This is a genomic window from Saccharothrix australiensis (assembly GCF_003634935.1).
Lineage (GTDB): Bacteria > Actinomycetota > Actinomycetes > Mycobacteriales > Pseudonocardiaceae > Actinosynnema > Actinosynnema australiense.
Map to the genome: position 1 here is coordinate 337,696 of NZ_RBXO01000001.1, position 56,537 is coordinate 394,232.

General features: G+C 71.7%; 51 protein-coding genes, 3 tRNA genes and 2 pseudogenes (2 of these 56 only partly in view). 29 read left to right on the top strand and 27 right to left on the bottom strand.

Annotated elements, in window-relative coordinates; genetic code table 11:
* From C8E97_RS01665 to C8E97_RS01690, 7 genes and pseudogenes are all read left to right on the top strand, one after another.
* On the top strand, window positions 1–244 hold the 3' end of the coding sequence (locus C8E97_RS01665) for a DciA family protein (RefSeq protein WP_342776168.1). 257 nt of this gene lie to the left of the window's left edge; only the last 244 of its 501 coding nucleotides appear in the window; its start codon lies beyond the left edge, outside the window; it ends in the stop codon at window positions 242–244.
* A 239-nt stretch (window positions 245–483) separates the two neighbouring features.
* The gene (gene gyrB / locus C8E97_RS01670; RefSeq protein ID WP_121000968.1) at window positions 484–2,454 is read left to right on the top strand and encodes a DNA topoisomerase (ATP-hydrolyzing) subunit B; all 1,971 of its coding nucleotides are present in this window, start codon (window positions 484–486) and stop codon (window positions 2,452–2,454) included.
* A 46-nt stretch (window positions 2,455–2,500) separates the two neighbouring features.
* Window positions 2,501–5,020 (top strand): DNA gyrase subunit A, encoded by a 2,520-nt coding sequence (gene gyrA / locus C8E97_RS01675; RefSeq protein WP_121000970.1) that lies wholly within the window; start codon window positions 2,501–2,503, stop codon window positions 5,018–5,020.
* Window positions 5,021–5,046: 26 nt separating this feature from the next.
* Window positions 5,047–5,808: a DUF3566 domain-containing protein gene (locus tag C8E97_RS01680; protein WP_121000972.1), complete on the top strand. Its 762-nt coding sequence runs from the start codon at window positions 5,047–5,049 to the stop codon at window positions 5,806–5,808.
* Between the two features lie 71 nt (window positions 5,809–5,879).
* Window positions 5,880–5,953: transfer RNA gene (locus C8E97_RS01685), tRNA-Ile, on the top strand.
* A 35-nt stretch (window positions 5,954–5,988) separates the two neighbouring features.
* A pseudogene (locus tag C8E97_RS35135) lies at window positions 5,989–6,105 on the top strand (DLW-39 family protein); the annotation flags it as partial.
* 38 nt (window positions 6,106–6,143) lie between these two features.
* A tRNA-Ala gene (locus C8E97_RS01690) sits at window positions 6,144–6,216 on the top strand.
* Window positions 6,217–6,492: 276 nt separating this feature from the next.
* Here the strand turns inward: C8E97_RS01690 and C8E97_RS01695 are convergent.
* Complete coding sequence (locus C8E97_RS01695; RefSeq protein ID WP_121000974.1) at window positions 6,493–6,918, bottom strand: DoxX family protein; 426 nt, start codon at window positions 6,916–6,918, stop codon at window positions 6,493–6,495.
* A gap of 127 nt (window positions 6,919–7,045) precedes the next feature.
* On the opposite strand from C8E97_RS01695, the gene C8E97_RS01700 reads away from it, so the two are divergent.
* Window positions 7,046–7,597, top strand: coding sequence for a DUF2020 domain-containing protein (locus C8E97_RS01700; RefSeq protein ID WP_121000976.1), 552 nt, complete (start codon window positions 7,046–7,048; stop codon window positions 7,595–7,597).
* 71 nt (window positions 7,598–7,668) lie between these two features.
* Here C8E97_RS01700 and C8E97_RS01705 read toward each other — a convergent pair whose 3' ends face one another.
* On the bottom strand, window positions 7,669–8,268 hold the full coding sequence (locus C8E97_RS01705) for a hypothetical protein (RefSeq protein ID WP_170211580.1): 600 nt from the start codon (window positions 8,266–8,268) through the stop codon (window positions 7,669–7,671).
* Between the two features lie 112 nt (window positions 8,269–8,380).
* Here C8E97_RS01705 and C8E97_RS01710 point away from each other — a divergent pair, with 112 nt between their 5' ends.
* Window positions 8,381–8,929, top strand: coding sequence for a peptidylprolyl isomerase (locus tag C8E97_RS01710; RefSeq protein ID WP_121000980.1), 549 nt, complete (start codon window positions 8,381–8,383; stop codon window positions 8,927–8,929).
* Window positions 8,930–8,932: 3 nt separating this feature from the next.
* Window positions 8,933–9,793, top strand: a complete 861-nt coding sequence (locus C8E97_RS01715) for a rhomboid family intramembrane serine protease (RefSeq protein ID WP_121000982.1) — start codon at window positions 8,933–8,935, stop codon at window positions 9,791–9,793.
* A gap of 8 nt (window positions 9,794–9,801) precedes the next feature.
* Here C8E97_RS01715 and C8E97_RS01720 read toward each other — a convergent pair whose 3' ends face one another.
* Together C8E97_RS01720 and crgA are read right to left on the bottom strand one after the other, a co-directional pair.
* Window positions 9,802–10,215, bottom strand: coding sequence for a PH domain-containing protein (locus C8E97_RS01720; RefSeq protein ID WP_246018604.1), 414 nt, complete (start codon window positions 10,213–10,215; stop codon window positions 9,802–9,804).
* Window positions 10,216–10,428: 213 nt separating this feature from the next.
* Window positions 10,429–10,695 (bottom strand): cell division protein CrgA, encoded by a 267-nt coding sequence (gene crgA / locus C8E97_RS01725; protein WP_121000986.1) that lies wholly within the window; start codon window positions 10,693–10,695, stop codon window positions 10,429–10,431.
* 729 nt (window positions 10,696–11,424) lie between these two features.
* Here crgA and C8E97_RS36405 point away from each other — a divergent pair.
* Window positions 11,425–12,972 carry a class E sortase gene (locus tag C8E97_RS36405; RefSeq protein WP_281275306.1) on the top strand — a complete coding sequence of 516 codons (1,548 nt, stop codon included), beginning with the start codon at window positions 11,425–11,427 and terminating at the stop codon, window positions 12,970–12,972.
* Window positions 12,972–13,130, top strand: coding sequence for a hypothetical protein (locus C8E97_RS34235; RefSeq protein ID WP_170211582.1), 159 nt, complete (start codon window positions 12,972–12,974; stop codon window positions 13,128–13,130). The genes C8E97_RS36405 and C8E97_RS34235 overlap by 1 nt, the downstream gene beginning before the upstream one ends.
* Window positions 13,131–13,136: 6 nt before the next feature.
* Here C8E97_RS34235 and C8E97_RS01740 read toward each other — a convergent pair whose 3' ends face one another.
* Entirely contained in the window at window positions 13,137–14,483 is a 1,347-nt protein-coding gene (locus tag C8E97_RS01740; RefSeq protein WP_121000990.1) for an FAD-dependent oxidoreductase, read from the bottom strand.
* A 66-nt stretch (window positions 14,484–14,549) separates the two neighbouring features.
* Here C8E97_RS01740 and C8E97_RS01745 point away from each other — a divergent pair, with 66 nt between their 5' ends.
* The gene (locus C8E97_RS01745; protein ID WP_121000992.1) at window positions 14,550–15,191 is read left to right on the top strand and encodes an aminodeoxychorismate/anthranilate synthase component II; all 642 of its coding nucleotides are present in this window, start codon (window positions 14,550–14,552) and stop codon (window positions 15,189–15,191) included.
* 77 nt (window positions 15,192–15,268) lie between these two features.
* Here C8E97_RS01745 and pknB read toward each other — a convergent pair whose 3' ends face one another.
* From pknB to C8E97_RS01780, 7 genes are all read right to left on the bottom strand, one after another.
* Window positions 15,269–17,269 (bottom strand): Stk1 family PASTA domain-containing Ser/Thr kinase, encoded by a 2,001-nt coding sequence (gene pknB, locus C8E97_RS01750; protein WP_121000994.1) that lies wholly within the window; start codon window positions 17,267–17,269, stop codon window positions 15,269–15,271.
* Window positions 17,270–17,338: 69 nt separating this feature from the next.
* Window positions 17,339–18,748, bottom strand: coding sequence for a serine/threonine-protein kinase (locus C8E97_RS01755; RefSeq protein WP_121000996.1), 1,410 nt, complete (start codon window positions 18,746–18,748; stop codon window positions 17,339–17,341).
* Entirely contained in the window at window positions 18,748–20,211 is a 1,464-nt protein-coding gene (locus C8E97_RS01760; RefSeq protein ID WP_121000998.1) for a peptidoglycan D,D-transpeptidase FtsI family protein, read from the bottom strand. Before C8E97_RS01760 ends, C8E97_RS01755 begins: the two co-directional genes overlap by 1 nt.
* Window positions 20,208–21,719: an FtsW/RodA/SpoVE family cell cycle protein gene (locus C8E97_RS01765; protein WP_121001000.1), complete on the bottom strand. Its 1,512-nt coding sequence runs from the start codon at window positions 21,717–21,719 to the stop codon at window positions 20,208–20,210. The genes C8E97_RS01760 and C8E97_RS01765 overlap by 4 nt, the downstream gene beginning before the upstream one ends.
* Window positions 21,720–21,723: 4 nt before the next feature.
* Window positions 21,724–23,127, bottom strand: a complete 1,404-nt coding sequence (locus C8E97_RS01770) for a PP2C family protein-serine/threonine phosphatase (protein ID WP_121001002.1) — start codon at window positions 23,125–23,127, stop codon at window positions 21,724–21,726.
* The gene (locus tag C8E97_RS01775) at window positions 23,124–23,585 is read right to left on the bottom strand and encodes an FHA domain-containing protein FhaB/FipA (protein ID WP_121001004.1); all 462 of its coding nucleotides are present in this window, start codon (window positions 23,583–23,585) and stop codon (window positions 23,124–23,126) included. The genes C8E97_RS01770 and C8E97_RS01775 overlap by 4 nt, the downstream gene beginning before the upstream one ends.
* A gap of 57 nt (window positions 23,586–23,642) precedes the next feature.
* Window positions 23,643–24,809, bottom strand: coding sequence for an FHA domain-containing protein (locus C8E97_RS01780; RefSeq protein WP_121001006.1), 1,167 nt, complete (start codon window positions 24,807–24,809; stop codon window positions 23,643–23,645).
* A 116-nt stretch (window positions 24,810–24,925) separates the two neighbouring features.
* On the opposite strand from C8E97_RS01780, the gene C8E97_RS01785 reads away from it, so the two are divergent.
* Window positions 24,926–25,011, top strand: a tRNA-Leu gene (locus tag C8E97_RS01785).
* Window positions 25,012–25,161: 150 nt separating this feature from the next.
* Here the strand turns inward: C8E97_RS01785 and C8E97_RS01790 are convergent.
* Together C8E97_RS01790 and C8E97_RS01795 are read right to left on the bottom strand one after the other, a co-directional pair.
* On the bottom strand, window positions 25,162–26,724 hold the full coding sequence (locus C8E97_RS01790) for a hypothetical protein (RefSeq protein ID WP_147454973.1): 1,563 nt from the start codon (window positions 26,722–26,724) through the stop codon (window positions 25,162–25,164).
* A 170-nt stretch (window positions 26,725–26,894) separates the two neighbouring features.
* Complete coding sequence (locus tag C8E97_RS01795; protein WP_121001010.1) at window positions 26,895–27,788, bottom strand: hypothetical protein; 894 nt, start codon at window positions 27,786–27,788, stop codon at window positions 26,895–26,897.
* 72 nt (window positions 27,789–27,860) lie between these two features.
* Here C8E97_RS01795 and C8E97_RS01800 point away from each other — a divergent pair, with 72 nt between their 5' ends.
* On the top strand, window positions 27,861–28,169 hold the full coding sequence (locus C8E97_RS01800; protein WP_121001013.1) for a helix-turn-helix domain-containing protein: 309 nt from the start codon (window positions 27,861–27,863) through the stop codon (window positions 28,167–28,169).
* A gap of 231 nt (window positions 28,170–28,400) precedes the next feature.
* Here C8E97_RS01800 and C8E97_RS01805 read toward each other — a convergent pair whose 3' ends face one another.
* Window positions 28,401–29,294: a hypothetical protein gene (locus tag C8E97_RS01805; protein WP_121001015.1), complete on the bottom strand. Its 894-nt coding sequence runs from the start codon at window positions 29,292–29,294 to the stop codon at window positions 28,401–28,403.
* A gap of 398 nt (window positions 29,295–29,692) precedes the next feature.
* Window positions 29,693–29,824 (bottom strand): annotated as a pseudogene (locus C8E97_RS35700) (arsenate reductase ArsC); the annotation flags it as partial.
* A gap of 41 nt (window positions 29,825–29,865) precedes the next feature.
* Between C8E97_RS35700 and C8E97_RS01815 the strand changes: the two are divergent.
* The 4 genes from C8E97_RS01815 (at window position 29,866) to C8E97_RS01830 (ending at window position 34,781) form a co-directional block, all read left to right on the top strand.
* The gene (locus tag C8E97_RS01815) at window positions 29,866–31,209 is read left to right on the top strand and encodes a hypothetical protein (RefSeq protein ID WP_170211584.1); all 1,344 of its coding nucleotides are present in this window, start codon (window positions 29,866–29,868) and stop codon (window positions 31,207–31,209) included.
* Window positions 31,210–31,442: 233 nt separating this feature from the next.
* Window positions 31,443–32,345 carry a hypothetical protein gene (locus tag C8E97_RS01820; RefSeq protein WP_121001019.1) on the top strand — a complete coding sequence of 301 codons (903 nt, stop codon included), beginning with the start codon at window positions 31,443–31,445 and terminating at the stop codon, window positions 32,343–32,345.
* Between the two features lie 1,152 nt (window positions 32,346–33,497).
* Entirely contained in the window at window positions 33,498–34,115 is a 618-nt protein-coding gene (locus C8E97_RS01825) for a hypothetical protein (protein ID WP_121001021.1), read from the top strand.
* A gap of 15 nt (window positions 34,116–34,130) precedes the next feature.
* Window positions 34,131–34,781 (top strand): NAD(P)H-binding protein, encoded by a 651-nt coding sequence (locus C8E97_RS01830; RefSeq protein ID WP_121001023.1) that lies wholly within the window; start codon window positions 34,131–34,133, stop codon window positions 34,779–34,781.
* Window positions 34,782–34,978: 197 nt separating this feature from the next.
* Here the strand turns inward: C8E97_RS01830 and C8E97_RS01835 are convergent, their stop codons facing one another.
* The gene (locus C8E97_RS01835) at window positions 34,979–36,262 is read right to left on the bottom strand and encodes a D-arabinono-1,4-lactone oxidase (RefSeq protein ID WP_121001025.1); all 1,284 of its coding nucleotides are present in this window, start codon (window positions 36,260–36,262) and stop codon (window positions 34,979–34,981) included.
* Between the two features lie 71 nt (window positions 36,263–36,333).
* Between C8E97_RS01835 and C8E97_RS01840 the strand changes: the two genes are divergently transcribed.
* Window positions 36,334–37,521, top strand: coding sequence for an amino acid deaminase/aldolase (locus C8E97_RS01840; protein WP_121001027.1), 1,188 nt, complete (start codon window positions 36,334–36,336; stop codon window positions 37,519–37,521).
* Window positions 37,522–37,631: 110 nt separating this feature from the next.
* On the opposite strand, the gene C8E97_RS01845 is transcribed toward C8E97_RS01840, so the two are convergent.
* Entirely contained in the window at window positions 37,632–38,246 is a 615-nt protein-coding gene (locus tag C8E97_RS01845; RefSeq protein WP_121001030.1) for a TetR/AcrR family transcriptional regulator, read from the bottom strand.
* Between the two features lie 337 nt (window positions 38,247–38,583).
* Here C8E97_RS01845 and C8E97_RS01850 point away from each other — a divergent pair, with 337 nt between their 5' ends.
* Window positions 38,584–39,375 (top strand): SDR family NAD(P)-dependent oxidoreductase, encoded by a 792-nt coding sequence (locus C8E97_RS01850; protein WP_121001032.1) that lies wholly within the window; start codon window positions 38,584–38,586, stop codon window positions 39,373–39,375.
* Between the two features lie 298 nt (window positions 39,376–39,673).
* On the opposite strand, the gene C8E97_RS01855 is transcribed toward C8E97_RS01850, so the two are convergent.
* Together C8E97_RS01855 and C8E97_RS01860 are read right to left on the bottom strand one after the other, a co-directional pair.
* Window positions 39,674–40,036 (bottom strand): hypothetical protein, encoded by a 363-nt coding sequence (locus C8E97_RS01855; RefSeq protein WP_121001034.1) that lies wholly within the window; start codon window positions 40,034–40,036, stop codon window positions 39,674–39,676.
* Window positions 40,037–40,049: 13 nt separating this feature from the next.
* The gene (locus C8E97_RS01860; RefSeq protein WP_121001036.1) at window positions 40,050–40,370 is read right to left on the bottom strand and encodes a hypothetical protein; all 321 of its coding nucleotides are present in this window, start codon (window positions 40,368–40,370) and stop codon (window positions 40,050–40,052) included.
* A 276-nt stretch (window positions 40,371–40,646) separates the two neighbouring features.
* On the opposite strand from C8E97_RS01860, the gene C8E97_RS01865 reads away from it, so the two are divergent.
* The 3 genes from C8E97_RS01865 to C8E97_RS01875 all read left to right on the top strand — a co-directional run bounded on the left by C8E97_RS01865 (window position 40,647) and on the right by C8E97_RS01875 (window position 43,262).
* Complete coding sequence (locus tag C8E97_RS01865) at window positions 40,647–41,969, top strand: helix-turn-helix domain-containing protein (protein WP_246019322.1); 1,323 nt, start codon at window positions 40,647–40,649, stop codon at window positions 41,967–41,969.
* The gene (locus tag C8E97_RS01870; RefSeq protein ID WP_246018605.1) at window positions 41,966–42,874 is read left to right on the top strand and encodes an aminoglycoside phosphotransferase family protein; all 909 of its coding nucleotides are present in this window, start codon (window positions 41,966–41,968) and stop codon (window positions 42,872–42,874) included. Before C8E97_RS01865 ends, C8E97_RS01870 begins: the two co-directional genes overlap by 4 nt.
* 94 nt (window positions 42,875–42,968) lie before the next feature.
* Window positions 42,969–43,262 (top strand): hypothetical protein, encoded by a 294-nt coding sequence (locus tag C8E97_RS01875; RefSeq protein WP_246018607.1) that lies wholly within the window; start codon window positions 42,969–42,971, stop codon window positions 43,260–43,262.
* A 131-nt stretch (window positions 43,263–43,393) separates the two neighbouring features.
* On the opposite strand, the gene C8E97_RS01880 is transcribed toward C8E97_RS01875, so the two are convergent.
* The 5 genes from C8E97_RS01880 to C8E97_RS01900 form a co-directional block, all read right to left on the bottom strand.
* Window positions 43,394–44,209 (bottom strand): SDR family oxidoreductase, encoded by an 816-nt coding sequence (locus C8E97_RS01880; protein ID WP_121001040.1) that lies wholly within the window; start codon window positions 44,207–44,209, stop codon window positions 43,394–43,396.
* Between the two features lie 35 nt (window positions 44,210–44,244).
* Window positions 44,245–45,267: a copper resistance D family protein gene (locus C8E97_RS01885; RefSeq protein ID WP_121001042.1), complete on the bottom strand. Its 1,023-nt coding sequence runs from the start codon at window positions 45,265–45,267 to the stop codon at window positions 44,245–44,247.
* On the bottom strand, window positions 45,264–45,815 hold the full coding sequence (locus C8E97_RS01890) for a copper resistance CopC family protein (protein ID WP_121001044.1): 552 nt from the start codon (window positions 45,813–45,815) through the stop codon (window positions 45,264–45,266). The genes C8E97_RS01885 and C8E97_RS01890 overlap by 4 nt, the downstream gene beginning before the upstream one ends.
* The gene (locus C8E97_RS01895) at window positions 45,812–46,582 is read right to left on the bottom strand and encodes a YcnI family copper-binding membrane protein (RefSeq protein ID WP_121001046.1); all 771 of its coding nucleotides are present in this window, start codon (window positions 46,580–46,582) and stop codon (window positions 45,812–45,814) included. Before C8E97_RS01895 ends, C8E97_RS01890 begins: the two co-directional genes overlap by 4 nt.
* A gap of 297 nt (window positions 46,583–46,879) precedes the next feature.
* Window positions 46,880–47,404 (bottom strand): hypothetical protein, encoded by a 525-nt coding sequence (locus C8E97_RS01900; protein WP_121001048.1) that lies wholly within the window; start codon window positions 47,402–47,404, stop codon window positions 46,880–46,882.
* Window positions 47,405–47,530: 126 nt separating this feature from the next.
* On the opposite strand from C8E97_RS01900, the gene C8E97_RS01905 reads away from it, so the two are divergent.
* Window positions 47,531–49,126, top strand: a complete 1,596-nt coding sequence (locus tag C8E97_RS01905; protein ID WP_246019323.1) for a BCCT family transporter — start codon at window positions 47,531–47,533, stop codon at window positions 49,124–49,126.
* Between the two features lie 217 nt (window positions 49,127–49,343).
* Here C8E97_RS01905 and C8E97_RS01910 read toward each other — a convergent pair whose 3' ends face one another.
* Window positions 49,344–49,772: a DUF6474 family protein gene (locus C8E97_RS01910; RefSeq protein WP_121001052.1), complete on the bottom strand. Its 429-nt coding sequence runs from the start codon at window positions 49,770–49,772 to the stop codon at window positions 49,344–49,346.
* Between the two features lie 118 nt (window positions 49,773–49,890).
* Here C8E97_RS01910 and C8E97_RS01915 point away from each other — a divergent pair, with 118 nt between their 5' ends.
* Window positions 49,891–51,528, top strand: coding sequence for a TM0106 family RecB-like putative nuclease (locus C8E97_RS01915; RefSeq protein ID WP_121001054.1), 1,638 nt, complete (start codon window positions 49,891–49,893; stop codon window positions 51,526–51,528).
* A 78-nt stretch (window positions 51,529–51,606) separates the two neighbouring features.
* Here C8E97_RS01915 and C8E97_RS01920 read toward each other — a convergent pair whose 3' ends face one another.
* Window positions 51,607–52,359 carry an SDR family NAD(P)-dependent oxidoreductase gene (locus tag C8E97_RS01920; RefSeq protein ID WP_121001056.1) on the bottom strand — a complete coding sequence of 251 codons (753 nt, stop codon included), beginning with the start codon at window positions 52,357–52,359 and terminating at the stop codon, window positions 51,607–51,609.
* Window positions 52,360–52,655: 296 nt separating this feature from the next.
* Between C8E97_RS01920 and C8E97_RS01925 the strand changes: the two genes are divergently transcribed.
* The 3 genes from C8E97_RS01925 to C8E97_RS01935 form a co-directional block, all read left to right on the top strand.
* On the top strand, window positions 52,656–53,951 hold the full coding sequence (locus C8E97_RS01925; protein ID WP_121001058.1) for a UDP-glucose dehydrogenase family protein: 1,296 nt from the start codon (window positions 52,656–52,658) through the stop codon (window positions 53,949–53,951).
* A gap of 74 nt (window positions 53,952–54,025) precedes the next feature.
* Entirely contained in the window at window positions 54,026–55,819 is a 1,794-nt protein-coding gene (locus tag C8E97_RS01930) for a gamma-glutamyltransferase family protein (protein WP_121001060.1), read from the top strand.
* Window positions 55,820–56,392: 573 nt separating this feature from the next.
* Window positions 56,393–56,537 carry the 5' portion of a sensor histidine kinase gene (locus C8E97_RS01935; protein ID WP_246018608.1) on the top strand. The gene runs 785 nt beyond the window's last position, so only the first 145 of its 930 coding nucleotides appear in the window; its start codon is at window positions 56,393–56,395; its stop codon lies off the right edge, out of view.

The following is a 56,537-nucleotide window of genomic DNA, read 5'->3' on the forward strand; positions in this document are numbered from 1 at the left end:
CGAGGACGTCGCCGAGCACGCGCAGCCGGTCGCGTTCGGTGACGGCGAGCTGACCGTCCAGGCCGACTCGACGGCGTGGGCGACGCAGCTCCGGCTGCTCCAGCGCGAGCTGCTCAAGCGCATCGCGGCGGGCGTCGGCGACGGCGTCGTCCAGCGGCTGAAGGTGCAGGGCCCGGCGGCCCCGAGCTGGCGCTACGGCCCCAGGCACGTTCCGGGACGCGGGCCACGTGACACCTACGGGTGAGACTCGCCAGGGCGTCAGCGGCGATCCTGTGGCGCGGTGAGCGCTCACCAGCCGATTTCCACCCCTGACACCGCCGGACGGACCCTTACCTCTTCACTTCGGCCCGTCTGTGAGCAAATCAGAGGTGTCCTTGGTGGGTTTCTGGCCGACTCGCCCAGTAGAATCGTGGGGTACAGCGTGACCGCAGCGTCGCACCCTCCGGTGCCGAGTCGCTTGACGTCCGAGGAGACACCAGGCCCGTGGCAGCCAAGAAGAATGAGTACAGCGCGTCTTCGATCACCGTCCTGGAGGGCTTGGAGGCCGTCCGCAAGCGGCCGGGCATGTACATCGGGTCCACCGGCGAGCGCGGCCTGCACCACCTGATCCAGGAGGTCGTGGACAACTCCGTCGACGAGGCGATGGCCGGTTACGCGACGGTGGTCGACGTGACGCTGCTGGCCGACGGCGGCATCCGGGTGATCGACGACGGTCGCGGCATCCCGGTCGGGATGCACCCGGTGGAGCAGAAGCCCACCCTGGAGGTGGTGCTGACCAAGCTCCACGCGGGCGGCAAGTTCGACAGCGACTCCTACGCGGTGTCCGGCGGCCTGCACGGCGTCGGCATCTCCGTGGTGAACGCGCTGTCGACCGCGATCGACGTGGAGGTCAAGACCGACGGTTTCACGTGGAACCAGCGCTACGAGGCCAGCAAGCCCGCGCACGAGCTGCGCAAGGGCGCGCCGACCGACGAGACCGGCACGTCCATCACGTTCTGGGCGGACCCGGCGATCTTCGAGACCACCGAGTACAACATCGAGACCATCGCGCGCCGGTTGCAGGAGATGGCGTTCCTGAACAAGGGGCTCACCATCATCCTGCGCGACGAGCGCGTGCAGGAGTCCGACGAGGAGGCCGACGCCGAGGGCCACGTCGCGGCCGTGCGCGAGCGCACCTTCCACTACCCCGGCGGCCTGGAGGACTTCGTCCGCCACATCAACCACACCCGCGAGGCCGTGCACCAGAAGGTCGTCTCGTTCGAGGCCAAGGGCGAGGACCTCGAGGTCGAGGTCGCGATGCAGTGGAACACCGGCTACACCCCGTCGGTGTACACGTTCGCCAACACGATCAACACCCACGAGGGCGGCACGCACGAGGAGGGCTTCCGCGCCGCGCTGACCCGCGTGGTCAACGAGTACGCGCGCGAGAAGAAGCTGCTCAAGGAGAAGGACTCCAACCTCACCGGCGACGACATCCGCGAGGGCCTCGCGGCGATCATCTCGGTGAAGCTCAAGGAGCCCCAGTTCGAGGGCCAGACGAAGACCAAGCTGGGCAACAGCGAGGCCAAGTCGTTCGTGCAGAAGTCCACCAACGAGCACCTGGCCGACTGGTTCGAGCGTCACCCGAACGAGGCCAGGACCATCGTCACCAAGGCCGTGTCCTCGGCCCAGGCCCGCATCGCCGCGCGCAAGGCCCGCGAACTGGTCCGCCGCAAGGGCGCGCTGGACATCGGCGGCCTGCCCGGCAAGCTCAAGGACTGCCGCTCCACCAACCCGGAGGAGTGCGAGATCTACGTCGTGGAGGGCGACTCCGCGGGCGGCTCGGCCAAGGAGGGCCGGGACTCCATGTTCCAGGCGATCCTGCCGATCCGGGGCAAGATCATCAACGTGGAGAAGGCGCGCATCGACCGCGTGCTGAAGAACAACGAGGTCCAGGCGCTGATCACCGCGCTCGGCACCGGCATCCACGACGAGTTCGACCTGACCAAGCTGCGCTACCACAAGATCGTGCTGATGGCCGACGCCGACGTGGACGGCCAGCACATCCGCACCCTGCTCCTCACCCTGCTGTTCCGCTTCATGCGCCCGCTGATCGAGCACGGCCACGTGTACCTCGCGCAGCCGCCGCTGTACAAGATCAAGTGGCAGCGCGCGGAACCGGAGTACGCCTACTCCGACCGCGAGCGGGACGGCCTCATCCAGCAGGGCCTCGCGGCGGGCAAGAAGATCGGCAAGGACGACAACATCCAGCGGTACAAGGGCCTCGGCGAGATGAACGCCGAGGAGCTGTGGGAGACCACGATGGACCCTGCCCACCGGGTGCTGCTCCAGGTCACGATGGACGACGCGGCCACCGCCGACGAGCTGTTCAGCGTGCTGATGGGCGAGGACGTCGAGGCGCGGCGCTCGTTCATCACCCGCAACGCCAAGGGCGTGCGGTTCCTGGACGTCTGAGCGCACCCGCCAGTCCACCCACGCCGGCCGACAGGAAAGAAGAACCGTGACTGAGACGACGCTGCCTCCGAGCGGGGGAGACCGCACCGAGCCGCGCGACATCCAGCAGGAGATGCAGAACTCGTACATCGACTACGCGATGAGCGTGATCGTGGGACGAGCGCTGCCCGACGTGCGCGACGGCCTCAAGCCCGTCCACGTGCGCGTCCTGTACTCGATGTACGACTCCGGCTTCCGCCCCGACCGCAGCTACAACAAGTGCGCCCGCGTGGTCGGCGACGTGATGGGCAACTACCACCCGCACGGCGACTCGGCGATCTACGACGCGCTGGTCCGCCTCGCCCAGCCGTGGGCGCTGCGCTACCCGCTGATCGACGGCCAGGGCAACTTCGGCTCCCAGGGCAACGACCCGGCCGCCGCCATGCGGTACACCGAGTGCCGGCTCACGCCGCTGGCCATGCACATGCTCGCGGACATCGAGGAAGAGACGGTCGACTTCCGCGACAACTACGACGGCCGCATCCAGGAGCCGACGGTCCTGCCGTCGCGCGTCCCGAACCTGCTGATCAACGGCTCGTCCGGCATCGCGGTCGGCATGGCGACCAACATCCCGCCGCACAACCTGCGCGAGGTCGCCGACGGTGTCGTCTGGGCGCTGGACAACCCCGACGCGTCCGACGAGGAGACGCTGGAGGCGATGATCGCCCGCATCAAGGGCCCGGACTTCCCGACCTACGGGCAGATCCTGGGCACGGCGGGCATCGAGGACGCGTACCGGACCGGCCGCGGCTCGGTGAAGATGCGCGCGGTCGTGGACGTGGACGAGGACGCCAAGGGGCGGACGATCCTGGTCGTCAGCGAGCTGCCCTACCAGGTGAACCCGGACAACCTGGTGGAGAACATCGCGAACCTGGTGCGCGACCAGAAGCTCACCGGCATCGCGAACATCGCCGACGAGTCCAACCGCCGCTCGGGCATGCGGATCGTGATCACGCTCAAGCGGGACGCGGTCGCCAAGGTCGTGCTGAACAACCTCTACAAGCACACCCAGCTCCAGTACTCGTTCGGCGTGAACATGCTGTCGCTGGTCGACGGGGTGCCGCGCACGCTGCGCCTGGACCAGATGATCCGGCACTACGTGAAGCACCAGATCGAGGTCATCGTCCGGCGCACGCGCTTCCGGCTGCGCAAGGCCGAGGAGCGGGCCCACGTCCTGCGCGGCCTGGTCAAGGCGCTGGACCAGCTCGACGCGGTGATCGCCCTGATCCGCCGGTCGGACACGCCGGACGTGGCGCGCACCGGCCTGATGGAGCTGCTGGCGGTCGACGAGATCCAGGCGAACGCGATCCTGGAGATGCAGCTGCGCCGCCTGGCCGCCCTGGAGCGGCAGAAGATCATCGACCAGCTGGCCGAGATCGAGCTGGAAATCGCGGACTTCAAGGACATCCTCGACAAGCCGGAGCGGCAGCGCGCGATCGTGCGCGAGGAGCTGCTGGCGATCGTCGACAAGCACGGCGACGACCGGCGCACCCGGATCGTGCCGTTCGACGGCGACGTGTCGATGGAGGACCTGATCGCGGTCGAGGACGTCGTCGTCACGATCACCCGGACGGGTTACGCGAAGCGCACCAAGACCGACCTGTACCGCTCGCAGAAGCGGGGCGGCAAGGGCGTCCAGGGCGCGCAGCTCAAGCAGGACGACATCGTGCAGCACTTCTTCGTGTGCTCCACGCACGACTGGATCCTGTTCTTCACCAACAAGGGCCGGGTGTACCGGGCGAAGGCGTACGAGCTGCCCGAGGCGAACCGCAACGCCCGCGGGCAGCACGTGGCGAACCTCCTGGCGTTCCAGCCGGAGGAGGAGATCGCCCAGGTCATCCAGATCAAGAACTACGAGGTCGCGCCCTACCTGGTGCTCGCCACCAAGAAGGGCCTGGTGAAGAAGTCCAAGCTGTCGGACTTCGACTCCAACCGCTCGGGCGGCCTGATCGGGATCAACCTGCGCGACGACGACGAGCTGGTGGGCGCCGTGCTCTGCTCGGCGGACGACGACCTGCTCCTGGTGTCGGCGGACGGCCAGTCCATCCGGTTCCACGCGAGCGACGAGGCGCTGCGGCCGATGGGCCGGGCCACGTCCGGTGTCCTGGGCATGCGGTTCAACAGCGGTGACGAGCTGCTGTCGATGGGTGTCGTCCAGGAGGGTCTGTTTGTTTTGGTGGCGACCGACGGCGGGTACGCCAAGCGCACGCCGATCGAGGACTACCCGGTGCAGGGTCGTGGTGGCAAGGGTGTGTTGACCATCCAGCACGACCGGCGTCGTGGGAGGCTTGTCGGCGCGCTCATCGTCGACGTGGACGACGAGCTGTACGCCATCACCTCCTCGGGCGGGGTCATCCGGACCAGCGCCGTGGAGGTGCGCAAAGCGGGCAGGCAGACGAAGGGCGTCCGGTTGATGAACCTCGGCGAGGGGACCACTCTGATCGCGGTGGCACGCAACGCCGACGAGGCCGGAGACGTCCCCAATGGTGACGGCGGGGACCAGGCCGAGGCCGAGCCTGCCAACTAGCGCGAACGAGAGGTTGAGGACAGCTCGTGACCACACCCGAGAAGCCAGAGGACAAGACCGCGGTGATCACCCGGCCGGGGGCCGGGGCGACACCTGAGCAGCCGACGGCGCAGACCTCATCGGGTGCCGATACGACACCGGACCAGGAGGCGCCGGCCGCGCCGCCGCCCTGGCAGCGGGTGACGAGCGACGCCCAGTACGGCGAGGCGCGGCAGGTGGGACCGGGCGACCCGGCCCCGGAGCAGCCGGGGGAGGCCGGTGCGCAGCAGCCCGCGTACCCGGCCTCCGACCCGGACACGGTGGCGGTGGCCCGACCGGCGATCACCGGGACGGCCACGCCGCCGGGCGGCAGCCGGACGTCGGTCAACCTCGGCGCCGCGAACGGGCGGTCCGCGTCGCCCGGTTCCGCGCGCCGGCCCGGTCGCGGTCCGCGGCGCGCGAGCCTCCAGGTGAAGCGCGTCGACCCGTGGTCGGTGCTGAAGCTGGCGCTGGTGCTGAGCGTGGCGCTGTTCTTCGTGTGGCTGGTGGCGGTCGGCGTGCTGTACGGCGTGCTGAACGGCATGGGCGTGTGGGACAAGATCAACAACACCGCCAACGACCTGCTCCAGGGCAACGAGTCGTCGGGCGACCCGCTGATCAGCGCCGGGCGCGTGTTCGGCGTGGCGGCGGTCGTCGGCGCGGTCAACATCGTGCTGTTCACCGCGTTGGCGACGGTCGGCGCGTTCGTCTACAACGTGTCGGCCGACCTCGCGGGCGGCCTGGAGGTGACCCTGTCCGAGCGGGAGTGACGGACGGGTGGGGCACCCCCCAATTTGGGGCCACGACAGCGGATCGTGTACTGTTGCCGTCGTTGCCCCGAGGGCCTATAGCTCAGGCGGTTAGAGCGCTTCACTGATAATGAAGAGGTCGGAGGTTCAAGTCCTCCTAGGCCCACCGGAAGTTTCGCAGGATTGCAGAGGGGAACTGCTGTGAAGAAGATCATCGCACTTGTCGCCGTCGCCGGTGCGGTTCTGTTCTTCGTCAAGCGCAACCGCTCGGCCAAGGCCGACGCGGACCTGTGGCGCGAGGCCACCGCTCCGACCGACTGAACCCGCGAGGGCGGTACGCTGCCGACCCTCGTGCGGGGGACGTAGCTCAATTGGCAGAGCACCGCCTTTGCAAGGCGGGGGTTAGGGGTTCGATTCCCCTCGTCTCCACGAGTCGATGGGCGAGGTGTGTTCGCGGAGAGCGCGAACCGCCTCGCCTCGTTGCGTTTTCCGGGGGTGCAACCCCCGGACCCCGCCCGGCGGGCTTCCGCCCCCGGACCCCCGTCCGAGGGCTTCGCCCCGGACCTCCCCGGCGTGGTCGGGTCTCGTCGTCGGCTGTGGCCGGGTCGGGGGGTGCCGGCCTGGCCGCTTCCCCTGGGTGGGCTTGAGGTGTGGCGAAGGGGCACCGCACTGGTGTGCGGTGCCCCTTCGCGTTGGTCGTGTTGGTCAGGCGTTGGCCAGGGATGACGACCGGTGGTGTTGCTTGCGGGCCGCGATCACCTTGTCCAGCGCCCAGGCGCCCGGACCGGTGAACACCAGGAGCAGGAAGGCCCAGGAGTACACGGCGGCGAGTTCGCCCTTGTTCTGGATGGGCAGCAGCCCGTCCGGCTGGTGCACCACGAAGTACGCGTACGCCATCGCCCCCGACGAGATCAGGGCGGCGACGCGCGTCCCGAGGCCGATGGCGATCAGCGCGCCGCCGACCAGCTCGATCAGCCCGGCCGGTCCCGCCGGCCAGGAGGTGATCGGGACCGTGCCCGTGGCTCCCAGCACGCCGAACAGCTTCTGTGCCCCGTGGCACATGAACAGCACGCCGATGACGATCCGGAAGAGCGCGAGGGCGTGGTCACGACCGCGGTCAATGACGTTCATCTTGGGTCAGTCCTCACATCGCAGGGCGGCCTGGCAGGGGTAAGGCCAACCTAACCGTGATGACGTTACGTGCCTAGGCCGTCACCCTGTCGATTCGCTGTTGGAATTCTGATTGACTGACGGCCCTATGAACCGAGCGCTGCGTAATGCCCTGTCGTCCCTGCTGGTCCTCGGCGCACTGACCGCGTGCGGCTCGGCGGACCCGACCGTCCCGACCCCGACCACGGCGAAGAGCGCCCCGGCGACGCAGTCGACCGCCGCCCCGGCCGGACCGCCGCCCGTGCCGCAGCCGACCGCTGATGGGACGTGTCCTTATCTGGCGTCCGCGTTCGTCGCCGAGGCCAACGGGCAGTTGGTGCGCAAGACCCGGCTGTCCGCGGACCAACCGGACCCGGCCTGCTTCTTCTACGCGAACGCCGAGGACGTGCAGTTGTCCGTGTGGGTGTTCCACGGGGACGCGAAAACGGCGAAGGCCGTGGTGGACCGGGCCGCGCCGGTCGCCGACTCCAGCCCGGCGAGCGCGCCCGACGGGTGGGTGGGCGGGTCGCTGGCGGGTGCGGAGGGCGCGGTCTACGCGGTCGCCAAGGAGGGTGACGCGGTGGTCGTGACGAGCAACCAGAAGCAGACCATCAAGGCGCGGCGGATCGCCGAGACCGTGATCGGCAACCTGGGCCTGTAGCCGGTGACGTGCGGCCGCGCCCACCTCCGGCGTTCGGGGGCGGGCGCGGGACGGGTTCCTGCCGGGGACGCCTAGCGGCGGTCGGTGACGCTCTCGTCGGCGACCCGGCCGTTGCGGGCGGCGTGCTCCGCGGTGGTGGTGCCGCGCGGCGTCGGCTCGGCGGCCTCGGTCTCGTCCACCTCCTCCAGGTGCACCTCCTCGGGCCTGCGGGTCAGCGCCACGTAACCGGCGACCAGGCCGGCCACGAGGATGCCGAGCACCCACGGCCACCGGCGGCGCGGTGGCCGCTGCGCCGCCGCGTAGTCCTTGCGCGCCTGCTTGGCGGCCTTGCGCACGTCCTTCGCGCGCGACTTCGCCTCCTTGCGGGCGCGCTCGGTGGCCTTGACGACGTCCTTGCGGACGCCCTTGGCCTTCTTCGCGAGCTGCTTGCGCCTCTTCCGGGTGGACTTCTCCACCTCTTCGGCCTTCTCGACCAGCAGGCCCGCGCGATCCGCCACGACACCGCGCAGGTGGTCGGCCGTGACGCCGCGCTCGGCGAGCTTCTCCTCCGCCCGCCCCGCCCACGTGACGGCGGTGTCCGCACCCACCTGACCTGCGCGGACCGCGCCGCGGCGAACGGCGCGCAGGCCCGTGCCGACCGCCTTGCCCACCGACTCCCCGGCTCGGGTCATGGCGTCCACCTCATCCATATCGCGCTCCACAAGCTGTCGGCCAGTCACGCCCAGGCAATACCCATCCTGCCCCTTCCCGAACCCCCCGGCCCCCGGATGGCACGATGGAGGAGTGGCAGACAGCAACGACTCGCTCGTCGGGACCAAGGTGACGGCGACCCTGCACACCTCGCAGGGCGACATCCGCATCAACCTCTTCCCCGACCACGCTCCCAAGACGGTGGCGAACTTCGTCGGCCTGGCGGAGGGGACCAAGGACTACACCGAGGCCAACGCGCGCGGGGAGGCCACCGGACCGTTCTACGACGGGGCGATCTTCCACCGCGTCATCGCGGGCTTCATGCTCCAGGGCGGTGACCCCACCGGCACCGGCCGCGGCGGCCCCGGCTACAAGTTCGCCGACGAGTTCCACCCGGAGCTCCAGTTCAACAAGCCCTACCTGCTGGCGATGGCGAACTCCGGGCCCAACTCGAACGGGTCGCAGTTCTTCATCACGGTCGCGCCGACCACGTGGCTGAACTTCAAGCACACCATCTTCGGCGAGGTCGCCGACCAGGACTCGATCAACGTCGTGAACGCGATCGGCAACGCGCCGACCGGCGCGGGCGACCGCCCGCTCACCGACGTCGTGATCGAGAAGGTCTCGATCGAGCGCGGCTGAGCCGTGACCGAACCCGTCCCGCCCGGTGACCCGGTCGGCGCCGCCGCCTGCGCGCGGCACCCCGACCGGGTCACCGGGCTGCGGTGCACCCGGTGCGAGCGGCCCGCGTGCCCCGAGTGCCTGCGCGAGGCGTCCGTCGGCTACCAGTGCGTCGACTGCGTGTCCGAGGGTCGGCGCGGGGTCCGCACGGCGCGCACGTTCGTCGGCGCGGAGTTCTCGTCGCGCACGGTCGTGACGCCGGTGCTGATCGCGGTGAACGTCCTGCTGTTCGCCCTGACGGCGGTGCAGGCGTCCAGCGTGGTGAGCAACGCGCGCTCGCCGCTGTTCGCCGACCTGGTCCTGTGGCCGGTCGGGGTGTACTTCGGCGAGTGGTGGCGGCTGGTCACGTCCGGGTTCCTGCACTTCGGGCCCGCGCACCTGGCGCTGAACATGATCGCCCTGTACGTGCTGGGCCGCGACCTGGAGCCGGTGTTCGGCAAGGTCCGGTTCCTGGCCGTCTACCTCGTGTCGCTGCTGGGCGGCGGGGTCGCGGTGTACCTGTTCGGCGGGGTGGACACGCCCGTCGCGGGCGCGTCCGGCGCGGTCTACGGCCTGATGGGCGCGATGCTTGTGGCCGTGCTGCGGTTGAAGCTCAACCCAGGCTCGGCGCTCGGCGTCATCGCCCTGAACCTCGTGCTCAGCTTCACCCTGCCGGGTATCTCGCTGCTCGGGCACCTGGGCGGGCTGGTCGTGGGCGCGGCGGTGACGGCCGGGCTGGTCTACGCGCCGCCGGCCAGGCGCGACCTGTGGCAGGGCGTGGCGGTGGGTGCGGCGTTCGCGCTGCTGGTCGTGATGGCGTTCGTGCGCACCGCGCAGCTCGGTTAGGCGGGTCGTCAGGGGCGCAGGGCGTGCAGCACGTCGGCGACGTCGCGCGGGTCGGCGCCGAGGTCCATCGGGGTGAGGACGAACAGCTGCTCGTCGTCGCCCTGCTGCCAGTCCAGCTCCAGGGTCGCGACCTCGCGGCCGAGGCGGCGGGTGTGGACGAGCTTCACCTTCACCTGGTGCCACGGCAGGTGGCGGCGGCCCGTCACGGTGCGGACGGTCAGGCCGGTGTCGTCGGCGGTGAGCTTCGGCCGGACGAACGTGCCGTAGGCGGCCAGGGCGAGCAGGAAGGCGGTCGCCGTGCCGAGGAAGAGCCTGGTGGTGGGTTCGGGGCCGAGGACGGCGAAGACGAGCGACGTCGCGGCCAGCAGCCAGGCGAGGGCCACGACGGCCGGTCGCGGCGACCAGGAACGGGGTGGGGTCACGCCGTCGAGTGTTCCGCATGTGGACAACTGGAGTGCTCTACCGGGGCTTGTGCAAAATGGCGCAAAGTTGTCCACAGGAGTTGTCCCCAATGGGGATGAGTTACATCCCTGTGCTTCGGTGACGGACAGGTGAAGCGGGTGAACTCGGGGTTGACGTGCGACGGCCCGGACGCGTGCACGTCCGGGCCGTCCGCCACTCGGCGTAGTGCGTGGTCAGCGCCACCGCATCGTCATCAGCAGCCCGATGATCATCAGGGCGAACCCGACGCCGAAGTTCCAGCTCCCGAGGTCCGACATCACCGGGACCTTCTCGCCCGCGATGTAGTTGACCACCAGCCAGGCCAGGCCGAGGAGCATCATGCCGAGCATCACGGCGATGTAGACCGGATGCGACGGACCCGCCGCTTTCACCTTCACGGGGGTGCGGCGATCGGCCGGCGCCGTGTAGACGGCCTTCTTGCGGACCTTGGACTTGGGCATGCTGTCCTCGCCTGACGGGGTGGATGAGCCTCCAGTGGCGCGGGTTCACGCCCACTGCTGGATGAACACGTTAACGTAACCGAGCAGGTCGCTGAAGCACTGCGTAGTTCTGGCACGTTCGGACCGGGAGGTTTTTCGGTGAGCTACGACCCGCCCCCGCCGCAAGGCGGCCCGTCGGGCCCGCCGCCGGGACGGCCGCCTCGGCCCAGGCCAGGGCCGCCGCGACCGCTGCCGCCGCCGCCACCGCCGGACGAGGAGCCGCCGCGGACGCCGCCCGGCGGCTGGGACGCGCCTTCGGCACGCCCGCGCACGCCGCCGCGCGGTCAGCCCCGGTCGGGTGACCCCGGGCACGAGCCGCCGGCGCCCCGCCACCTCGATCCGGGTCCGCCGCGCCACGCCGAGCCGGTGGTCCCGCGCCACCCCGACGGCCCGCCCTTCGGCGAGCCGGCCCCGCGCCGCGGCGACGCGCCGGCCGCCCGGCACGGCGAACCGGTGACGCCGCGCCGCGGCGACGGTCCGGCGTACGGCGATGCCGCGCCTCGGTACGCGGACGGTCCGGCCTACAGCGATCCCGTGCCGCGCCGTGGCGATGTCCCCGGGTACGACGAGCGGGCACTGCGTCATGGCGACGGCCCGGTCCACGAGGAGCACGTGCCACGCCGTGGCGATGTCCCGGTGTACGACGAGCGGGTGCCACGCCGTGGCGATGTCCCGGTGTACGACGAGCGGGTGCCACGCCGTGGCGATGTCCCGGTGTACGACGAGCGGGTGCCGCGTCATGGCGGTGAGCCTGCCTTCGACGAGCGGCCGCCCCGGTACGCGGGCGGCCCAGCCCACGGTGAGCCGCCCGGGCACGGGCAGCCCGCGCCGCGCCGCGGCGACCCGTCGGCGCCCCGGCCCTACGCGCCGCCGGACCGCGCGCCCGGTGGTCGCGTGCCGGGACCGGGCACCGGTCCCGGCGGGTTCCGCCGCCCGCCCGTCGACGGGCCGGACCCGGCCGCGCGCGGCGGTGACCTGTCCTCGCTCGGCCGCCGCCTGAACGGCGAGCCCGACCCCGGCTTCCGCGGTGATGCCGGCCGCCTCGACGCGGGCCGCCCCGACGCCGGCCGTCCCGACCTCGGCCGGGGCGAGCCGGCCAGGGCCGAGGGCGAGCCGCCCGCGCGCAGGCACCGCGGCGGCCCGCCACCCGCCGCCGAGGCCACCCGCTACACGAACGCGTTCTCCGGCAGCCTCCCGCCGCCTCCCGCCGCGCCGCCGCGCCCCGCGCGCCCCCGGCCCGTCGATCCGCCCACCGAGGTCATCGAACCGGTGGAGGACGTCTACGAGGACGAGTACGACGACTACGACGAGTACTACGACGAAGCCGAAGAGGAGACGCGGAACCGGGCGGACGACCGCGCCGGCGGCGCCCACGACCGCGACGACCACGGCGACGAGGACCGTGGCCGCGACGACCGTGACGACCCGCCGCCGCCGGCCGACAGCAGGGCGCGCAAGGCCGTCCGCACGACGGGCGAGCTGCTGATCACGGCGGGACTGGTGATCCTGCTGTTCGTCGTCTACGAGGTCTACGTCACCGACCTCATCTCGGCGGGCAAGCAGGACGACGCGACCCACGCCCTGGACGAGCAGTGGAACGCCAACACCGTCGAGTCCGCCGACCCCCGGCGCGAGGCCAAGTACGACCTGGTCGAGGGCCAGGCGTTCGCCAAGATGTACATCCCGGTGTTCGGGCCGGACTACAAGTTCTCCGTGGTCGAGGGCACCACCGACAAGCACCTGGAGATCGGGCCCGGTCACTACGTGAACACCGCGCTGCCGGGCAACCCCGGCAACTTCGCCGTCGCCGGGCACCGGGTCGGCAAGGGCGCGCCGTTCAACGACCTGGACCTGATGAACTCCTGCGACGCGATCGTGGTCGAGACGCAGTCGCACTGGTTCGTCTACCGGATGCTGCCCAAGTCGGGCGAGGTCGCCGGCTGGGCGCAGGGCCCGAAGGCCAAGGACCCGAAGTGCGCGCAGGTGGCGCCGCTGGGCGGCGCCTACGACAAGACGGTCGGCCAGGAGATCGTGCTGCCCTCGCAGGGCGAGGTGATCAACGCGATCCCGCACGTCACCGGCGCGGCCACGCCCGAGGCGCAGCAGGCGGCGCTGATGACGCTGACCACCTGCCACCCCCGGTTCTCGGACAAGCAGCGGCTCATCGTGCACGCGGTGCTGACGCAGTCCTACCCCAAGGCGCCCGGTTTCGTGCCCGCCGAGCTGAAGGAGCAGTGATGTACGGCTGGATCTGGCGCCACCTCCCCGGCCCGCTGCCGGTGCGCGTCCTGGAGGCCCTGGTGCTCGTGGCCGGGGTGGTGGCGCTGCTGATGTTCGTCGTGTTCCCGTGGGCCGAGCCGAAGCTGCCGTTCAACAACGTGACGACCGGCCAGTAGGGCGGGTCAGGACCGGGAGACGTCCGTCATGGTCTTCCGGTCCACGACCTTGATCCGCTCCCGGCCCCGCTCGACGCCGAGGGCGATCTCGTGCGCGTCGAGCTTGCGCCAACCGTCGACGGTGGTGAACGGCACGGCGCGCTGCTCCAGGAAGCGCACCACGGCGTCCGGGTCGGCCACCGGCGCGGCGGGCAGGCCGGGCGCGTCCGCGAGCAGGCTGGTCACGGTCTCCAGCGCGTCGCCCTTGGTGTGGCCGATGAGGCCGATCGGGCCGCGCTTGATCCAGCCGGTGACGTAGACGCCGGGCAGCGCTTGGTCGTCCAGGTCGAGCACGCGGCCCGCCTGGTGCGGCACGGTGCCCGAGGTGTGGTCGAACGGCAGGTCGGGCAGGTGCGTGGACAGGTAGCCGACGGCCCGGTACACGGCCTGCACGGGCCAGTCGGTGAACTCGCCGGTGCCCGTGACGCCGCCGTCGCCGACCAGCTCCATCCGCTCGGTCCGCAGGCCGGTGACCGCGCCGTCCGCGCCGACGACCTCGACCGGCGCCTCCAGGAAGTGCAGGTGCAGCCGGCGCGGCCGGTCGCCGACGTCGCGGATCGCCCACTCCTGGAGGGTCTTGACGACCATCTCGACCTGCTTGTTGGACCGGATGGCCGCCATGCTGGCCGCGCAGAAGTCGATGCCCTCCGGGTGCACGATGACCTCGACGTTCGGCGAGTGGTCGAGTTCGCGCAGCTCCAACGGGGTGAACTTGGCCTGGGCGGGCCCGCGCCTGCCGAACACGTGCACGTCGGTGACCGGGCTGGCCTTCAGGCCCTCGTACACGTTGTCCGGGATCTCGGTGGTGAGCAGCTCGTCCGCGGTCTTGGCGAGGATGCGGGCGACGTCGAGCGCGACGTTGCCGACGCCGAGCACGGCGACCTGGGACGCGGTCAGCGGCCAGGTGCGCGGCACGTCGGGGTGGCCGTCGTACCAGGACACGAAGTCGGCCGCGCCGTAGGAGCCGTCGAGGTCGATGCCGGGGATGTCCAGCGGCCGGTCCTTCTCCGCGCCCGTGGAGAAGATGACGGCGTCGTAGAATTGGCGGAGGTCGTCCAGCTTCACGTCCACGCCGTACTCGACGTTGCCGAAGAAGCGGATCTCCGGGCGGTCGAGCACGCGCTGGAGGGCGTTGACGATGCCCTTGATGCGCGGGTGGTCGGGCGCGACGCCGTACCGGATCAGGCCGTAGGGCGCGGGCATCCGCTCGAACAGGTCGATCGAGACGTCGGCCTCCGACTTGACGAGGGTGTCGGCGGCGTAGATCCCCGCCGGGCCGGCGCCGACGACGGCGACGCGCAGTGAACGTGTCATACTTATAGGTTAGGTGAGCCTAAGCTCACTTCTGACGAGAGGTTGGTCACGGCTACGCTGGCGGACATGCGCGTGCTCGTGGTCGACAACTACGACAGCTTCGTCTACAACCTCGTCCAGTACCTGGCCCAGCTCGGGGTCGAGTGCGTGGTGCGGCGCAACGACGCCGTCGAGCTGGAAGAGGTCTCCGGGGTGGGCGGGGTGCTCGTCAGCCCCGGCCCCAGCACGCCCGACAAGGCGGGCCGGAGCATGGACGTCATCCGCCACTGCGCGGACAACGGCGTCCCGGTGTTCGGCGTCTGCCTCGGCCACCAGGCCATCGGGGCGGTGTGGGGCGGCACGGTCGACCTCGCGCCCGAGCTGCTGCACGGCAAGACCAGCGTCGTGCACCACGAGGGCCGCGGCGTGCTGGCCGGCGTGCCCAGCCCGTTCACGGCCACCCGGTACCACTCGCTGACCGTGCTGCCGGACACCATCCCCGACGAGTTCGAGGTCACCGGGCGCACCGACACGGGCGTGGTGATGGCCATGCGGCACCGCGAGCTGCCCGTCGAGGGCGTCCAGTTCCACCCCGAGTCCGTGCTCACCGAGGGCGGCCACCGCATGCTCGCCAACTGGCTCGCGGTGTGCGGCTTCCCGGTGCCCGAGGCGACCGTGACCGAGCTGGAGAACGGGATGCGGCAGCTCGCGGCGGCGGCCCGCGTCTGAGACCCGCCGCCGGCGACGGCCGACGCGGCACGGCCCCCGGCTCCACGCGGAACCGGGGGCCGCACCACGTCGACGGCCTACCTGGTCGGCCCGGTCGGGCCGACCTTGAAGTCGTACAGCTGCACGTTGATCCTGGCGTTCTTGGCGACCGGCTGGTTCGCCTTGATCTCGGACTCCGCGATCTTCCCGTCCTGGGCCAGGTCGGTGGTCGGGATGCGGTTCGCCACGTGCAGGTCGCCCGTCCAGCCGAGCTGGCCGAGCTTGGCCCGCGCCTGGGCCTCGGTCATCCCGGTGAGGTCGGGCATCGCGAACTGGTTGCCCTTCGACACGCTCAGCGTGACGTAGCTGCCCTTCTCGACGCGGCCGGGACCCGGATTCTGCGCGACGACCTCGCCCTGCTCCTCGGCGCTGTCGACCTCCTTGGTCTGCACCTTGAAGCCGTTGCCCTCCAGCGTGTCCCGCGCGCGCTGGAGCGGCTGGCCGGTCACGTCGGGGAGCTGCACGGTGTCCGGGCCCTTGCCGACGAACACCGTGATCGTGCTGCCGCGGGCGGCCTTCGTGCCCGCGCCGGGGTTCTGGTCGGCGATCTTGCCGACCAGCCGGTTGTCCTGCACCTCGACCGTCTCGGTGGCCTGCCGGAACACCCACTTGTCGGCTTCCAGCTTCCTCTGCGCGTCGGCCGCCGACAGGCCCTTCACGTCGGGCACCTCGACCTGCTCGGGCGGCCCGCCGACGATCAGCGTGATCTGGGTGAACTTGTCCACCTCGCGGCCGATCGGCGGGTCGGTGTCCAGCACCTTGCCGATCTGCTCGGCCGTGCACGCGGGCTGCCCACCGGGGTCGGCGGGCTGGCACGGGCGGGTCTGGAGGGTGCCGCTGAGGTTGAGCCTGTTCAGCTCGTCCTGCGCCGACGTCGCGAGCTGGCCCCGGAGGTCCGGGACCTTCACCTTGTTCGACGGGTCCGTGCCGCTGTCCTTGGTGTCCAGCAGCGACGCGGTGATCCACGCGGCGAGGGCGAGCACCGCCACGCACAGCAGGACGACCAGCGTGATCATGATCGTCTTCTTGCGCCGGGCGCGCCGCTCCTGCTCCTCGTCCGCGACGGGGTCGAAGTCGGCGGGCTCCTCGCGCAGCGCGGACGGCCGGTGCCGCCCGCCGGCGGCCACCTCCGTGCGCGGCGACTGGTTGAGCACCGCCGTCCGGTCCTCGGCCGTCATCACGGCGGGCGCGGACGGGCGCTGGCCGGACAGCACGCGGACCAGGTCGGCGCGCATCTCGGCGGCCGACTGGTAGCGGTTCGCCGGGCCCTTCGCCATCGCCTTCAGCACGATCGCGTCCAGCGCGGGCGTGACCTTGGGGTTCAGCGACGACGGCGGCTTCGGGTCCTCCCGCACGTGCTGGTAGGCCACCGCCACGGGCGAGTCGCCGGTGAACGGCGGCTCGCCGGTCAGCAGCTCGAACAGCACGCAGCCCGACGCGTACACGTCCGACCGGGCGTCCACCGCCTCGCCGCGCGCCTGCTCCGGCGACAGGTACTGGGCGGTGCCGATGACCGCCGCCGTCTGGGTCACCGCGGCCTGGCCGTCGTGCACGGCCCGCGCGATGCCGAAGTCCATCACCTTCACCGCGCCGGACCGCGTGATCATCACGTTCGCGGGCTTCACGTCCCGGTGCACGATGCCGTGCCGGTGGCTGAAGTCCAGCGCGGCCGACACGTCGGCCATGATCTCCATCGCGCGCTTGCCCGTCAGCGGGCCCTGCGTCTTGACGATGTCGCGCAGCGTCCGACCGTCGACGTACTCCATGACGATGTAGGGCAGCGGGCCGTACTCGGTGTTCGTCTCACCGGTGTCGTAGACCGCGACGATGGCGGGGTGGTTCAGCGCCGCGGAGTTCTGGGCCTCCCGCCGGAACCGCTCCTGGAACTGGGTGTCGCGGGCGAGGTCGGCGCGGAGCACCTTGATCGCCACGTCCCGGCCGAGCCGGACATCGCGGCCCTTGTGGACCTCCGACATGCCGCCGTAGCCGAGGGTCTCACCCAGTTCGTAGCGGTTGGAGAGCAGTCGCGGAGTGCTCATCAGTGCTTCGTCCCGCTCCTCGTCAACGGTCCTGCCATCGCTTGCGTCCGCCTTCGTACCGCTCGGCCGTCACGTCGGTACACACGTCACCGTCACCCGTGAGCCGATCGCAACCTCGCCGTTCGGGCTCAGGTCCGACACCAGGCACCTCGCCCGGTCCCGCGGCGCGGCGCCCTGCTCGGTGTGCACCTCGGCCTCCAAGCCGTAGCCGGAGAGCTTCTTCGCGACCTCGTCGGCCGGGAGGTCGACGAAGTCCGCCTTCGTGATCGTCACCTTCGGCCCGTCGGGGAGGCGGTCGGTCGAGTCGTGCGGTGACGGGCGGGCGTCCGTGGTGCCCTGCTGCCGGCTCGTCCCGCCGGGCCCCGCGTCCTTGCCGATCCCGCGCAGGATCACCACGCCGAGCACCACCAACACGGCCACCAGCACAGCGACCATAACCCACAGCACGGCGCGGTTGCGCCCCGGTGGGCGCGGCGGCGTCGACAACGGTCCGAAAGCGCCCGTGCGCGGACTGTTCACCTGCGGCGGCACCGGTTGCAGGCCGGGCAGCGAGCCGGGGTTGACCACCGGTACACCCGGATGGGTGAGCTGGGTCAGGGGCGCCGACCCGACGGCCATCGCGAGGCCCGTGGGCGCGGGCAGCGGCTGGCCGGCGCGCACGGCCGCCACCGCCGCCGCGAACTCACCGCCGTTGCGGTACCGCTGCCGGGGGTCCTTGACGAGGGTCGCCTCGATCAGCGCGCGGGGGCCCGGCGGCACGTCCGGCGGCAGCGGCGGCGCGATGTCGCGGATGTGCATCATCGCGACGGTCACCGCGTTCTCCGACAGGAACGGCCGGTGCCCGGTCAGGCACTCGTAGCCGCACACGGCCAGCGCGTACACGTCGCTGGCCGGTTCGGCGGCGTGGCCCAGCGCCTGCTCGGGCGCGATGTAGTGGGCGGTGCCCATCACCATGCCGGTGTGCGTGACGGGCGCGGCGTCGGCCGCCTTCGCGATGCCGAAGTCGGTGATCTTCACCGTGCCGCTCGGGGTGACCAGGATGTTGCCCGGCTTCACGTCCCGGTGCACCAGGCCGCGCTCGTGCGCCGCCTGGAGCGCGTTCCCCGCCTGTTCCAGCACGTCCAGCGTGCGGTCCGCGGTGAGCCTGCCGCGCGCGATGATCGCGGCCAGCGGCTCGCCCTCCACCAGCTCCATGACCAGGTACGCGGTGTCCTCCGGCCCGTCCGGCACCGAGGCCGTCTCGCCGTAGTCGTGGACGGCGGCGATGCCGGGGTGGTTCAGCGACGCCGTCGTGCGCGCCTCGATGCGGAACCGGTTCAGGAACTCCGAGTCGCCCGACAGCTCCGCCTTCAGCACCTTCACCGCGACCTTGCGGTCCAGCCGCGTGTCCGCGGCCTCCCAGACCTCGCCCATGCCGCCCACCGCGATCCGCCGCGAGAGGCGGTACCGCTCGGCGAGCAACTGGCCGGAGGTCAGCATCAGCGGCTCCCGAGATAGGAGCCGATGACCGCGCGGCCGATCGGCGCGGCCACCCGGCCGCCGGTCGCGGCCAGACCCGCGTCACCGCCGTTCTCCACGATCACGGCGATCGCGATCTCCGGCTTCTCGGCCGGCGCGAAACCCACGTACCAGGCGTGCGGCTTGGTCTTCTTGACGTCCTCGCCGTGCTCGGCGGTGCCGGTCTTGGACGCGATCACCACGTTGGACAGCTTGCCGCCGCCCGCGGTGTTCTTCTCCGACTCGATCATCATGTCGCGCAGCGCGCGGGCCTCGTCCGGCTTCATCGCGTCCGTGACCTCGTCGGGATCGGTCTCGCTGATCACCTGGAGGTCGGGCGCGAGGATCTTCTGCACCAGGTGCGGGCGCATCCGGACGCCGCCGTTGGCGATGGTGGCGGCGACCACGGCGTTCTCCAGGGGCGTCACCAGGGCGTCCCGCTGGCCGATGCCCGTCTGGTACACCGCCGGCGCGTCCTTCATGGGTCCGAGCCTGGACGTCTCCACACCCATCGGGATGGCCAGGTCGGAGTCGTCGAAACCGAACTTGGCCGCCGTTCGGCGCAATTTCTCCGGGCCCAGCTCGTTGGCGAGCACGGCGAACGCCGTGTTGCACGACTTCGCCAGCGCCTCCTGGAGGGTGGCGGTCACGCCGTTGCCGCAGTTGCTGTCGTTGAAGTTGGGCAGCGGCGTCTGGGTGCCGGGCAGCGTGATGACGGGCCGGCCGTCGACCTCGCTGTCCTTGGTCTTGCCCTCGGCCAGCGCGGCGGCGGCCACGATGAGCTTGAACGTCGAGCCGGGCGCGTACAGGCCGGCGATCGAGCGGTTGAGCAGCGGCAGCTCGGCGTCCGCCGCGTTCAGCTGCCGCCACGCCGCCTGCTGCTCGCCCACGTCGTGGCTGGCCAGCGCGTTCGGGTCGAAGGTCGGCGTGGACGCCATCGCCAGGATCTCGCCGGTCTGCGGTCGGATCGCCACCACCGACCCGTTGACGCCCTGGAGCTTGTCGTAGGCGACCTGCTGGAGCGCCGCGTTGACGGTCAGCTGGAGGCTGCCGCCCTTCGGGTCGCGGCCGGTGATCAGGGCGGACACCCGGCGGGCGAACAGCCGGTCGTCCGAGCCGTTGAGCAGGTCGTCCTCGGCCCGCTCCAGGCCGCTCGTGCCGTACACGGTGGAGAAGTAGCCGGTCACCGGCGCGAACGCCGGGCCGGCGTACTTGCGCAGGTAGCGCAGCCGGTCGGTGGTCCGCTCCACGGTCGCCAGCGGCTCGCCGCCGGACGCGATGATCTGGCCGCGCTCGCGCGAGTACTGGTCCAGCACCACCCGCCGGTTCAGCGGGTTCTTGCGGTAGTCGTCGGACTTGATGACCTGCACGTAGGTGGCGTTGCCGAGCAGCAGCACCATCATCGCCATCATGGCGAGGCCGACGCGGCGGAGCGGTTTGTTCATTTGGGACGCTCCACCATGACTGTGTACTGGTCGGCGATCGCGGGTTGCTGCGGGCGCGGCTTGGGCGTGGTCTTCGGCGCGCGCGCCGCGTCGGAGATGCGCAGCAGCAGCGCCACCAGGATGTAGTTCGCCAGCAGCGACGAACCGCCCTTGGACAGGAACGGCGCGGTGATGCCCGTCATCGGGATCAGCTTGGTGACGCCGCCGACGATGATGAAGATCTGGAACGCCACCGCGAACGCCAGGCCGCCGCCCAGCAGCTTGCCGAACGTGTCGCGGACCGACAGCGCGGCCCGCAGGCCGCGCATCGCCAGCACCGTGTAGATCAGCAGCACCGCGGACAGCCCGACGAAGCCCAGCTCCTCGCCGATCACGGCGGTGATGAAGTCGGTGTTGGCCTCCGGGATCTGGTCCGGCCGCCCGCCGCCGAGGCCGGCGCCGAACAGGCCGCCGGTGCCCAGCCCGAACAGGGACTGGACGATCTGGTAGCCCTTGTTGGTGGCGTCGGCGAACGGGTCCAGCCAGTTCTGCACGCGGATCTGGACGTGGCCGAACAGCTTCCAGGCCACCACCGCGCCGACGGAGAACATGACCACGCCGACCACGACCCACGCGGCGCGCTCGGTCGCCACGTACAGCAGCACGAGCACGATGCCGAAGAACAGCAGCGACGAGCCCAGGTCCTTCTGGAGGACCATGATGCTCACGCCGACCAGCCACGCGGCGACCAGCGGGCCCAGGTCGCGCGCCCGCGGCAGGTCCAGGCCGAGCACCCGGCGGCCGGCCGTGGTGAACAGGTCGCGCTTGGACACCAGGAACGCCGCGAAGAACACCATCAGCAGGATCTTCGCGAACTCGCCCGGCTGGATGGAGAACGCGCCGAACGCCAGCCAGATCTTCGCGCCGTTGATCTCCGGCGCGATGAAGCTGGGGAGCACACCCGGCAGGACCAGCGCGACCAGGCCCAGGAAGCCGCATGTGTAGCCGTACTTGGCCAGCGTTCGGTGGTCGGAGAGCACCTTCAGGGCGGTGCAGAACAGCACCAGCGCGATCGCCGTCCACAGGACCTGCTTCGGCGCGGCGGCCGACCACACCTGGCCGCCGGGCAGCTCGACGTCCTTCATGGCCAGGTCGATGCGGTGGATCATGACCAGGCCCAGGCCGTTGAGCAGCGCCACGCACGGCAGGATCGCCGGGTCCGCGTACGGCGCCCAGCGGCGCACCGCGAGGTGGGCCACGGACAGCAGGCCCAGGTAGGCGAGGCCCAACCACACGATGTTCATGGTCAGTTCCTGCTCCTGGTTCGCCTCCACCAGGATCAGGGCGATCGTCACCAGGAAGGCGGCGGCGGCGAGGAGACCCAGCTCGTGACCGCGCTTCGTGGGCGGCGTCAGCCCCGGCGACGTGCTGCTGGCCGCGGACGGCGCGTTGCCCCCCGCCGCGAGCGGGGCGCCGCCCCTCGCCGCCGCGAGTGGCGTGCCCTCCCCGCCGGGGACCGGCGAACCCATGCTTCTACTGACCCTTCCGGCAGTCCGTGCCCGGCTTCAGCGCGGGCGGGGTGGGCACCGGGGTGCCCTCCTGGGTGGTGGTCGTCGTCGCGGCGGAGGTCGCGGACGGGTCCACGGGCGTGGTGGTGGTGGTCGTCGTCGGGGTCGCCGCGCCGGTCGAGGTCCGCTCCTTCGGGCAGAACGGGAGCGTCTGCTCGGTGCGCAGGAGGCGGATGGCCTCGCGCGCGCCCTCCAGGCCGTCCGCGACGGTGATGCCGCCGCGCACCACGTCCCTGGTCGCGACCTTCAGGTCGTCGACGGTGATCGGTTCGCACGCCTGCGCGTCGGGCGGGCACGAGCCCTCCACCAGCGTGTGCAGGTCGAACCCGAGGACGCTGCCGGTGACGCCGCGGAACACCGACACCTGGCCGTCCGGCCCCGCGCCCACGTAGTACTGGCGCAGCACGTACCAGCGGGTGCCCAGGCCCGCCGCCGCCAGCAGCAGGAGCAGGAACACCACGATGCCCAGCGCCTTGAGGCGGTTGCCGCGCGCCCGGCGCGGGTCCGCGGGCGGCTGCGGCGGCTCGGGGCGCGGCGGCAGCGGCCGGGGGCCCGTGATCGAACTCGCCCGCGAGGCGGGCGAGTCGGGTGGCGGCGGGTCCTCGCCGCCGTCGCCCGCCGCGCCGCCCACGATCGGGGCGTCCTCGCCGAAGTCCACGTCGACCACGTCGGCGACCACGACCGTCACGTTGTCCGGCCCGCCGCCCTTGAGCGCCAGCTCGATCATCCGGTCCGCGCACGCCTGCGGGTCCGGGATGCGGATGGCCTCCTCCAGGGTCTCCTGGCTCACCACGCCGGACAGGCCGTCCGAGCAGAGCAGGTAGCGGTCGCCGGGCCGGGCCTCGCGCACCATCAGGCGCGGCTCCACCTCGTGCCCGGTCAGCGCGCGGAGCAGCAGCGACCGCTGCGGGTGCGTCGCCGCCTCCTCCTCGGTGATCCGGCCCTCGTCGATCAGCGACTGCACGAACGTGTCGTCGTGGGTGATCTGCGAGAACGTGCCGTTGCGCAAGAGGTACGCCCGCGAGTCGCCGATGTGCACCAGGCCCAGCCGGGAACCCGCGAAGAGCACGGCGGTGAGCGTCGTGCCCATGCCGTCGAGGTCGGGGTCGGACTGCACGAGCTCGGAGATCGCGCCGTTGCCCGCGATCACCGCCTCGCGGAGCTGGCCGAGCAGGTCGTCGCCGGGCTCGTCGTCGTCGAGCGGGGCCAGCGCGGCGATGACGACCTTGCTGGCGACCTCGCCCGCGGCGTGGCCGCCCATGCCGTCGGCGAGCGCGAGCAGGCGGGGGCCCGCGTACACGGAGTCCTGGTTGTTGGAACGCACCAGGCCCCGGTCGCTGCGGGCCGCGTATCGAAGGACGAGGGTCATGAGCGCAGCTCGATCACCGTTTTGCCGATTCGGATCGGGGAACCCAGCGGGACCCGGATGGGGGCCGTGACCTTCGCCCGGTCGAGGTACGTGCCGTTCGTGGAGCCGAGGTCCTCCACGTACCAGTCCGCGCCGCGCATGGACAGCCGCGCGTGCCTGGTCGACGCGAAGTCGTCGTCCAGGACGAGCGTGGAGTCGTCCGCGCGGCCGATCAGGATCGGCCTGCCGTCCAGGGAGATGCGCGTGCCCGCCAGCGCGCCGTGCGTGACGACGAGCTGCCGGGGCGCCTTGCTGCCCTTGGCGGCTTTCTTGGGCCCTCTACGCAGGCTCGGCGTCGGAACGCGCAGTCCCGACGCCGCGTACAGGTCGGACCGGACCACTCTCAGCGCAGCAAACACGAACAACCAGAGCAGGATGAGGAAACCCGCTCTGGTCAGCTGCATCACCAGCTCTGGCACCGGATGTAACCGCTCCTGCCTTGAGTGCCGTCACGCCTTCGCCCGTCTCGACCGGCTCTAACCCTGGGTGCGGAAGACCAGCGAGGAGTGGCCGATGCGGACGACGTCGCCTTCCGCGAGCTGCCAAGTCTGCACCGGGGTCCCGTTCACCGTGGTCCCGTTTGTCGAACCGAGATCAGCGAGCATGGCACTGTGCCCGTCCCAGGTGATCTCCAGGTGCCTCCTGGAGACGCCCGTGTCGGGCAGGCGGAAGTCGGCTTCCTGGCCGCGGCCGACCACGTTGCCGCCCTGCTTGAGGTTGTACGTCCGGTTCGAGCCGTCGTCCAGGTGCAGCGTCGCGCTCAGCTGGCGGGGGCCGGACTGCACCGCGGGCGGCGCGTAGCCCTGGGCGGGGTCGCCGTAGCCCTGCTGCCCGTAGCCCTGGTCGTAGCCGGGCTGCTGGCCGTAGCCCTGCTGGCCGTAACCCTGGTCGTAGCCGGGCTGCTGCCCGTAGCCCTGGTCGTAACCGGGCTGGCCGTAGCCCTGGTCGTAGCCCGGCTGGCCGTAACCCGGCTGCTGGCCGTAGCCCTGGTCGTAGCCCTGCGGCTGCTGCTGGCCGTAGCCCTGGTCGTAACCGGGCTGGCCGTAGCCCTGGTCGTAGCCGGGCTGCTGCCCGTAGCCCTGGTCGTAACCCTGCTGCTGCTGGCCGTAACCCTGGTCGTAGCCCTGTTGCTGGCCGTAGCCGCCCTGCGCATAGGGGTCGTAGCCGGGCTGGCCCTGTCCTTGTCCGTAGCCGGGAGGCTGGCTCATCGATCCGTCTCCTGCAGTGCGAGGTGGTGCTGACCGTCGGCTGGCAACTTTCACGTCGGGGTCGACGGACGAGCTGGTTCGGAACTGTCCGGTGTGCAGCGCGTCGGAGCGCTCAAGGGAGACTACGACGTCACCATAGGTATCCCATCCGCTCTCTTCGAGGTGCTCCCGGATGGAGTCACCGAGAAGCTGGGTGATGCGTAGTTCATCCTGGCCGTCACCGGCAAGCCGATCGTGGTCCTGCGGGCCCAGCAGGACCTGGTAGTGGTTCGGCGCCAGCAGCCTGCCACCCGCGAGCTCGCGGATGTTGACCTCGGCCTCCCGCGCGAGGGCCTGCGCGACTTCCTGCGGGACGACGTTGCCGCCGAACACCCGCGCGAAGGTGTTGCCGACGATGCCTTCGAGACGGCGCTCGAAGCGCTGTACGAGGCCCACGGCAACCCTCCGACTCGGTCGACTTCTGGCACCGATCGTATCCGGGGTGACGTGCCGGTACACGGGGCAATTGGTAACCCGGACGAGGGCCGTGCTAGTGTTCTCCACGTCGCTCCGGGCGAGTGGCGGAATGGCAGACGCGCACGGTTCAGGTCCGTGTGTCCGAAAGGACGTGGGGGTTCAACTCCCCCCTCGCCCACCAGGGACTGATGACGAAATCAGTCCACTCGGACCGATGTTTTGAGGTTCGAGCTTGATCAGCAGCACTGAGGCCCCGCAGATGCGGGGCCTCAGTGCTGTTCGGGGTGGATCGGTGTCCGGCTGTGTCTGTGGCGTAGACCACTCGTTCGGGCTAGCGGGGTTGGTCGGTTCGATGCGTCCATTCGGTGAGGGGCCGGGTGTGGCGTCGTCGTGGCCTTCGTCGAGGCGGGGTGCTCGGATCGGCCGGGTATGCGTGGTGCCAGTGGGCGTGTTTGCGCAGGTTGGACGCTGCGAGTTGGAATCCGAGCAGGAAGGTGGTGGCGGCGATGCCCCGGATGCGGCGGGTTCCGGAAGACTCCAGGCCGACGTTGGCGGGGTCTTTGAGGTAGCCGTTCGTGCCCTCGATGCCGTTGCGAAGTGTGTGATATGCGTTACGCCACCTTGGGGTGGCGTAGGGCAGGGCTTGGTGGTGCTTGGCGCCAGCTTCGGGCGGGATGGTCACCGACTGTTGTCCGCAGATCGCGGGTGGGGTGACCGGGCTCGTGGCCGGGGTGACGGTGGGCTTGGCGGTGAACCGCATCGACTGTTTCTTCAGGGGGCAGCGAACGGCGGGCGTGGGACCGGCGGCCGGGCAGGACATCCGCTGGTGGCCTTCGGCGTCGGGGTTGGCTTTGGGGCGCAGTTCGTAGTCGGTGCGGGCGGCTACGCGCTGTCGCCAGGTCTGCTCGTCGGTGCGTTGTTCGCGGAAGTCGCCGGTGGCGTGGATGAGGGCGGCGGGCATGTGGGGGCAGTGCCAGCGTCCTTCGACCTGGATGGCGCCGGCGTGTTCGGCCTGGATGCCGAGTTGGTCGTCGCGGTAGTCGAACAGGGGTTGGAAGCCCAGGGCGCGGGCGGGGAGTTGGAAGGTGTCGGGGTCGCTGTTGTTGTAGGCGCGGTCGGCGGCGAGCAGGCCGGTGGGCCAACCGTTGGCGACGGCCTGGCGCAGGACGTCGGCCGCGGCACCACCGGGTCGGTGGCCTGGAGGTTCCACGGTGTAGCCGCCGACGAGGACCGGTGGGGCGATGCGGTCGTCGACGGGATGGGTGGAGCCGTTGACCAGCAGGGTGGCCTCGTAGCCGAACAGTTCCCGCAGGATCTTCTTCGCGGACTTTCCGGTGATCTTCGTCGCACTCCTGGGCGTGCGGCTCGTCGACCGCTCGGTGGGGTCGGGCTTGTCCGCGGTGGTGCGCAGGTAGAGGCCGGCGTCGGGGTCGGCCGAGGTCGTGCCCGCGGAGCGGGAGGGTTTGCGGGCGTGGGTCCTGAACGGTGTGGCGTCGACGCAGCTGCCGGTGGCCGGGTAGGCCCGCAGGGTGTGGAGCAGTCTGGTGAAGCTCGGGGCGAGTACCCGGTTGCCCACCCAGTCCCGGAGTCGTCTGCGGTCGTCCCGTTGCCCGTCGGACAGCGGGACGAGCCTGGCTGCGAACTCGGTCTCGGTCAGGCGTCGGTTCTTCGGTGTCGGGGAGTCGTCGAACACGGCGACCATGGCGTGGAACAGCCGGCGGACCACCGCGTAGGACGCTTCCACCGAGTTCGCCGTCAGGGGCCGCGGCGCGATGCCGAGGCTGTCGCGGGAGCGGGCGGTGAGCCGGTGGTGCAGCAGCAGGTTGACGCCGCTGAGCAGCACATTCCGGTCGGTCACGGCACACAGCAGCAGGCCGACCAGCAGGGCCTCCACGGTGAGCGTGCGCGGCCGTCCGGCCGGGCTGCGTCGTCTGCGGTCCAGGGCGGTGGTGAAGAACCCGGCCAGGCCGGTGGCGGCGATGTAGGCACGGGCCCGGTCGACCTCGGCGTCCGACACGGGAACCAGTTCCTCGCCCAGCACGGCCTCGGCCGCCGCGGCGGCGTTCACGACAGGGTGCGCTGGTGTCGCTCGGCACGCCGGGCGTCCACGGCGGGCAGGTGGGGCAGCAGCCGGTCCAGGCTCGACAGGCCGTCCAGTCCGGCGATGGCGACCAGCACGGTCAGCGGTGTCCCCGCCGCCAGGTGCTCGGCCAGCCAGGTGTCACGCAGGCGTGACACCCTGACCTGCGGGGTAGTGGGACCGCGATGAGTGCGCGCCAGGAAGTTCGACACGAGGTTCTTGGCCCGGACGGCGTGGGGCCGGAACAGGAATCCGGGATGCGACCGTCGGGACTGATCGGCCAGAACCGTCTCCCAGCGGTCGCGGCAGATGACCGTCCGCGACCGTCGCCCGGTGATCTCGACCACGACCGCTCCGTTGCCGACCTCCCGGACACAGCCCGCGTGCAGGTCGATGACCTCGTCGGCGGACAACCCGCATCCCAGACCGAGCACGAGAAGCTGCTGACAACCGTCTCTCAGCGCGGCGGTGGGCTGGCCACGGGCCCAGGACCACAGAGCGGCCAGTTCCCCCGCCGTGTAAGGGCGGGAGGTGTCCGACGCGGACAGCGGCACGGGCTTGCCCCCGTCGACCCCGCACACGGCCTCGGACAGCCGTCGCAGCCGCGCCCGGTATGTCGAGCGCGTATGCCTGGACAGGCCGACGCACCCCAGGTCGAGGAACCAGTCGACCGTCGTGGGTTCCAGCCAGGACGTCGGATCGGTGATCCCGTGTCCGTCGCAGAACATCGCCAGGCGTGCGGTGACCGACATCAGTTCGGCCGCGTCGTAGGGCAGACCGGGGCCGGCCCGGGACACCAGCGCCCGCACCTCGCCCGCGACCCGGTCCCACGCCGGTGGGGCGTTGCGGGGCACGTAGGTGGCGATCCGTCGCTCCACCGCTCTCCTCGGCAGGTAGACACCAGGAGCGACCATGCTATTCGAGTAGCAACACTGTGGGGAGTGGGCTGAATGGGTACCCGTCGAACCCGAGCACCGCGCGACCACGTCGTGTCCGGTCACTGGCCCCATGCCCGCCTCGACGGTGACCACGCCGCGGCGGTCGCGCAGGCGGTCTCCGCCCGACTCGCCCGCGTGCTGGCCGAACACGGACTCAGCCTCAACACCGTCAGCAAGACGGCGGCGGTCAACCGGCAGACGATCAGCAACGTCCTGGACGGGCGCGTCTGGCCGACCATCGCCGTGCTCGCCGACCTCGAACGAGCGCTCGACACGCCGATCGCACTCGACCCGTCCCTGTTGTCGGAAGAAAAAGCCTGATCACACAAAGGAAACCTCGTCAGGGCGTGCGTCATCGCGACACGCGAGGTCCACGATCAGGCGACGTTACGCGGGCCCGAAAGGCACAGGCGCTAACGTCGGCACGACAACGGACCCCGCGTGCCGCCTTCAGCGACCGGATCTCCTAGCCCGAGAGGTCGCCGAAGCTGTGGGGGGATTCGTTGGAGGGTCGCCGTCCGAGGCGCCAACCTCGGACGGCGGCCTTGTTCGTCAGCTCACCCGTGGCCACCCTTCCTCGGCAATCGCCGGGTCGGTCGCGATGTAGGCACCGTCAACCGGCTTCTCGATCTCCTTGTCGGCCAGCAGCGTGGGCAGCACGGCCTCGACTGCGGAGACCGGTACCCCCAACGCCGACGCCAGCTGGTCCGGTCGCCATCGACGTCCAGAGGGCGACCTCAACACCTCGACGATCTGTCGCTCCAGATGCGCTACCGACCGGAAATCAACGGAGGGGTCTTCAGGCGACGGACTCAGGGTGGCGTCGACGTCCCAGGCTGGGTCACCAGTCCGGATCTCCACCAGTGCAGGAGCTGAGCCGGGTGCACCGACGGCCCGTCGATAGCGACCTGGCGCTCCCGACAAGCGGACGACCGTGCCCTCGTCGCACAACCGTTTGAGGATCTTGTTGAACTTCACCGTCGGTTCTCCGGGGAAGTACCCGCGCAGGACCGCACTGGTCCAGATCCGGTCGGGATCTGGATCTTCCATGACGGTCTTCCTGGAACGACTGGTCAATGAGTGGTCTTGGTCGGCCGCCGCGTCAACCGGGCCCCTCTGCCTGTCCTTCGAGCCCGTCCGGGCCCGCTGCGGGGGATGGGATTCCTGAGACGGCGACGTGCGTGTCGTCCCACCGGCACCCCGCGAGTCGACCTCCCCGCCAAGACGATCACGCAGGAACTGCTGCACGATGGCCCCCAACCGGCCGTCCAGATCGGACTGGACACCGCGCTGACGGGACGCCTCCTCACGGAGCCGGGCGGCACGGAACAGCATCTCCTCCGCCCTCGCAGTCAACTCGTCGGCCTCGGCCTCAGCCTGGCGGATGGACTCCTCAAGCCCTGCGACGACGCCGCCAATCGCCTCGCCAACGGTTACGGACTTCACACACGGCAACCTACTGGCCAGACCATCCCAAGATCGCAGGGCTCGTCTGTGTCCCGGACCGGACCACCCGGAGGAGTGAGACACGGAGGACATCCCGTCCGACCCAACCAGCGACCAGCACCGCCGAACCGATGCAAAGACAGGCAGGACACATCCGCGCGATGGGACACCGGCCCGAGCCCGATTCGTGCACCACCCGCCTCAAGCCCCCTACGGTTGCGCTCGGAGAAGACCCGGTGGTGCCGGCAGGGGATGGTGCCCACGCTCCACCGGACACTGCTGGGTCGGGATCGGTCACCGTCCACACCACGCGACACCCGTGCCCGACCGACGTGGTCCGGACGGGCCGGGCGCCCGTCCCAAAGCCGAAGCCCTCGTTCGCCGACGCGTGCGCGCGGTCAGGTGCCGGCGGGTGCGAGTTCGGCGAGCAGGACCCGGACGCGGTGGTCGATCTCGTCGCGGATCGTGCGGACGTGGTCGAGGTTCCGGCTGGCGGGGTCATCGAGCTGCCAGTCGAGATAGCGCTTGCCGCGGAGTTCCAGTGGTGGGCGGCCCGACGTAGCATCGTCCGATGAAGGCCCAGTTGCCGGTGCACGTCGGCCGACGGCAGAACCCCCTGCCTCCGCGTTCGGGACCCGACTGGTCGTCATCGTCGACGCGTTTTGGGGTGGAGTCGGCGGTGCCGATCAGGCTGCCGTCGTTTCACGAGGTCGACTGGGCACGGCACGAGGTCGAGCCGCGGTGGTTGGAGTACGAGACGTCCGACTGTGTGGCTGCGCTGGCACCCCGCTCCTCTCGTGGTGTGAGCGAGCTTCAACGCCTCTTCGCGGGTGCGGCCGGACGACGGGAAACCGTTCTGCTGGTCGATGTGATGGGAAACGTCGACAAGATCAGGCGCAATGTGTTCGTGGACTACGACGCCTCGATCAACCTGCTGGACCACGAGACCACCATCGCTGGCTACCGGTTGCCTCGGGGAACCCGACCGGTCCTCGCGGACGGGCTGGACGGCGCAGACCGAGATCTGGGGTTGCGGCTGTGCAACCGTCCCCCCGACACGTGGTGGAGACTGGAATCCCGAGGTGCCGACAGGCATCTGGACGGAAATGCGTGGCAGAAGACCGAGCCGGTGGGGGAGTTGCGTCCCATCCTGCTCGACTCGCTGGGTGCCCCCGTCGTCGCGGTGTGGATTTCCCCGGACGAACGTCAACGCTGGTACATCGTGCCCGACGGCACCGATTGGGACACGGTGATCGACTGGCTGGTGCAGCGCGCAGTCCCCGCCTATGTTCCCGACGCGCCACGGCGTCACCGGCTGGCCTCTGCGGTCGACCCAGACCTGGAGACGCCGGCGGAGACCAACGCCCGCGCAGCGCTGGCCGACCTGGAGACGCGGTACGCCCGGGACAAGACACGGCTGGAGCAAAGCCTGGCAGACGCCAAGGCCATCGCGGACCCCATCCGCAACGGCCTTCTGTTCGGAACCGGCACGGTTCTGGTCGACACGGTCGCCCGAGTGCTGTCCACCGCAGGGTTCACCGTCGACGACCTCGACGCCAGGCTGGGCGCCACAGTGTCGGCCGACCTCCTGGTGACCTTCGGCCCGCACAGGCGTCTGGTCGAGGTGAAGTCCGAAGGAGGCAACGCCAAGGAAGCGCTGGTCGGCGACTTGCGTCGACACATGGACACCTGGGGCGGACACCAGCCCGACTCACCGGTCGACGGCGGCACCCTGATCGTCAACCACCAGCGCAAACAGCCGCCCGCCCGGCGGTCCCGACAGATCTACGGACGCCCGGAGTTCGTCGACACGCTCACCGTGCAGGTCGTCGGCACCCTCGACCTCTTCGACTGGTGGAGGGCGAAGGACTGGCAAGCCATCCGGACTGCGGTGCTGGGACCAGCTCCGACATAATCGAGAATCTGATGTAGTGCCACCGGCCCCGGCTAACGTGCGGGAAGAGCCGGTCGGGCGTCTCCAGTATTGCTCCACCCGTCCAGCGACTGCCTCGCCGGACACTCGATTTGTCGGGCGTGAGAATGTACTAGTCGGCAACGAGTGCTCGATAGGCTAGAAAAGACTCTCGACCTAAAATCGCCCTCGGAACTCCTGTCTCATGATCAAACAATGTATAGCAGGTGAAGTGAATGAGAATTGATATCGAGAAGCACGCCTACGGTCTGCTGGAACACCTGGCGAGCAGCGAAGAAGCCGAGACGAGCACCTATCTTCGCGAGCACAGTCTCGGCGGCAAGGACGGTCACCTCCTCGTGGACTACCTGGTCGGACGCGGATGGGCTCTTGATCAATCCACGTTCGGCGGGGCGGACTGCGACCTCACTGCGGCGGGGCTGTCCGAGGCGCAGAGACTGCAGACCGAGCGGATGAGCCCTGCCCGGCGCTTGGGCGTTCTGCGGACGCGAATGCTGCAATGGCTCGAAGACCAGGTCCGGGTCACGGACTGGACGGGGTTCCTGTCCGGGGACCAGGCCCGCTATCACGGCAACGACTTCTCGGAAGCAGAACTGAGAAGAGAAGCTGGCTACCTGCATGAACATGGACTGATCAAAGCATTTTCCACCTGGCAGAGCGGCGACGGGATGCTTCGCCCCTCGCTGACCGCTGAAGGACGAGACTGCCTAATCCACTTCGAGGGAGATGTGAACCAGTACCTCAACCGCAGTGTGCGGCCCGGCATCACCAACAACACGACGATCACCATGACCGACAGCATCGGCAACATCACCAACGCCAGCGCGCACGTGGTGCAGAACGCCAACGCTGGCCTGGACACGACGAAGGTGCTGGAGTTCGCAGGGGCGCTCCGCCAGTCGTTGCCCATCCTGGGGTTGGACGAGGATGTCCAGCAGGTTGCGAACGCCCAAGCTGAGGAACTGCACCAAGAGGCCCAGTCCGCCACCCCCGACCGCGGCAAGATGCGGCGACTGCTTGACGGCCTGCTCCAAGCCTTGAGCACTGGCAGCGCCACGGCAGTACAAAACCTCCTCGCGGGTCTTGGCGACCAGGCCCTGACCGCGATCGGTGGCTGACGGGGGGCGACGTTCATCGCCCGGCTGTGCGGATCAGCGGTTCGTAGGCGCAACTCACCTGGCGGTGCACAGCCGTCCCGTTGGTGCCGGTCTGGCCGCAGGACTCAGTCTCCAGCACCTGCATGGGAACCGGTGGATGGTGGCACCTGCGGCTCCCTTGGGCCTACCGGCGTTGGGAAACGATCTTCGTTAGGTCGGGAACGATCTTGAGTCAGGTCGTCATCGATGCAGGTCGACCGATTCCGTCAACAGTCCACCAGGGACTGATGGCGAAATCAGTCCACTCGGACCGGCGGTATGAGGTTCGAGGTAGTGAAGTAGCCACTGAGGCCCCGCAACCGCGGGGCCTCAGTGCTGTTTCGGGGTGGATCGGTATCCGGCTGTGTCTGTGGCGTAGACCACTCGTCTGGGCTAGCGGGATTGGTCGGTTCGATGCGTCCATTCGGTGCGGGCCGGGTGCGGGCTCGTCGTGGCGGGATGGGCAACGCCGGTGCCGTGGGGGCGGCGTTCGTGTGAACCGTCGGCGCGCCGGTCCGGTGCGCGCCATCCCTGCTGCTCGGAGGGGAACCGCGAGCCGAGGGGCGGTGGAGCGGGCGTGGGGTCCGGACGTGATCACCGTCCAGCGGTTTGGGCGCTTGTCTCGATTGGTGATGTGCATCACCCCGCCGGTCGACCGGAAGGCGGCGCGACCGGGTGTTCGGGGTGCGTTCGGTAGTGATCTCCGTCGCACGGCGGGTGTCGGGCCGTGGTTCCGGTGGGCGTTCGAAGCGGCTCCCGGCGCCCGCCGGCGGGCATTCGATCGGTTCGCGGATCGGGTCCGTGGGGTATCCGGTCGGTTTGGGGCGGTGAACGGTCGGTCGGGCGGGTGCCGCTGCGGTGGCGTGGGTCACTTCAGGGGCCGGCTCGTGGCTGTGCCGGCCACGCTGAGCACCTTTTCGCCGGACGACCCCGGCCGGATGTCACCCGGACGGCAGCATGGCCGGGCCGAACTCCGCGCGGGCGGTTTCGACCGGTCACCGACCGCTCGACGCCGCCGATCGCAGGGGCCGCTCGGGCCGGGGGGTCGCGGGGTGGCCGGGTGGTACGCCTTATGCAGAGCACGAGTCGAAACGCGGCGGGGCACACCGCCGTGGTTGCCGAGGAGGCCCTGGCGTGAGCAGCACACCAGCACGGATCGCGGACACCGACCACGCACGGGCGCTGTCGGCCACCGCGATCCCGGTTCCGGAACTGCCCGGCTCCGCGGCCGAGCTGGCGGCCTCCGCCGCCGTGCGCCTCGGCTGGCACGGCGTGGTGCTCCCGGAGATGGTGCTGATGGGCCGCAGGGTCGTCATGGTCGCGGAGCTGCTGGCCGACGCCCACGCCGAGCGCGTGTGCCTGGGCGCGGGCCCCGAGCCGGACCGCACCACCGTGTCCACCTGGGTGTGGCCGGAGATGGACGGTCGCGTGCCGCCGGCGGCCGTGCGGATCATCGGCGTGCTCGCGGTGGCGCGCCACTGGCGGACCGCGCTGGCGTCGGCGGTGCCGTTCGCCCGGTTCGGCAACGCGGCGGCCGTGCTGCCGTCGTCGGTCGCGCTGACCCACGACTACCTGGCGAACTGCCTGCCCCGCGTGCGGCGGTACGGCGTGTCGGTGCTGCTGGCCGACGAGGCGTGCGAGCTGTCGACGGACGTCGCCGGCCGCAACGAGACCGTGCCGGTCGAGGACACGGCGACCACCCGGTGGGTGAACGAACTCGTGTACGAGCAGCTGCTGACCGCGGCGGTCTGAACTACCGTCGACGCCATGCACGTGGTGATCGCGGGTGGGCACGGCAAGATCGCGTTGCTGGTGTCCCGGTTGCTGACGGGGCGCGGTGACGCGGTGACGGCGCTGGTGCGCGACCCGGACCACTTCGACGACGTGCGCGCGGCCGGCGCGGACCCGGTGCTGTGCGACCTGGAGGCGGCGGACGTCGCCACCGTCGCCGGGACGCTGACCGGCGCGGACGCGGCCCTGTTCGCCGCGGGCGCGGGTCCGGGCAGCGGCGTGGCGCGCAAGGACACCGTGGACCGGGCGGCGGCGGTGCTGTTCGCGTCGGCCGCCGAGTCGGCGGGGGTGTCGCGGTTCGTGCAGATCAGCTCGGGCGGCCTCGACCGGGTGACCGGCGACGAGGTGTTCGACGCCTACCTGGCCGCCAAGCGCGCGGCGGAGGAGGACCTGCGGACGCGCCGGCTGGAGTGGACGATCCTGCGCCCCGGCCGCCTGCTCGACTCGCCCGGCACCGGCTCCGTGTCGGTGGCGGAGACGCCGCTGAGCGGATCGGTACCCCGCGCGGACGTGGCAGCGGCGGTCGTGGCGCTCCTGGACCACCCGTCGACCACCGGCCGCACCTTCGAACTGATCTCCGGCCCAACCCCGATCAGCAAGGCGTTCCAGCCCAGCCTCACCCCCTGACGCCTCGCACCCACACACCTTCCCTGCGGCTCCTTTCCCGCGCCTTCCCCTGCGGCTCCTTTCCCGCGCGCAATCCCCGCGAGGCCGCGTCGGTGGTTCACGGCGCGAGCTTTGTCGATCACGCTTTTCGATCGACAAAGCTCGCCCCGTGAGCCGCCGACCACCAGGCGGCCGAGCCGCCCGACGGAGTCGGGCCATCAGACGGAGCCCACCACCCGGTCCAGGTACCCGTTGCCGAACTTGCCCGTCGGGTCCAGCTCGGCGCGCAGCCGGCGGAAGTCCTCGAAGTGCGGGTACCGGGGCGCGAGCGTCGCGGCGGTGTGGTCGTGCAGCTTGCCCCAGTGCGGTCGGCCGCCCACCGCGTCCGCGATCCGCTCGAACGCGGCGAAGTACCGCCGGTAGGGCATCCCGAGGTACTGGTGCACGGCGACGTACGCCGTGTCCCGGCCGTGCGCGGTGGACAGCCAGATGTCGTCGCCCCGCGCGACCCGGACCTCCACCGGGACGATCACCCCGTGGTCGAGCCGCGCGACGGTGGCCCGGAGTTCGCGCAGCACGTCGTGCAGCGCCTCGCGCGGGACGGCGTACTCGCACTCCACGAACCGGACGCGGCGCGGCGTGACGAAGACCCGGTGCGAGACGTCCCGGTAGACGCGCTCGGAGACCAGGCCGCCGCAGATCCGGTTGAGGGCGCGGGTGGTGCGCGGCACGGCGCGGGCGAGGCGGCAGACCAGGCCGAACGCCCCGTTCTCCAGCAGTTCGTACTCGTAGAAGCGGCGAGCGGCGGACAGCGGCGCGGGCGCGTCCTCCACCCGGTTGTTGCGCTTCAGGATCACCCTGTCGCCGTGGGGGAACCAGTGGAACTCGACGTGGTCCTCCACCGCCGTGAGGTGGTCGAACTCCGCCAGCACCCGGTCGAGGCGGTCGGGCGACTCCCTGGCGTGCAGCACGAACGCGGGCACGCAGCGCAGGGTGACGGTGGTGATGACGCCCAGCGCGCCGAGCCCGACGCGGGCGGCGGCGAACAGCTCGGGCCGCTCCTCGGCCGAGCAGCGGACCTGCCGGCCGTCGGCGAGCACCAGTTCCAGCGCCACGACCTGGGTGGCCAGTCCGCCGAGCCGCGCGCCCGTGCCGTGGGTGCCGGTGGAGATCGCGCCCGCGATGGTCTGCGCGTCGATGTCGCCGAGGTTGGCCAGGGCCAGGCCCAGCGCGTCGAGCAGGACGTTCAGGGCGCGGAGGGTGGTGCCCGCGCGGACCGTCACGAGGGTGCCGGAGACGTCGGTGACGCCGGTCCACGCGTCCAGGTCGACCGCCACGGCCGGCGCGGCGGCGATGTCGGTGAACGAGTGGCCGCTGCCGCGTGGCCGCACGGCCCGCGCGCCGGCGACGACCTCGGCGATCTCGTCGGCGCTCGCGGGGTGCTCGACCCGGTGCGGGCGCGCGGACGCGGTGCGCGCCCAGTTCGTCCACGGCGTCCCCATGCCCACCTCCGGTGTGACGAGATCCACGCACCGTAGGTGAAACAGATTCACCTTTCAAGTACGGTAAGCCCATGCACCCCCGGACCCGCTTCGACGGCGCGACGAAGGACCTCGATCCTCCGTTCGCGATCGTCGACCTGGACGCGTTCGACCACAACGCGGCCGACCTCGTGCGCCGGGCGGGCGGCAAACCGGTCCGGGTCGCGAGCAAGTCGGTCCGCGTCCGCTGGTTGCTCGACCACGTGCTCGCGCGGCCGGGTTACGCCGGGGTGATGTGCTACTCGCTCGCCGAGGCGCTGTGGCTGTCCTCGCTGGACCTCGCCGAGGACCTGCTGGTGGCGTACCCGACGGTGGACCACGAGGCGCTGCGGTCGCTCGCCCGCGACGAGCGGGCGCGGCGGCGGGTCACGATCGTGGTCGACTCGGTGGCCCACCTGGACCTCGTCGACGCCGCGCTGGGCACCCGCCACCCGGAGATCCGGGTGTGCCTGGAGCTGGACGTGTCGTGGCGGCCCGTGCCCGGCCTGCACATCGGCACCCGCCGGTCGCCCGTGCGCACCGCGGCGGACGCCCGGCGGCTGGCGCGCCGGATCGCGGACCGGCCGGGGTTCCGCCTGGTCGGCGTCATGGCGTACGAGGGGCAGATCGCGGGCCTCGGCGACGCGCCGCCCGGCCGGCCGGTGCGCGGCGCGGCGCTGCGGTGGATGCAGCGGCGGTCGGCGGCCGAGCTGGTCGAGCGGCGCGGCGCGGCGGTGGCGGCCGTGCGGCGGGAGGCCGACCTGGAGTTCGTCAACGGCGGCGGCACCGGGAGCCTGGAGGTCACCGCCGCCGACCCCTCCGTCACCGAACTCGCCGCCGGGTCCGGCCTGGTCGGACCCACCCTGTTCGACGGGTACCGGGGCTTCCGGCCGCGGCCCGCCGTCCTGTTCGCGCTGCCCGTGGTGCGGCGGCCGAAGAAGGACGTGGCGACGCTGTTCGCCGGCGGGTACGTCGCGTCGGGCACGCCCACCGCGGACCGGCAGCCGACGCCGTACCTGCCGGTGGGGCTGAAGCTCTCGCCGCTGGAGGGCGCGGGCGAGGTGCAGACCCCGGTGCTCGGGAAGGCCGCGGACTCGTTGGGCCTGGGCGACCGCGTGTGGTTGCGGCACGCCAAGGCCGGCGAACCGGCGGAGCGGTTCCCGCACTACCACGTCGTCAAGGGGGACGTGGTAGTGCGGACCGTGCCCACGTACCGGGGCGAGGGGCGCTCGTTCGGCTGAGCGCGGTGCCGCGGGTGCGCGGAGCGGGGCGGAGCGGCGGACGGCACGGGCGCGTCGCCGCGCGGTCGGGCGCTGGTCGGGCGGTCGGGTGCTGGTCGGGCAGGCGGGCGCTAGTCGGGCAGTCGGGTCGACAGGTAGCCCCGGACCAGGGCCTTGGCCTCGGCCAGGATGCGCCGGTCACCGGCCGGGTCGCGGCGGAACGCCAGGTTCAGCACGCCGTCCGCCGCCTCGACCGCGATCGAGATGGGCAGCTCCAGCTCGGCCAGCGGGATGCCGAACTTGGTCGAGATCATCTCCGCGATCCGGTCGGAGATGACGGTGTTGTTGTCCCGCCGGTCGTCCAGCAGGCGCATGTCCACCACGTCGCCGAAGTGCAGCTTGCTGAACGCGGGCACCTCCCGGTGCATGGACACGTACACGTCGAAGATCGAGTCGACGGCGTCCCACCAGTGGTCCAGCGTGGTGGACGTGAAGCGGCCGTCGACGGTCTGGATGAACTTCTCCAGGTTCCGCAGCGTCAGCGCCTGCACGACGGCGCGCTTGTCCGGGAAGAACTGGTACAGCGAGCCGACCGCGACGCCGGCCCGCTCCGCGATCAGCGTCGTTGTCACCCCGTCGTAGCCGACCTCCTCGATGAGCGAGGCACAGGCTTCGAGCATCCGCTCGACGCGCTTGGCGCTGCGCTGCTGCACCGGTTGCCTGCGCAGCGGGGTCGTACTGGTCACGGCGACTCCTGCGGGATCGGTTGCGGGCTTCCATAGTGCCCGCTCCCGGAGCGCCGCACTTCCGGTTGGGCCGCAACACGCCTACGATCCGAATGTTATTCATGTTCTGGGAGGCTCTCGTGACCCTGCCCGACGGGTTCCGCCGGGGCGACGCCACCGCCGCACCGGACCGGGGCGCGCACCGCGCGGACCGCAACCGCCCGTTCACCCCCGCATCACCGGCCGTTCGCGGACGCGTCGCCGGCCGGCGGCCACACCGCGGACCGCGCGGACCGCTCGCCGATGGTGGACGGCGACCCGGCGATGCGGGACCCATCGCCGACGTGAGGAGTTCTTCGTGAGGTTGGCAGGACGGACCGTCGTCGTCACGGGCGCGTCGCAGGGCATCGGCGCGGCGACGGCGCAGGCGATGGCCGGGCGCGGCGCGGTTGTCGTGCTCGTGGCCCGCGGCGCTGAAACGCTCCGATCCGTCGCCGAGCGGTGCTCGCGTTCCGGCGGCCGTGCGGTCGCGCTGCCCGCCGACCTCGCGGACGTCGACCAGGTGCGCGCGCTGGCCGAGCGCGTGCTGGCGGAGTTCGGCGCGCCGGACGTGCTGGTAAACAACGCCGGGGCCGGGCGGTGGCTGTTCCTGGACGACACGCCCACCGCCGAGCTGACCGCCATGACGGCCCTGCCGTTCACCGCGGCACTGCACCTGACCAGGGAGTTCCTGCCCGCCATGCGGGCGCGCGGCACTGGGCGGGTGGTCAACGTCAACTCGCCGGTGTCCCGGCTGCCGATACCCGGCGCGACCGGGTACGCGGCGGCGCGGTACGCGTTGCGCGGGTTGACGGCGGCGCTGCGCCAGGACCTGCGCGGCACGGGCGTCGGGGTCAGCGAGGTGGTGCCGGGGAAGGTCAGCAGCCGGTACTTCGCCAACAACCCCGGCGCGGAGCAGCGGATACCCGCCGTCGCCCGGCTGATACCCACCGTCCCGCCGGAACGGGTGGCGCGCGAGATCGTGCACGTGGTCGAGCACGACCGGGCCGAGCGGGTGTTCCCGTGGCAGCTGCGGGCGTTCGAGGTGGCCGGCCGCCTGTGCCCGCGCCTGACCGACTACCTGACCTGGCGGACCGGCGTGCACCGCTGACATCGAACGCCGACGTCGAACGCCGACGTGGAACCGGCCCCCGATGCCCGCGCGGGAGGTGCGGGCATCGGGGGCCGACGTGGTGCCCGCGGACCGGTGTCGGTCGGGGAGGGAAGGTGTGCACAACACCGGCCCGCGGATGTCTGGGTCGTTCGCCTCGCTGGTGGAGCCGTCCTGCTTGGTGGCCGGCCGGCGGTCCGTTCGTCGCGGTCGGGGGTTCGCACGTCCCGGACCGCCGGCCAGTAGGCGGGTGCTCGACCGTGTCGCGTCGGGGGAACGACAGGTCGGGACTCGCCCGTCAGTGGGCTCGCAGCACCGCCGCCCGGCGCGTCCTGGTGACCGGAGGTGTCACCGGGGCCGAGCGCAGGTGTCGAGCCGGTCGCGGCGCGAGACCGCCCGCGACCAGGTGTTCGTACGCGGCGCGCCACACCGAGCACGGGCTCTTCTGCTGCCGCCACCGGCCGGAGCACTCGGGGCAGTTGCCCTTCTCGTCCGGCTCGTGCGCGGCGAGCAGCGCGCGCCACCCCTCGGTCAGCCGGGGCAGCTCGGACCGGGCCACCGAGAGGAGGGACGGGGCGTCGGCCTCGTTGGCCAACTCCGTGAGCAGGTCGAGCCGCTCCCACACCGCGTTGCGAAGAACTTGTCCGAGGATCTCGTCCACCGAAACGTCACCGTCACCTTTCCGCCTGCTCGGCGGCTTCGCGTAGCGCGGCCCTGAGCTGTACGAGCTGGTCGGCCGACAGCACCGCCGTCTCACCCGGCGGGCCGACCAGGACCACGCGGCCCCGGTCGACCAGCACGGTGAGGCAGCGCTCCCGGTCGACCACGTCGCTGCAGCGAATCCGCCACCAGCGACGCTGCCCGGTAGAGCCGCGCCATCCGGAGTCGAGGTCGGTCGACTCCCGGACAGTTGAAGGAACAGGGGAGGGGGCCGTGGCGACGGCGCGCGCTGCCGACCCACCCGTGGTGGTCACCGCCCGCTCGATCACGTCCACTGCCGGTTTCCTCTCCGTGCTCACTCGCTTACCGGATCCCAGATTGCGATGATTCAACCCGGATCGGGACGTCACAGCGCTGGCCGGTGTCCGTTCCACGGTAAGCGGTCAGCGGAGTTCGGCAGGGCCGATCAGCCTCGCCGATCGACACTTCCTGCACTTGGGGGAGTGCCCCTACTCTGCCGTTGACGCCCAAAGGACTGTGAGGGGGCGCAATTGAACACCATCGGTTCGCACAGCTCTCCTGTTACCCCCGATGTCTGGGACCAGCAGGAGATGCGGGACGCGCTGGCCAAACGCGAGATCAGCTCGGTCTACCGGCTGCTCCGGCGGCACGGCGTGTCCCAGCGCCAGATCGCGGCGCTGACGGGCCAATCGCAGTCCGAGGTGTCGGAGATCCTGAAGGGTCGTCAGGTCATGGCCTACGACGTCCTGGCCCGGATCGCCGCCGGCCTGGGCGTCCCCAGGGGGTACATGGGCCTCGCCTACGACGAGGCCACGGCAGTGCGGGTGGCCGCGACCGCGGAGGCACCCCAGTCTGAGGAGGACGAGTCGGTGAAGCGAAGGAAGTTCCTCGCGCACGCCGCCGCGATCACCGTCGGGGCGGCCGTGTTCGGTACGGACTCCGGGTCTTGGGCCTCGTCGCCCGCGCAGACGCCGGCTCCCGGTCGGATCGGCATGACCGACGTCCGCCAGGTCGAAGCGGCCACGAGGGCCCTGCGCACCCTGGACTACCAGTACGGCGGCGGCTCGTGCCGCGACGCCGTGGTCGCGCAGCTCTCGTGGGGCCAGCAGATGCTCGGCGCGAACGCCACGGACCTGGTCAAGGAACGGCTCTACGTCGCCCTCGCGGACCTGCACAACCTCGCCGGCTGGACCTCCTTCGACACCGGCCTGTACGACTCGGCGCGCAACCACTTCGGCCAGGCGCTGGGACTGGCCAAGCAGGGCCGCAAGGAAGAGCTGGTGGCCAACATCCTGTACCGGATGGGTCGCGTCTACCTGCACCAGAACGCGCCGGACGACGCGCTGAAGGTGTTCCAGCTCGGCCAGCTGGCCGCGCAGAACTCGGGCTCGGAGCTGGCGGTCGGCATCCTGTGCGCGAACGAGGCGTGGGCCTACGCGAAGATGGGCTCCGACGACCAGGCGCTGAAGCTCCTCGGCCGGGCGCGCGACGAGTTCGCGCGGGCCAACATCAGCGAGGCGCCCGCGTGGGCCAAGTTCTTCGACGCCAACGACCTGTCGGCGATGATCGGCACGGTGCACACGGAACTCGCCCAGACCGTCGACACGAAGTACACGCGGATCGCGGTCCCGGCGCTGTCCAAGGCCATCAACGGCTACGGCGAGGACATGAGCCGCAGCCGGTCGTTCAACCTGACCTCGCTGTCGATCAACCACCTGCTGGAGGGCGACATCGACCACGGCGCGAAGATCGGCAGGCAGGCCATCGACCTGTCCGAGGGGCTGAAGTCCGTGCGCACCAAGGACCGCATGAAGCCGCTGCAGCACGAGGCGGAGAAGCGCCGCAACAACCCCGACGCGCGTGAGCTGGCCGAGCGGGTCGCCAAGTTCACCGGCAGCGACAGCGCGGCTTGAGCTCGGGCGCCGGGCCGGGCGGCCGGTTCACCCCCGCCGCGTTGACCGCCGTGCTGGAGCGGTTGTGCGCCCCGCTGGGCTTGGCGCACCGCGACGCCCGGCTGGTGAAGTTCACCTCCAACGCCGTGTTCGACCTGCCCGGCGACCGGGTCGTGGTGCGGATCGTGGGTTCGATGGCGTTGCGGCACCGGGCCGAGAAGGTGGTGCGGGTCGCGCGGTGGCTGGCCGCGCACGACGTGCCCGCGGTGCGGCTGGTCGAGGAGTTCCCGCAGCCGCTGGCCGTCGGCGGGCACCTGGCGACCATCTGGCACACCGTGCCGTCGGACGGGCCGCCCGTCGACGGGCGCGACCTGGGTGAGCTGCTGCGCCGCATCCACGCGCTGCCCGAGCCGCCGTTCCGGCTGCCGCGCTGGTCGCCGCTGGACGACGTGCGCAAGCGCATCGCGGACGCCGAGGAGCTGTCGGACCCGGACCGCGCGTTCCTGGAGGAGCGGCTGGCCCTGCTGGAGAGCAGGGTGGCGGACCTGGCGACCGCGCTGCCGGAGGGCGTGCTGCACGGCGACGCGCACCTCGGCAACCTGATACCCAGCCCCGACGGGCCGGTGATCTGCGACTTCGACTCGACCAGCGTCGGGCCGCGCGAGTGGGACCTGAGCACCCTGCCGGTCGGCGTGGCGCGGTTCGGCCACCCGGCCGCCTGGTACCGGCAGCTGGCCGGCGTGTACGGGTTCGACGTGACGCGGTGGCCGGGCTTCCCGGTGCTGCGGGACGTGCGGGAGCTGAAGCTGACGACGAGCGTGCTGCCGATCCTGCGCAGCCACCCGGACGTGCGGGGCGAGCTGCGGCGGCGCCTGGCGGCGCTGCGCGCGGGCGACACCGCCACCCCGTGGACGCCATACCGCTGAACCGGCGGCGGTGGGAGAACGAACCGGTAACGCCCGGACCGTCGATCGCGACTGACGCAGCGACGGGGATGCGCTGCTGCGGGGTGAGGTGCGCGTGATCGGACAGCTGGTGGGTGCTCGGCGCTGGCGCACGCGGCGCGCGCTGAAGGCCGCGCGGATGATCGACGAGGTCGTGGACACGCAGCTGCCCCTGCTGGCGTCGTTCGACGAGGAGCGCCGCCGGCGTTCCGCCGACTACCTGGCCGAACTGGTCAAGCTCGCCCAGGACTACCGCTACTTCGCGCACGGGTGGATCGACGCGAAGGAACTCGACCGGCGTGGCCGGGTGGTGGTGGCCAACCTGACCAGGATGCGCGTGGACCCGAGAACGCGCCTGATCACGGACTGAGGCGTTCGGCGCAGCTCACCGCACCGAACACCCCACTGATCGCGGTGTGGGGTGGTTGTGTGGATGGCCGCTGCTCTGCCGAGGCGGGTGAGGCCGTCTGGCGGCTTGGCGCGGCCTTGTGTTCGGCGTGCTTAGGGGCGGCCCCAGGCTCGTGTGACGTAGTCCGCGAAGTCGATGGGCTCGCGGCCGGTGACCTTCGCCACGTGGTCCGTGGTCGGGGTCGTGGTGGGCGGTCGCTCGGTCACCAGTCGGTGGAAGGCGGCCACCTCAGCCTCGGTCTGCTCGGCCGGGAACCCGAGGGCCGCCTGCTGCGCACGGTACGCCTCGGCCGACCCGTGGAACACGAGCCGCCTGCCGAGGGCCCGCCCGATGAGGTCCAGCGCCTCGCCGAAGGTCAGCGCGCGCGGCCCCGTCGGCTCGTAGACCTGCCCGGCGTGCCCGTCCTCCGTCAGCGCCGCCACCGCGACGGCCGCGATGTCGTCGGCGTCCACGAAGCCCTGCGCGTCGTCGCCGACCGGCACCGCCAGCTCGCCCGCCTCGACCGCGGGCCGGAAGAAGCCCTCGTCGAAGTTCTGGGCGAACCAGTCCGCCCGCAGCACCGTCCAGTCGACGCCCGAGTCGCGCACGACCGCCTCGGCGGCCAGCAGCCGCTCGTCGCCCATCTCCTCGATGCCCCGGCTGGACAGCAGCACCAGCCGCCGCACGCCCTGCCCGACCGCCTCCCGGACGAACGCCGGGTCGATCGGCAGCTCGTGCGGCGCCATCAGGTAGACGCCACCGACACCGGACAGCGCCGGCCGCCACGTGTCGGGCTCCGCCCAGTCGAACCGCACCGCGCCGCGCCGGGACGCGGGTCGGACGGCGTGGCCCAGCGCCGCCAACCGCGCCGCCACCCGCCGGCCGGTCGTGCCGGTCGCGCCGAGCACCAGGATCGGTTTTTCGCTCATGCTCCGAGTAGAGCAGGGGGGTACGACAATCCCGCCTACGCGACCGGCGCCCGCGAGAGCACGACCGCCAGGCCGAACGCCACGCCCATGACGGCCAGCTCGACGGCCGCCCACCCCACGATCGCCGTGGCCCGGTGCCGGGCGATGTGCGGCAGCAGCCGCCACCGGATGTTCGCGCCGAGCAGCGCCAGCAGGGCGGCGCAGGCGACCTTGGCGACCAGCACCAGGCCGTAGGACGTGGTGAGCAGCGAGCCGGGCAGCGCGGTCACCGGGTTCAGGGCGAGTTCCAGCAGGCCGTTGAACAGGCCCGTCACCGAGACGAGCACGAGGCTGACCGTCGCCAGCTTGGAGAACTTCGGCAGCGCGTCCGCCAGCAGGCCGCGCCGGTGGGCGACCAGCACGACCAGCGCGCCGAGACCGCCGGTCCACGCCGCCGCGCCCAGCACGTGCAGCTCCATCGAGATCATGGAGTAGTCGTGGTACTCCCAGTTCGACGCGTGGCCGGTGACCGGCAGCGGCAGCAGGCCGAACATGGCGACCAGGATGCGCAGTTCGGCGGGCACCGACTCGCCGCGGCGCACCGCCAGCACGCCGATCCCCAGGTAGACCAGGGCGCACACCGCGCTGAACAGCAGCCCCTGGCCCGCGCCCACCCGCTGGACGTAGTCGACGACCGCGCCCGTGGTGAGCGCCACGTCCGGCCGCGTCTCGTACGCCCTGATCACGATCGACGTCAGCGCGGTGAGCACCCAGACCGCGGCGGCGACCACCGCGGCCGGCCGGGCGAGGCGCAGCACCGGCTCGGTGAGGTTCGGGCGGCTGAAGCCCAGCAGCTTCGGGAGCAGGCTCAACCCCACCACCGCGGTGGCGGCGAGGTCGAGCAGCGTCCTGATCAGCGGGTGCGCGAACCGGACCACCACACCCGGCTCGGCGACGCCGACCGCTTCGGGCGTGGTCGACAGGCCGAGGCCGAGGAGCACGCCCACCGCGCCGCCGGCGAGCAGCCCGCCGACGACCCGGTGCGGCGTCGTGGTCGTGGTGGCCCGGTTCGCGGTCATCGGCGCGTGGGCTCCTTCGCACCGCCGCGCAGCGCGAAGAACACGCCGCCGCCGAGGAGGACCACGGCGCCCGCGATCCACACCCAGATCGGCACGCCGCCGCCGGCGTCGTCACCGGCGGCCGACTCCTGCGCGGTCGACTCGGCGGGCGCCGGGGTGCCCGTGCCCGCCTTCGTGGTGCTGAACTTGAGGTTGCCGGTGACCGGGTGGCCGTCCGCCGACAGGATGCGCCAGCCGACCTGGTACTCGGCGGCCGGGCCCAGGGGGCGGATCTTGAACGTCACCGTGTTGTTCTTCACGGCGGGTTCGCCGTCGGACGCCCAGCGGGTGTCGTCCGGCCCCTTGATGGTGATCGTGTTGAACCGGTCGCCCGCCTGGACGGGCTGGTCGAACGTCAGCGAGATCTCCGAGGGGCCGCTCTCCAGCGCCTGCCCTTCCTTGGGGTCGCTGCTGACCAGCACGTTGTGCGCCAGCGCGGTGCCGGACGTGGCCAGCGCCGCGCCGCCCGCCAGGAGGCCGGCCAGGAGCAACGAGAGTGCGCGCCTCATGCCGACGGGGTACCCGTCGCACGCCTCGACCGCAGGACCGCCCCGACGCCGAAGCCCAGCCCGAGCGCGCCCACGGCCAGGCCCGCGCCGCCGAGCCAGCGCGCGGTGTCGTCCGTGCCGGCCGCGGCCGACGACGACGAGCCGTGGCCGTCCGACCCGGCGGCGGCGTTCGTCGCCGTGCCGTGGTCGTCGCCGCCGGTCTTCTTGGCGACCAGCTTCAGGACCGGCGCCGGGTGCTCCGGCTCCTGCGCGCCCGCGGCGGGCGGCGGCGCGTTCCAGTCCACGACCTCGCCGTTGTCGTAGGTCTGCTTGGCCGGGATGACCAGCTGGTCGGTGTTGTCCGGCAGCGGGCCGATGGACAGGTCGAACTCGTTGAACTGGTTCGGCTCGATGCGGACGCCGGGGTCGGCCGTCCAGACGACCGTGCGGACCGCCTCGGTGACCTCCGCGCCGTGGTTCTGGACCGGCTTGTCGAGCTTGCCCTTGACGGCCTCGACCTTCCAGCCCGCCGTCGGCTTGGTGCTGACCGACGCCAGCGGGTACTCGGCGGGCAGCGTCAGTTCGAGCTTGACCGTGCCGGCGTTCGGCCGCTCGTTGGGCACCCGCAGGGTGACCTTGGTGTAGCCGCCCTGCACGGCGTCCTTCGGGGTGGACGCGGTGACGTGCGCGGACGCGGGGCCCGCCGTGCCCAGGGCGATGAAGGCGGCGGTCGCCAGCACGGCGCCGCCCTTGGCGAGCGTGCGCCCACCAAAACGATTTGTCGACATGTAGGTGTCGCTCCTGATCAACCAGAGGGGGTATGTGGGGTGTGAGGGGAGGGCGAGCGGAGGCCGGTGTAGAGGGGGCGAGCGGTGGGACAGGGCGTAGAGCTGTGTTGGATTCGCCTCGGCTTCGCCCCTGCGGCTCGGCCGCCTTTTTGTCGGGCCGTCGCGCCTGGTTTCCCGCCGATCGAAAAGCGTGATCGGCGGGGGATGAGGCGTGACAGCCCGACGCGGCCTCGCGCGGCGCGGGGGCGGTGGCGAGGGTGGGAACCCGACTCGGCCTCGCGGCTCGTGCCTCCGGAGCTAAGGAGCGGGAGGGCCTCGGCGGCCGTGGACGCGGTGCAGGAGTACGGCGGTTGCCGTGTCCTGGCCGGCGAGCGCCGGGAGTGGGTCCGGGCGGTGCGCGGTGGGTACGAAGGCGGGGTGTGCCGGCACCAGGTGGGCGACCGCGCTCGCCAGGGCCGCCAGGACCTGGTCGGCTCGGGCGAGCAGCAGGCCGGTGAGCAGCGCCGCCACCACGTGCGCGGTGGTCATGGCCACCGGGCCGATGCCAGGACCGGGCCCGTCGTCCGCGTGGTGGCCGAGGCTGAGCAGCGCGTGCTGGCCGACCTGCGCCGCGCCGAGCGCGGCGAGGATCGCCCACGGGCCGCGCCCGCGTTCGGCCAGGGCCGTGCCCGCGAGCGCGACCAGCACGGTCAGCGGCAGCGCGGGCGCGAACTCGGTCACGTCACCGCCGGCCGCGCCGTGGGCGGCCACGCTGAGTGACGCGGACGTCACGGCCAGCAGGAGGACCCGCGCGAGGCGGGTCGGTGCTGGGCGTCCGGTCATGCACCTGAGAGTAGGAGAAGGGCGGCCGGAGGTGTGAGCCGCTACCGGGGTAGCGAGGTTTGGACTGGGCCATCCGGGGGTACGGCGTTACGCGTGACAACCCCGCACCGCCGCATCAGAGAACCCCTGCCCGGCGAGCCGAGACCGGCTCGCGACGAGGGCGACGCCGATCGACCGGGCCGGACCGACCGGGTCGTGTTCGGCGTCGCGGCGGCGGTCACGCTCGCCTTCGTGGTCTGGGGCGTGCTCGGCACCGACTCGCTCGCCTCGGCCTCGAAAGCGGTCCTGACCTGGATCATCACCCACGTCGGGTGGGCCTTCGTCCTGGTCGCGTCCGGCTTCGTGCTGTTCGCGCTGTGGCTGGCGGTCAGCCGCTACGGCCGCATCCCGCTGGGTCGCGACGGTGAGCGGCCCGAGTTCAAGTCGGTGTCGTGGATCGCCATGATGTTCAGCGCCGGCATGGGCATCGGGCTCATGTTCTACGGCGTCAACGAGCCGCTCTCGCACTTCGTGAAACCGCCGCCGGGCACCGTGCCGGCCGGCAGCGACGAGGCCCTCCAGACCGCGATGGCCACCACCCTGTTCCACTGGACCGTGCACCCGTGGGCCATCTACGCGGTCGTCGGCCTCGCCATCGCCTACGGCAGCTTCCGGCGCGGGCGCAGCCAGCTCATCAGCGCCGCGTTCGGGCCGCTGCTGGGCAGGCGGGCGGAGGGCGCGGCCGGCCGGGCGATCGACGTGCTGGCGATCTTCGCGACCCTGTTCGGCTCCGCCGCGTCGCTCGGCCTGGGCGCGCTGCAGATCGGCAGCGGCCTGTCCATCGCCGGCTGGGACGCGGGCAACGCCGTCCTCGTGGGCGTGATCGCGGTGCTGACCGTGGTGTTCGTCGCCTCCGCCGTGTCCGGCGTGGCCAAGGGCATCCAGTGGCTGTCGAACACCAACATGGTGTTGGCCGTGGTGCTCGCGGCGTTCGTGTTCGTGGTCGGGCCGACGGTGTTCGTGCTCAACCTGGTGCCCGCCGCGATCGGCGACTACTTCCGCGACCTGGCCGACATGGCGGGGCGGACGGCGGCGTCGGGCGGCGACGCGACCGAGGCGTGGCTGTCCGGGTGGACCATCTTCTACTGGGCGTGGTGGATCTCGTGGACGCCGTTCGTCGGCATGTTCATCGCGCGCATCAGCCGGGGGCGCACCATCCGGCAGTTCGTGGCGGGCGTGATCGGCGTGCCCAGCGCGGTCAGCCTGCTGTGGTTCTGCGTGTTCGGCGGCACGGCGATCCACGTGCAGCGGAACGGGACGGACCTGGCGGGCGAGTCGTCGCCGGAGAGCCAGCTGTTCGCGCTGCTCGACCACTTCCCGCTGGCGGCGGTCGCGGGCGTGGTGGTGATCCTGCTGGTGGCGATCTTCTTCGTGTCCGGCGCGGACGCCGCCTCGGTGGTGATGGGCACGCTGTCGCAGCGCGGCTCCATCGCGCCGACGAAGGGCGTCGTGGTGTTCTGGGGCGTGCTGACCGGTGCGATGGCGGCGGTGATGCTGCTGGTGGGCGGCTCGGACGCCCTGACCGGCCTACAGAACCTGACCATCATCGCGGCGCTGCCCTTCGCGGCGGTCATGGTGGGCCTCTGCGTCTCCCTGGCCAAAGACCTGCGCACCGACCCCCTCTTCGCCACCCCTCCTCCAACACCCGCCGCCCCAGCCGGCACGACCCAGTCGCCGCCCTGACCAAGCCGCCGCCCTGACCAAGTCGCCGCGCTGAGCAAGCCGCCGCGCTGAGCAAGTCGCCGCTCTCACACAGCCACTCGCTCCCGCACCGCGAGGCCGCGTCGGCCTGTCACGCCTCATTTCCCGCCGATCACGCTTTTCGATCGGCGGGAAATCAGGCGTGATGGGCCGACCAGAGGCGGCCGAGCCGCCGAGGCGAAGCCGAGGCCGATAAACGCTAGATCAACCGCTTCAACAGCTCGGCTTCCAGCGTGTCCAGATCGGCGCCCACCGCCCGGTGAGCGGCCTTCCGGCGCGCCGTCGGCATGCGCTCCGACGCCCGCACGGCCGCCGCGAGCTGGCCCAGGCGCGCCTCGGTGGCCTCCACGTACGCCCGGTCCCCGGCGCGCAGCTCCTCCAGCGCGTGGGCGAACCCGACGATGCGGGCGTGCAGCTTCGCGCCCCGGCCCGAGTACCGGGTGAGCTCGTCCACGGGCACGCCGAGCCGCCGCGCCCGGTAGTGGTCGTAGCGGTCGCTCACGAGCGCCGCCGCGCGGGCGGCCAGCGGCGCGACCACGGGGATCAGCGCCGGCGCGACGACCTTGGCCACACCGACCAGGTTCTTCGCCCGGCCGGGTGACATGCCCCTGCTGCGTTCGCGTGCCATCGCCCGCCACCTCCTGCACCGCACCCTAGAGGTCGGGCGGTCACCTCGCACGGATGATCCATTGCCCGTCCATCAGGTTGCCGGTACAAGCGTCACGGCGGCGGCTTAGGCTTCAGCCGTGACTTCCCAGGTGCAGCTGGACGCCGGCGTGGTCACTCGTTGCCGGCGGCGGGTGCACCTCGAACACGATCCAGCCATGCGAGACGCCCCCAAGGCCGCGCCCGACCCGACCGGCCGGCTCCGCAAGGCCGACGCCACGGAGCACCGGCGGGCGGTGGCCACGGCGCTCGGCCGGTTCGCCGGCTCGGACCTGATGGAGGTACCGCAGGACGTGCCGAGCGCGGACCGGGAGCGCGTCACGGCCGACGCGATGCGGGCGGGCGTGCCGTACATCTGGGGCGCGGCGCTGCCCCGCGACGTGCGCGGCGGGCGGCGCGGCGGTATCGACCTGCTGGTCAAGGGCGACTCCGGGTACGTGCCGGTGCTGGTGGTGCGGCACAAGGTCACCGATCCGGGCGCGGGTGCGCGGACGTCGCCGCTGGCGCACCCGCTGCCGGGCGGCGCGCGGGTCGACCCGCTGCGCAAGGTGCGGCCCCAGCCGCGCGACCAGCTCCGCCTGGCCCACGCCCAGCGGCAGCTCCAGGCGGCCGGGTTCGCGGCCGCCGGCCGCTCGTACGGCGGTGTCGTCGGGATGGACGGCGACGTGGTGGTGTGGCACGACCTGGACGCGCCGACGTGGCCGGGCGGGCGGACGGCGCTCGCCGAGTACGACTCGCGGTTCTCGGACCGGCTGGCGGTGGCCGCGGCGGCGGCCACCGGCGCGGACCCGCTGGCCCGCCCGTCGCGGATCGTGGAGTGCCGCAGCTGCCCGTGGTGGCCGGTGTGCGAGGTGGACCTGCGGTCGTCGCGGGACGTGAGCCTCGTCGTGCGCGGCGAGGACGCGGTGGCGCTGCGCAAGGTCGGCGTCACCACCGTGGACGACCTGGCGGCGCTGGAGCCGTTCGGCGACCAGGTGACGCCGCTGGTGGGCATGTCGTACCCGGACGCGGTGGTGCTGGCGCGGGCGTGGCTGCGCGACCTGACGGTGGTGCGGCGCGTGCCGTACATGGACGTGCCGCGCGCGGACGTCGAGGTGGACGTCGACATGGAGAGCTTCGGCGACCTCGGCGCGTACATGTGGGGCTGCCTGCTGTCCGGCGCGGACGTGGGCGAGGAGCACGGCTACCGCGCGTTCGCGACCTGGGAGCCGCTGCCGTGCGACGACGAGGCGCGGTCGTTCGCCGAGTTCTGGGGCTGGCTGACCGGCGTCCGGCTGCGGGCGCGGGCGCGCGGCCTGACGTTCCGGGCGTACTGCTACAACGAGCTGGCGGAGAACCGCTGGCTGCTCGGCTCGGCGGAGCGGTTCAAGGGCAGGCCGGGCATCCCGGCGGTGGCGCAGGTCCGGGAGTTCATCTCGTCCGACGCGTGGGTCGACCTGTTCGGGATCGTGCAGGACCAGTTCCTGTGCGCGCACGGCAAGGGGCTGAAGACGATCGCCCCGGTGGCCGGCTTCGCGTGGCGCGACCCGGAGGCGGGCGGGGAGAACTCCATGCGCTGGTACCGCGACGCGGTCGGCATGGAGGGCGCGCCGCCGGACCCGGAGCAGCGGCGGCGGCTGCTGGAGTACAACGAGGACGACGTCCGGGCCACGCACGCGCTGCGGGAGTGGATGACCTCGGACGCCATGTCCAGCCTGCCGTTCGCCGGCGACCTCTGACCCGCCCCCCGGCACCGCGCGGCACGTCCGCGCGGTGCCGGCCGAGGAGCGCGCGCCGGACTCGAAGGGCCCGGACCGCTAGCGGGGCGCCATGCGCAAAGCGCCGTCCATGCGGATCACTTCGCCGTTGAGGTAGTCGTGCTCGACGATGCTCACGGCGAGCTGCGCGTACTCGGCGGGCAGCGCCAGCCGCTTCGGGAACGGCACACCCGCCGCGAGGCCCGTCCGGAACTCCTCGGACACCGTCGCCAGCATCGGCGTGTCCACGATGCCCGGCGCGATGGTCATCACCCGCACGCCCACCGACGACAGGTCGCGCGCGGCCGGGAGCGTCATGCCCACGACCGCCGCCTTGGACGACGCGTAGGCGACCTGCCCGATCTGGCCGTCGTAGGCCGCGATGGACGCCGTGTTGATCACGATGCCGCGCTGGCCGTGCTCCAGCGGCTCGGTCCTGCCCATCGCCGCCGCGGCCAGGCGCAGCACGTTGAACGTGCCGACCAGGTTGACGTCGATGACCTTCCGGTACAGGTCGAGCGGGTGGGGGCCGGACTTGCCCACGGTGCGGGTGGACGGGCCGATGCCCGCGCAGTTGACCACGACGCGGAGCGGTCGCCCGGAGCCGGCGGCGGTGTCGACGGCGTGCTGGACGTCCTCCTCGGACGTCACGTCGGCGGCCAGGTAGGTGACGCCCTCGACGGGTTCCGCGTCGTCCACCCGGATGTCCAGGGCGAACACCGCCGCGCCCTTCGCGGCCAGCGCCCGCGCGGTCGCGTTGCCCAAGCCCGACGCACCGCCGGTGACGATCGCCGCGGTTCCCTCGATCTCCATGCCACACCCTCCATCTCCCAGCGACACTGCCGGGACCGGAGGTTAACGGTCGTTCAGCTGCCGGTGGTCGGAGAAGTGCAGCAATGCGACCAACGGCACGGCGGCCAGCAGCGCCAGCCCCGCGAACAGCAGTGTGATCAGCAGGAGTTCCATGTCTCCACCTTGCCTCCGGGCCGGGAGCCCGCGCGTCCGCCGCGAGAAGTGTTCCCGCGTACATCCAGAGGACTACCCACCTCACTCTCCGCATACAACTCGTGTTCGGCAGGCGGCCAACTCCGGCTGCGACCGTCACGACCATGTTCGTCCGACGGATCGCGGTCGTGGGAACGGGTTACGTGGGCCTGACGACGGGAGCCTGCCTGGCGTCCCTCGGTCATCGGGTCGTGTGCGCGGACGTGGACGCGCTGAAGGTCGCCCGGCTGCGCGCCGGGCAGGTCGACATCCTGGAACCCGGCCTGACCGACCTCGTCACGGAGGGCCAGGCGGCCGGGCGGCTGGCGTTCGTGGAGGGCGCGCGGGCGGCGGTGGGCGACGCCGAGGTGGTGTTCCTGTGCCTGCCCACGCCGATGGGCGCGGGCGGCGCGGCCGACCTGTCCGCCGTCGAGTCGGTGGCGCGCGACCTGCGGGAGGTCCTCCCGTACGGCGCGGTCGTGGTGTGCAAGTCGACCGTGCCGGTGGGCACGTCGGTCCGCGTGGCGGCGCTGCTCGACCGCGACGACGTGGCCGTGGTGTCGAACCCGGAGTTCCTCCGCGAGGGGAGCGCCGTGCGGGACTTCCTGCGCCCGGACCGGATCGTGGTCGGCTCCGACTCGCCGCCCGCCGCCGAGCGGGTCGCGGCGCTGTTCGCGAAGCTGGGCGCGCCGACCGTGCTGATGGACGCGGCGAGCGCCGAGATGGTCAAGTACGCGGCCAACTGCTTCCTCGCGATGAAGCTGTCCTACGTGAACGCGGTCGCCGAGCTGTGCGAGCTCGTCGGCGCGGACGTGTCGTCGGTGACCGACGGCATGGGCTACGACCGCCGGATCGGCCAGTCGTTCCTGCGGCCCGGACCGGGCTGGGGCGGGTCGTGCCTGCCCAAGGACACGCACGCCATGCTGCGGATCGCCGAATCGGTCGGCGTCGACTTCGCGCTGGTCCGGTCGACCATCGAGGCCAACCAGCGGCAGCGGCAGCGGGTGGTGGACAAGGTGCGGGACGCCGTCGGCGGCACGCTGGCGGGCGCGCGGATCGGACTGCTCGGCCTGGCGTTCAAGGCGGGCACCAACGACCTGCGCGACTCGCCCGCCCTGGCCGTCGCCGAGCTGCTGACCTTCGCGGGCGCGCGGCTCGTCGCGCACGACCCCGAGGTCCGCCGCCCGCTGGTCGGGATGACCGTGGTGGACGAGCCGCACGAGGTGGCGCGGGACGCCGACGCGGTGGTGCTGCTCACCGAGTGGCCCCAGTTCCGCACCCTCGACTGGACCAGGGTGGCCGACCTGATGGCGGGTTCGGTGGTGCTCGACACCCGCGACCACCTGGACGCGGACGCCCTGCGCCGGGCCGGTCTGGTGCTGCGCGGGCTGGGCCGCCCGCAGCACGCGCCGACCGGCTGAGACCCCGGCGCGACGCACAACGATCCAGTTAGCCGGGTTAACCAAAGGTGGGACGTCCACGTAGGTTGTCGGGCGTGTTCACAACCCGTCCGGAACTCGTCGGCACCCACGGCATGGTCGCGTCGACGCACTGGCTCGCCTCCAGCGCGGGTATGGCGGTGCTGGAGGACGGCGGCAACGCGTTCGACGCGGCCGTCGCGGTGGGCTTCGTGCTCCAGGTCGTCGAACCGCACCTGAACGGGCCGGGCGGCGAGGTGCCCGCCGTGTTCGTGGTGGCCGGCGAGTCGACGCCGCGCGTGCTGTGCGGGCAGGGCGTCGCGCCCGCCGCCGCGACCATCGCGCGCTACCGGGACCTCGGCCTCGACCTGGTGCCGGGCAGCGGGCTGCTCGCGGCGACCGTGCCGGGCGCGTGGGACGGCTGGCTGACCCTGCTGCGCGACCACGGGACCAAGTCGCTGCGCGACGTGCTCGGCTACGCCATCGGGTACGCGCGCGACGGGTTCCCGCTGCTGCCGCGGGTGGTCACGACCATCGAGGCGGTGGCCGACCTGTTCCGCGGGCACTGGGCGTCGTCGGCGGCGCTGTGGCTGCCGGGCGGCGCGCCGCCCGAGCCGGGCGAGCGGTTCCGCAACCCCAAGCTGGCCGACACGTGGGAGTGGCTGCTGGCGGCGGGCGAGGCCGCCGGGTCCGACCGCGAGGCGCAGATCGAGGCCGCGCGGCGGGCGTGGTCGCAGGGTTTCGTGGCCGCGCAGGTGGAGGAGTTCTGCCGCACCGCGTTCCGGGACGACTCGGGCCGCGACCACGCCGGCCTGCTGACCGGGCAGGACATGGCCGGGTGGCAGGCGTCCTACGAGGACGCGGTGACCGTCGACTTCGGCGACTGGACGGTCGCGAAGGTCGGCGCCTGGTCCCAGGGGCCGGTGCTGCTCCAGCAGTTGCTGCTGCTGGAGGGTTTCGCGGACCGCCTGTCGTACGAGGGCGGCGTGCCGACGGCGGAGACCGTCCACCTGGCGGTGGAGTGCGCGAAGCTGGCGTTCGCGGACCGCGAGGCGTGGTACGGCGACGACGGCGACGTGCCGCTGGACGTGCTGCTGTCGCGGGAGTACGCCGAGGCCAGGCGTGCGCTGGTGGGCGAGGAGGCGTCGCTGGAGCTGCGGCCCGGCGCACCGGGCGGGCGGACGGCGGCGATGGCGCGCCACGTGCTCCGGGGCGCCTCGGCGGAGGAGCAGGAGGCGGCCGGCGCGATCGGGGAGCCGACCGTGTCGCGGACCGGCGCGGTCAAGGGCGACACGGTGCACGTCGACGTCGTGGACCGCTGGGGCAACCTCGTGTCGGCGACCCCGTCCGGCGGTTGGCTCCAGTCGTCACCGACCATCCCGTCGCTCGGGTTCTGCCTGGGCAGCCGGGCGCAGATGTTCTGGCTGGACGAGGGCCTGCCGAACTCGCTCGCGCCGGGCAAGCGGCCCCGGATCACGCTCTCGCCGTCGCTGGCGCTGCGCGGTGGCGAGCCCGCGCTGGCGTTCGGCACGCCCGGCGGTGACCAGCAGGACCAGTGGCAGCTCGGCTTCTGGCTGGCGCACACCGTCGGCGGGCTGAACCTCCAGGAGGCGATCGACTCGCCGATGTGGCACTCCAACGCGTTCCCGAGCTCGTTCTACCCGCGCGGGTGGACGCCCGGTGAGCTGGTGGTGGAGTCGCGGTTGGGCGAGGCGGCGATCGGGGCGCTGCGGGAGCGCGGGCACGCGGTGCTCGACGCGGGGCCGTGGACGCTGGGCCGCATGTCGGCGGTGGGGCGGGACGTGCGGGGCGGCCTGCTGCGCGGTGCGGCCAACCCGCGTGGCAACCAGGGTTACGCCGTCGGCCGCTGAACCCGCCGTTGCCCGGCCCGCCGGCACTCGGCGCGCCGGCAGCCGATCCGCCAGCAGCCGATCCGCCGGCACCCGGCGCGATGGCACCCGATCCGCCGGCACCCGGCCCGCCGGGTCCGCCGTCCCGCGACCTGCCCCGGCCCGTCGATCCGGGGTCGGTCGATCTGCGGTCGGTCGATCCGGGGTCGGTCGTCCCGCGGTCCGGGCCCGTCGACCGCCGATCACCCGGCGGTTCCGCGTGGCGCGCTGGGGGTTGGAACGGCCCCGGCCCGAGGGGGAGGGGGCCGGGACCGTTCCGGCTCGGGGTGCGTCAGCCGCGCGCACCGGGTCGACCCGCTGCCCGCGACTCCGGACCCGGTGGCGTCCGCGCGTCGGTTCGCGCGGCGGCCGTGCTGGTGTTCATGGCGGGAAAGGTGCTCAGTTCGGCGCGCCGGATCAAGCCGGCTACGCCCTCCGTGTGGAGTTCTTCACCCGCTCCAGTGATCCGGTCGGGTCGCGTACGACCGTCGACGTACCCGGCGGACGCGCCCGCCGACCGATGTCCCGCCGGTGGTCCCGGCGTACGGTCGACGCGTGGACTGGCCGGCCTGGGTGTGGTTCGCGGCGACGTTCGCGCCGCTGCTGTGGCGTCGGCGCTTCCCGGTGGCGGTCATCGCGGTCACCGGCGTGTCCACCTGGCTGTACTACGTGACCGGCCACTACGGCCCGCTGGTCGTGG

What these genes read in the sequence shown, in the direction of transcription:
- C8E97_RS01695 (WP_121000974.1), bottom strand. Translation starts at nt 6,918, where the DNA reads ATGAACGTCATTGACCGCGGTCGTGACCACGCCCTCGCGCTCTTCCGG.
- C8E97_RS01700 (WP_121000976.1), top strand. Translation starts at nt 7,046, where the DNA reads ATGAACCGAGCGCTGCGTAATGCCCTGTCGTCCCTGCTGGTCCTCGGC.
- C8E97_RS01705 (WP_170211580.1), bottom strand. Translation starts at nt 8,268, where the DNA reads ATGACCCGAGCCGGGGAGTCGGTGGGCAAGGCGGTCGGCACGGGCCTG.
- crgA (WP_121000986.1), bottom strand. Translation starts at nt 10,695, where the DNA reads ATGCCCAAGTCCAAGGTCCGCAAGAAGGCCGTCTACACGGCGCCGGCC.
- C8E97_RS34235 (WP_170211582.1), top strand. Translation starts at nt 12,972, where the DNA reads ATGTACGGCTGGATCTGGCGCCACCTCCCCGGCCCGCTGCCGGTGCGC.
- C8E97_RS01740 (WP_121000990.1), bottom strand. Translation starts at nt 14,483, where the DNA reads ATGACACGTTCACTGCGCGTCGCCGTCGTCGGCGCCGGCCCGGCGGGG.
- C8E97_RS01745 (WP_121000992.1), top strand. Translation starts at nt 14,550, where the DNA reads ATGCGCGTGCTCGTGGTCGACAACTACGACAGCTTCGTCTACAACCTC.
- pknB (WP_121000994.1), bottom strand. Translation starts at nt 17,269, where the DNA reads ATGAGCACTCCGCGACTGCTCTCCAACCGCTACGAACTGGGTGAGACC.
- C8E97_RS01755 (WP_121000996.1), bottom strand. Translation starts at nt 18,748, where the DNA reads ATGCTGACCTCCGGCCAGTTGCTCGCCGAGCGGTACCGCCTCTCGCGG.
- C8E97_RS01760 (WP_121000998.1), bottom strand. Translation starts at nt 20,211, where the DNA reads ATGAACAAACCGCTCCGCCGCGTCGGCCTCGCCATGATGGCGATGATG.
- C8E97_RS01765 (WP_121001000.1), bottom strand. Translation starts at nt 21,719, where the DNA reads ATGGGTTCGCCGGTCCCCGGCGGGGAGGGCACGCCACTCGCGGCGGCG.
- C8E97_RS01770 (WP_121001002.1), bottom strand. Translation starts at nt 23,127, where the DNA reads ATGACCCTCGTCCTTCGATACGCGGCCCGCAGCGACCGGGGCCTGGTG.
- C8E97_RS01800 (WP_121001013.1), top strand. Translation starts at nt 27,861, where the DNA reads ATGGGTACCCGTCGAACCCGAGCACCGCGCGACCACGTCGTGTCCGGT.
- C8E97_RS01815 (WP_170211584.1), top strand. Translation starts at nt 29,866, where the DNA reads ATGAAGGCCCAGTTGCCGGTGCACGTCGGCCGACGGCAGAACCCCCTG.
- C8E97_RS01820 (WP_121001019.1), top strand. Translation starts at nt 31,443, where the DNA reads ATGAGAATTGATATCGAGAAGCACGCCTACGGTCTGCTGGAACACCTG.
- C8E97_RS01830 (WP_121001023.1), top strand. Translation starts at nt 34,131, where the DNA reads ATGCACGTGGTGATCGCGGGTGGGCACGGCAAGATCGCGTTGCTGGTG.
- C8E97_RS01835 (WP_121001025.1), bottom strand. Translation starts at nt 36,262, where the DNA reads ATGGGGACGCCGTGGACGAACTGGGCGCGCACCGCGTCCGCGCGCCCG.
- C8E97_RS01840 (WP_121001027.1), top strand. Translation starts at nt 36,334, where the DNA reads ATGCACCCCCGGACCCGCTTCGACGGCGCGACGAAGGACCTCGATCCT.
- C8E97_RS01865 (WP_246019322.1), top strand. Translation starts at nt 40,647, where the DNA reads ATGCGGGACGCGCTGGCCAAACGCGAGATCAGCTCGGTCTACCGGCTG.
- C8E97_RS01880 (WP_121001040.1), bottom strand. Translation starts at nt 44,209, where the DNA reads ATGAGCGAAAAACCGATCCTGGTGCTCGGCGCGACCGGCACGACCGGC.
- C8E97_RS01885 (WP_121001042.1), bottom strand. Translation starts at nt 45,267, where the DNA reads ATGACCGCGAACCGGGCCACCACGACCACGACGCCGCACCGGGTCGTC.
- C8E97_RS01890 (WP_121001044.1), bottom strand. Translation starts at nt 45,815, where the DNA reads ATGAGGCGCGCACTCTCGTTGCTCCTGGCCGGCCTCCTGGCGGGCGGC.
- C8E97_RS01895 (WP_121001046.1), bottom strand. Translation starts at nt 46,582, where the DNA reads ATGTCGACAAATCGTTTTGGTGGGCGCACGCTCGCCAAGGGCGGCGCC.
- C8E97_RS01900 (WP_121001048.1), bottom strand. Translation starts at nt 47,404, where the DNA reads ATGACCGGACGCCCAGCACCGACCCGCCTCGCGCGGGTCCTCCTGCTG.
- C8E97_RS01910 (WP_121001052.1), bottom strand. Translation starts at nt 49,772, where the DNA reads ATGGCACGCGAACGCAGCAGGGGCATGTCACCCGGCCGGGCGAAGAAC.
- C8E97_RS01920 (WP_121001056.1), bottom strand. Translation starts at nt 52,359, where the DNA reads ATGGAGATCGAGGGAACCGCGGCGATCGTCACCGGCGGTGCGTCGGGC.
- C8E97_RS01925 (WP_121001058.1), top strand. Translation starts at nt 52,656, where the DNA reads ATGTTCGTCCGACGGATCGCGGTCGTGGGAACGGGTTACGTGGGCCTG.